At 63.2% G+C, this 57671-nt stretch carries 42 protein-coding genes (1 of these 42 running past the window's edge); 26 read left to right on the top strand and 16 right to left on the bottom strand.

All coding sequences use genetic code 11. The features are described 5' to 3' along the window. The 5 genes from ligA to HMPREF2944_RS03545 all read right to left on the bottom strand — a co-directional run. A protein-coding gene (ligA, locus tag HMPREF2944_RS03565; RefSeq protein ID WP_070680561.1) for an NAD-dependent DNA ligase LigA crosses the window boundary here: on the bottom strand, positions 1-898 show its 5' end (the start). Its footprint begins 1355 nt before the window's first position; only the first 898 of its 2253 coding nucleotides appear in the window; the start codon lies at positions 896-898; its stop codon lies beyond the left edge, outside the window. A gap of 154 nt (positions 899-1052) precedes the next feature. Then, entirely contained in the window at positions 1053-1946 is an 894-nt protein-coding gene (locus HMPREF2944_RS03560) for a PP2C family protein-serine/threonine phosphatase (protein WP_070483069.1), read from the bottom strand. Then, on the bottom strand, positions 1943-3121 hold the full coding sequence (locus HMPREF2944_RS03555; protein WP_070680557.1) for an adenylate/guanylate cyclase domain-containing protein: 1179 nt from the start codon (positions 3119-3121) through the stop codon (positions 1943-1945). The genes HMPREF2944_RS03560 and HMPREF2944_RS03555 overlap by 4 nt, the downstream gene beginning before the upstream one ends. A 306-nt stretch (positions 3122-3427) precedes the next feature. Beyond that, a complete protein-coding gene (locus HMPREF2944_RS03550) occupies positions 3428-3916 on the bottom strand; it encodes a PH domain-containing protein (protein WP_070680554.1) in 489 nt (162 codons plus the stop codon). A 63-nt stretch (positions 3917-3979) separates the two neighbouring features. Next, on the bottom strand, positions 3980-4936 hold the full coding sequence (locus tag HMPREF2944_RS03545; RefSeq protein ID WP_070680550.1) for a biotin--[acetyl-CoA-carboxylase] ligase: 957 nt from the start codon (positions 4934-4936) through the stop codon (positions 3980-3982). 280 nt (positions 4937-5216) lie between these two features. Here HMPREF2944_RS03545 and HMPREF2944_RS03540 point away from each other — a divergent pair, with 280 nt between their 5' ends. From HMPREF2944_RS03540 to HMPREF2944_RS03515, 6 genes are all read left to right on the top strand, one after another. After that, positions 5217-5498 (top strand): YciI family protein, encoded by a 282-nt coding sequence (locus HMPREF2944_RS03540; RefSeq protein ID WP_049332886.1) that lies wholly within the window; start codon positions 5217-5219, stop codon positions 5496-5498. A 251-nt stretch (positions 5499-5749) separates the two neighbouring features. Further along, entirely contained in the window at positions 5750-7351 is a 1602-nt protein-coding gene (locus tag HMPREF2944_RS03535) for an acyl-CoA carboxylase subunit beta (protein ID WP_070680547.1), read from the top strand. 130 nt (positions 7352-7481) lie between these two features. Then, positions 7482-7895, top strand: a complete 414-nt coding sequence (locus tag HMPREF2944_RS03530; RefSeq protein ID WP_070680543.1) for an acyl-CoA carboxylase subunit epsilon — start codon at positions 7482-7484, stop codon at positions 7893-7895. A gap of 228 nt (positions 7896-8123) precedes the next feature. Continuing rightward, the gene (locus tag HMPREF2944_RS03525) at positions 8124-9248 is read left to right on the top strand and encodes a restriction endonuclease (protein WP_083313061.1); all 1125 of its coding nucleotides are present in this window, start codon (positions 8124-8126) and stop codon (positions 9246-9248) included. Positions 9249-9710: 462 nt separating this feature from the next. Continuing rightward, positions 9711-12101: a restriction endonuclease gene (locus HMPREF2944_RS03520; RefSeq protein ID WP_070680536.1), complete on the top strand. Its 2391-nt coding sequence runs from the start codon at positions 9711-9713 to the stop codon at positions 12099-12101. 212 nt (positions 12102-12313) lie between these two features. Then, positions 12314-14065, top strand: a complete 1752-nt coding sequence (locus HMPREF2944_RS03515) for a DUF885 domain-containing protein (protein ID WP_070680534.1) — start codon at positions 12314-12316, stop codon at positions 14063-14065. Between the two features lie 145 nt (positions 14066-14210). Here the strand turns inward: HMPREF2944_RS03515 and HMPREF2944_RS03510 are convergent, their stop codons facing one another. Further along, a complete protein-coding gene (locus HMPREF2944_RS03510; protein WP_070648903.1) occupies positions 14211-15506 on the bottom strand; it encodes a glutathionylspermidine synthase family protein in 1296 nt (431 codons plus the stop codon). A gap of 54 nt (positions 15507-15560) precedes the next feature. Continuing rightward, the gene (locus HMPREF2944_RS03505; RefSeq protein WP_141755730.1) at positions 15561-16529 is read right to left on the bottom strand and encodes a hypothetical protein; all 969 of its coding nucleotides are present in this window, start codon (positions 16527-16529) and stop codon (positions 15561-15563) included. Between the two features lie 273 nt (positions 16530-16802). On the opposite strand from HMPREF2944_RS03505, the gene HMPREF2944_RS09240 reads away from it, so the two are divergent. From HMPREF2944_RS09240 to HMPREF2944_RS03490, 4 genes are all read left to right on the top strand, one after another. Next, positions 16803-16955: a hypothetical protein gene (locus HMPREF2944_RS09240; RefSeq protein WP_161800385.1), complete on the top strand. Its 153-nt coding sequence runs from the start codon at positions 16803-16805 to the stop codon at positions 16953-16955. A gap of 290 nt (positions 16956-17245) precedes the next feature. After that, a complete protein-coding gene (locus tag HMPREF2944_RS03500; protein WP_070680530.1) occupies positions 17246-17968 on the top strand; it encodes a Maf family protein in 723 nt (240 codons plus the stop codon). Positions 17969-18151: 183 nt separating this feature from the next. Next, the gene (locus HMPREF2944_RS03495) at positions 18152-19972 is read left to right on the top strand and encodes an acetyl/propionyl/methylcrotonyl-CoA carboxylase subunit alpha (RefSeq protein WP_070680527.1); all 1821 of its coding nucleotides are present in this window, start codon (positions 18152-18154) and stop codon (positions 19970-19972) included. A 367-nt stretch (positions 19973-20339) separates the two neighbouring features. Then, positions 20340-21740, top strand: coding sequence for an MFS transporter (locus HMPREF2944_RS03490; protein WP_070680522.1), 1401 nt, complete (start codon positions 20340-20342; stop codon positions 21738-21740). Positions 21741-21839: 99 nt separating this feature from the next. Here the strand turns inward: HMPREF2944_RS03490 and HMPREF2944_RS03485 are convergent, their stop codons facing one another. Together HMPREF2944_RS03485 and mfd are read right to left on the bottom strand one after the other, a co-directional pair. Beyond that, positions 21840-23261 (bottom strand): NAD(P)H-quinone dehydrogenase, encoded by a 1422-nt coding sequence (locus tag HMPREF2944_RS03485; protein ID WP_049343058.1) that lies wholly within the window; start codon positions 23259-23261, stop codon positions 21840-21842. 147 nt (positions 23262-23408) lie between these two features. Beyond that, positions 23409-27173 carry a transcription-repair coupling factor gene (gene mfd, locus HMPREF2944_RS03480; protein WP_070680518.1) on the bottom strand — a complete coding sequence of 1255 codons (3765 nt, stop codon included), beginning with the start codon at positions 27171-27173 and terminating at the stop codon, positions 23409-23411. A 497-nt stretch (positions 27174-27670) separates the two neighbouring features. Between mfd and HMPREF2944_RS03475 the strand changes: the two genes are divergently transcribed. The 12 genes from HMPREF2944_RS03475 (at position 27671) to HMPREF2944_RS03415 (ending at position 46806) form a co-directional block, all read left to right on the top strand. After that, complete coding sequence (locus HMPREF2944_RS03475) at positions 27671-30031, top strand: fibrinogen-like YCDxxxxGGGW domain-containing protein (protein ID WP_070680516.1); 2361 nt, start codon at positions 27671-27673, stop codon at positions 30029-30031. A 552-nt stretch (positions 30032-30583) separates the two neighbouring features. Next, positions 30584-32941 carry a fibrinogen-like YCDxxxxGGGW domain-containing protein gene (locus tag HMPREF2944_RS03470; RefSeq protein WP_246826246.1) on the top strand — a complete coding sequence of 786 codons (2358 nt, stop codon included), beginning with the start codon at positions 30584-30586 and terminating at the stop codon, positions 32939-32941. A 347-nt stretch (positions 32942-33288) separates the two neighbouring features. After that, positions 33289-34146 (top strand): IMS domain-containing protein, encoded by an 858-nt coding sequence (locus HMPREF2944_RS03460; protein WP_070680503.1) that lies wholly within the window; start codon positions 33289-33291, stop codon positions 34144-34146. Positions 34147-34348: 202 nt separating this feature from the next. After that, entirely contained in the window at positions 34349-37684 is a 3336-nt protein-coding gene (locus HMPREF2944_RS03455; RefSeq protein ID WP_246826245.1) for a fibrinogen-like YCDxxxxGGGW domain-containing protein, read from the top strand. A 481-nt stretch (positions 37685-38165) separates the two neighbouring features. After that, the gene (locus tag HMPREF2944_RS03450; RefSeq protein ID WP_070680500.1) at positions 38166-38954 is read left to right on the top strand and encodes a CDP-alcohol phosphatidyltransferase family protein; all 789 of its coding nucleotides are present in this window, start codon (positions 38166-38168) and stop codon (positions 38952-38954) included. A 12-nt stretch (positions 38955-38966) separates the two neighbouring features. Further along, the gene (locus tag HMPREF2944_RS03445) at positions 38967-39917 is read left to right on the top strand and encodes a glycosyltransferase family 2 protein (protein WP_070680498.1); all 951 of its coding nucleotides are present in this window, start codon (positions 38967-38969) and stop codon (positions 39915-39917) included. A gap of 18 nt (positions 39918-39935) precedes the next feature. Next, complete coding sequence (locus HMPREF2944_RS03440) at positions 39936-41282, top strand: O-antigen ligase family protein (RefSeq protein WP_070680496.1); 1347 nt, start codon at positions 39936-39938, stop codon at positions 41280-41282. Further along, positions 41279-43153 (top strand): oligosaccharide flippase family protein, encoded by a 1875-nt coding sequence (locus HMPREF2944_RS09235; protein ID WP_070680493.1) that lies wholly within the window; start codon positions 41279-41281, stop codon positions 43151-43153. The genes HMPREF2944_RS03440 and HMPREF2944_RS09235 overlap by 4 nt, the downstream gene beginning before the upstream one ends. Positions 43154-43207: 54 nt before the next feature. Continuing rightward, the gene (locus HMPREF2944_RS09230; protein ID WP_070680490.1) at positions 43208-44440 is read left to right on the top strand and encodes a chain-length determining protein; all 1233 of its coding nucleotides are present in this window, start codon (positions 43208-43210) and stop codon (positions 44438-44440) included. 123 nt (positions 44441-44563) lie between these two features. After that, positions 44564-45043, top strand: coding sequence for a PssD/Cps14F family polysaccharide biosynthesis glycosyltransferase (gene pssD, locus HMPREF2944_RS03425; protein WP_049343048.1), 480 nt, complete (start codon positions 44564-44566; stop codon positions 45041-45043). Between the two features lie 278 nt (positions 45044-45321). Continuing rightward, positions 45322-46032, top strand: coding sequence for a glycosyltransferase (locus HMPREF2944_RS03420; protein WP_049343047.1), 711 nt, complete (start codon positions 45322-45324; stop codon positions 46030-46032). 276 nt (positions 46033-46308) lie between these two features. Further along, entirely contained in the window at positions 46309-46806 is a 498-nt protein-coding gene (locus tag HMPREF2944_RS03415; protein ID WP_049332932.1) for a DUF2505 domain-containing protein, read from the top strand. 132 nt (positions 46807-46938) lie between these two features. Here the strand turns inward: HMPREF2944_RS03415 and HMPREF2944_RS03410 are convergent, their stop codons facing one another. From HMPREF2944_RS03410 to rfbB, 7 genes are all read right to left on the bottom strand, one after another. Next, positions 46939-47436: an FAD synthase family protein gene (locus HMPREF2944_RS03410; RefSeq protein WP_070680487.1), complete on the bottom strand. Its 498-nt coding sequence runs from the start codon at positions 47434-47436 to the stop codon at positions 46939-46941. A 287-nt stretch (positions 47437-47723) separates the two neighbouring features. Continuing rightward, on the bottom strand, positions 47724-48194 hold the full coding sequence (gene sufU, locus HMPREF2944_RS03405) for a Fe-S cluster assembly sulfur transfer protein SufU (protein WP_049343045.1): 471 nt from the start codon (positions 48192-48194) through the stop codon (positions 47724-47726). A gap of 91 nt (positions 48195-48285) precedes the next feature. Further along, complete coding sequence (locus tag HMPREF2944_RS03400; RefSeq protein WP_070680484.1) at positions 48286-49584, bottom strand: aminotransferase class V-fold PLP-dependent enzyme; 1299 nt, start codon at positions 49582-49584, stop codon at positions 48286-48288. Between the two features lie 155 nt (positions 49585-49739). Further along, positions 49740-50327: an aminoacyl-tRNA hydrolase gene (gene pth, locus HMPREF2944_RS03395; protein ID WP_070680481.1), complete on the bottom strand. Its 588-nt coding sequence runs from the start codon at positions 50325-50327 to the stop codon at positions 49740-49742. A gap of 187 nt (positions 50328-50514) precedes the next feature. Then, entirely contained in the window at positions 50515-51135 is a 621-nt protein-coding gene (locus HMPREF2944_RS03390) for a 50S ribosomal protein L25/general stress protein Ctc (RefSeq protein ID WP_005506952.1), read from the bottom strand. 244 nt (positions 51136-51379) lie between these two features. Then, complete coding sequence (gene rfbD, locus HMPREF2944_RS03385; protein WP_049332944.1) at positions 51380-52804, bottom strand: dTDP-4-dehydrorhamnose reductase; 1425 nt, start codon at positions 52802-52804, stop codon at positions 51380-51382. Then, positions 52804-53802, bottom strand: a complete 999-nt coding sequence (gene rfbB, locus HMPREF2944_RS03380; RefSeq protein ID WP_049332946.1) for a dTDP-glucose 4,6-dehydratase — start codon at positions 53800-53802, stop codon at positions 52804-52806. The genes rfbD and rfbB overlap by 1 nt, the downstream gene beginning before the upstream one ends. Positions 53803-53876: 74 nt before the next feature. Here rfbB and rfbA point away from each other — a divergent pair, with 74 nt between their 5' ends. The 4 genes from rfbA (at position 53877) to HMPREF2944_RS03360 (ending at position 57595) form a co-directional block, all read left to right on the top strand. Then, entirely contained in the window at positions 53877-54737 is an 861-nt protein-coding gene (rfbA, locus tag HMPREF2944_RS03375) for a glucose-1-phosphate thymidylyltransferase RfbA (protein WP_070680477.1), read from the top strand. A 108-nt stretch (positions 54738-54845) separates the two neighbouring features. After that, positions 54846-56330 (top strand): tyrosine-protein kinase domain-containing protein, encoded by a 1485-nt coding sequence (locus HMPREF2944_RS03370; protein ID WP_070680473.1) that lies wholly within the window; start codon positions 54846-54848, stop codon positions 56328-56330. A gap of 108 nt (positions 56331-56438) precedes the next feature. After that, positions 56439-57296 carry a nucleotidyltransferase family protein gene (locus tag HMPREF2944_RS03365; RefSeq protein WP_083313066.1) on the top strand — a complete coding sequence of 286 codons (858 nt, stop codon included), beginning with the start codon at positions 56439-56441 and terminating at the stop codon, positions 57294-57296. Continuing rightward, a complete protein-coding gene (locus HMPREF2944_RS03360) occupies positions 57293-57595 on the top strand; it encodes a PqqD family protein (RefSeq protein WP_049343038.1) in 303 nt (100 codons plus the stop codon). Before HMPREF2944_RS03365 ends, HMPREF2944_RS03360 begins: the two co-directional genes overlap by 4 nt. Positions 57596-57671: the final 76 nt, after the last annotated feature.

Below are 57671 nucleotides of genomic sequence, written 5' to 3'. Positions count from 1 at the left end.
AGCGGTTGATGAAGTCGAAGATGCCCTCGACCGAATCGGTCAGCTCACTGTAGGGGCTCACGGGCAGGCCCCAGGAGGCGAGCAGGTCGTAGGTCTCAAACTGGGTGTCAATCTCCAGGCCGGTACGCGAGCCGATGCCGTGCACGTACATGCTCAGCGGTCGGGAGGCGGTCACCGCGGGGTCCTTCTGGCGCAGCGAACCTGCCGCTGCGTTACGCGGGTTCGCGAAGGGGTTCTTGCCGGCGGCAATCATGGACTCGTTGAGCTTCTCGAAGTCGGCGGAGGAGATGAACACCTCGCCGCGAATCTCAATTTCTTCGGGGTGGCCCTCGCCGCTCAGCTGCTGCGGGATGCTGGCGATGGTGCGCACGTTGTGGGTGACGTCCTCGCCGGTGGTGCCGTCACCGCGGGTTGCCGCGCGCACGAGGGTGCCGTTGCGGTAAAGCAGGTTCACGGCCAGGCCGTCGATCTTCAGCTCGGTGAGCCAGCGCGGGGCGGCGCCGGTAAGGTTGCGGACGCTCTCCTCGGTCTTGGTCAGCCAGGCGCGCAGCTCTTCGAAGGAGAAGACGTCCTCGAGGGAGTACATGCGTTCCAGGTGGGTGACGGGTGCGAAGGCCTCGATGGCTTCGCCGCCGACCTCCTGGGTGGGCGAGTCGTTGGCGATGATGAGCGGGTGCTCGGCCTCGATGATTTCGAGGCGGCGGTAGAGAGCATCGTACTCGGCGTCGGAGAGGAACGGTGCGTCCTCGTTGTAGTAGGCGCGGCGGGCGGCGCGAATCTTATCTGTCAGCTCCGCGTATTCGGCGCGCAGGGCATCCGTAATCTTCTCGGAGTTTTCTGCGGGGCTCTCTGCTCGAGTCTCAGCGGGTGCGGTGGTGGGGGCGTTGTTCTCAGTCACCCGTCCAGTTTAACGTGTTGGGGCGCGCTCCTCCCCCGCCGCCGTCACGGCGGGTCCTGCTCGGCCGGTTTCCCGCGGGTAGAGTTCACCCCCGCATCCTGCCGGCACTCGAGCGAGTACCCGCTGAAGGCGGGGGTGCATCAGAACTATGGGTTTAGGCCTCGACGGCATCCGCCACGATGACGGTGATGTTATCGCGGCCGCCCGAGCGCAGCGCCTCGTGCTGCAACACGTCCGCGGCGTCCTGCGGGTGACGAATCGAGGTGAGCACGCGGGCCATGTACTCGTGCGACAGCTCGCCGGAGAGGCCGTCGGAGCAGAGCATCAGGCGGTCGCCGGGGCGTGCGGGCAGAACCCAGAAGTCCGGTTCCCAGTAGTTGCCGGTGCCCAGCGCGCGGGTAATCACGTTGCGGCGCGGGTGGGTTAGCGCCTCCATGGGCGTAATCTGGCCCTCGTCGACCAGGTACTGCACCTCGGAGTGGTCCGTCGTAATCTGCTCCAGCGATGCGGCGCCCTCGGAGCCGGGCAGCTTCTCCATGCTGGAGTGGTGGATACCGTCGTCCTCGCGCATCAGGCGGTAGGTACGGGAATCGCCGATGTTGAAGACGACCCACAGGTTCTGCCGGCCGATGCGGGTCAGCCATGCACCGGTCACGGTGGTGCCGCCGGAACGCGAGAGAGCTTCCTTGATCTCCTCGTTGGTTTCGCCGAGGATGTCGTGCAGACGGTCGAGTGCCTGCACGATTTCCTTGTTCAGCTCGGCGTTGATGCGGCGGCGACGCTTGACCGGGTCGCTCTCGTCAATGGCGGCGATGCGTTCGGTGTAGGCCGCCTGCTCGCTTTCGCTGCGGCCGCCGGGCATCGTGAAGAAAGGCGAGTAGGCGAGCTGACGCACGCACAGGCGTGAGGCGACCTCGCCGGCTTCGTGGCCGCCCATGCCGTCCGCGACCACGCAGAGGGAACCGGCGACGACCATCGAATCTTCGTTGTTTTCTCGATGTGCGCCGCGGTGAGTGGCGCCGCCGGTACGTAGTTTCAGTTCAGTCATGAGAGGTTGATCTCCATAGTGTAGTGTGCGCGACGGGTCACCGCCACGGGGTCTACGTTACCAAAGCTTCGGACGTTTCGCGTTCCCTGGGATGTGAGGGTGTAATGATTTCCCACCTGTCGGAGTGTGTTTGCCGTCTCATTATCGGTGAGCACGGTTCCCGGTTCGGCCAGGGAAACCAGGCGCGAGGCCAGGTTCACGCTGGAGCCGTACACGTCGCCGCGGTTGGCCAGCACCTCGCCCCAGATGAAGGCGACGCGCACATCCGGCAACTGCGGGTCTGCGCCAATCTTTTCGGAGAGCTGCAGGCTAATCTCGGCTATCGCATCCGGGGTTTCGGTGAGGAAGAACACCTCGTCGCCAAGAGTCTTAATGATGCGTCCGCCCAGAGGCGCGATAACGTCCAGGCAGCTCTGCTCGAAGTGGTTAATGAGCTGCGAGAGGGCCGCCGCGTCCAGGTTACGCACCAGGGAGGTGTACGAGACCAGGTCCACGAAGCCCACGCCGCGCACGAGCGGCAGGTGGGCGATGCCCGAGCTAGTGGCGTTGTTCTCGCGCAGGCCCAGGCGCAGGATTCCGGCGTACATCTGGCGGCGGTAGGCGTAGACAGCCAGGTGCTCGAGCGCCTCGAGGTAACGGGGGAAATCCAGAAGCAGCTTGCGGCGGGCCTCACTGTCGTCCACGTTCTCGGTGACCATGATGTTGTGCACCAGGGCCTCAATCTGCCAGGCGACCGTGCGATCAGTCAGCTGGCCCTCGGCGCGCACCAGGGACACCACGTACTCCATACGAATCGTGCCTTCGTCGTCCAGTGCTCGCAGGTCGGCGAGCATGCGCACATCGGTATCGGTGAAGTAGGGAACGTTCGGGGCGATATCGGGGAACCCCATGTTGCGCCAGATGCGGCGGGCCGCCTCCAGCGGAATCCCGGCAAGCTCCGCGGCCTGCGAGGGGGTGTAGCGGCTGCCGTCGCCGAGCAGGGACTTTTCGAGGGCGCGCACGCCCTCCTTGGAGCGTTCGTCCCGGTAGATATTGTTTTGGGCGAGGTTCTGCAGAATCTTGAGGTTGAGCATCTGGGTTTCGGGGCCCATGCTCCCGCCGGAGGAACCCGCCGGAGCGGTGCCGCCCGATTCCCGCGGAGAGGGTTCGGGTCGGTAGTGGTTCGCCGTGCTCATAACCGTTACCGGTCCTTTCTTCTCTGCCGGATGAATAGTTCGTTGTTCTGCCCGGGCTTGCGCAATCCGCCGGAGCAATAATGCCTGCCGTGCGAGCGCTTCCCACCGGTTGGGGCACCTTCCGCCGCGGCGAATCGTGCCCTGCACCCCGCCCGGCGTGTGGTTCCGGGCTCACCTCTACCCCCATGAGAGGGCGCGGTAGTGGAGTATTTCACAGTTAAGGATACTCCAGTCCACGTTTTTCTGGCGGGGTTCAGCCGAGGGTCTGTCCCGCAAGTCTGCTTTGGCGCGGCGAAACGATGAGGTTTAGATGTAGCCGGCGCGCAGGGGGTAGTGCTCGCGGTAGGCCGACTCCAGCTCCGCGTCGAAGCGTTCGGGGGCGGGAACGTAGCGCAGACGGTGGTGCACTCCGCGGCACACCACGTAGACCGAACCGTACCCCAGCCAGGACCCCGGAGCGCTCTCACGCACCCAGCGCTGCCCGAGCGAATCCAGGTAGAGAGACTCGTCGCCCGTGCGGGTCACGAGCCCCCGCCGCACCACCAGGCGGTGCGTGGTGATGAGGTACCCGGTGGTCAGCCAGCGCCACCCGATGCGCAGTGCGCCGATGAAGAAAGCGACCGCCGCAATTGTGCCGACCCACCAGAGGATCGCGGAGGAACGGGCCGTGGATGCGAAGGCTGCCGCCGCGATGCCGAGCAGCAGGCAGGTGAGGCTGGGCAGCAGCGCCCCCGGGTGCTGGCGGGTCGCGACGATGACGTATTCGCCGGGGTTGAGTTGTCCGCGCAGGCGCATGGCACTCCTCGATTGGTGGTGGTCTGGTGTTGGCGAGTCGGTCGCCGGGGTCTTCTCGTACCTCTAGTGTGCCGGTAGGAAGTCCCCGTAGCTACCGTTGGCCGGGCGCAGGTGCTCAATATCGCCCACCGCGTAGGGGGCGAGCGTGCCGTCCTCGCGACGAATCAGGATGCGTCCCTGCGCGTCCATGTCCTCGGCCACGCCGCGCACGACGCTGCCGTCGGGCAGGCTCATGGCCACCTCGGCGCCGAGGGTGGAGCACACGGCGCGGGCCGCATCCAGCAGGCTGGGCGCGCCGGTGAGGGGGTCGGCGGCCTCGGGGTCTCCCCCGGCGCGCAGGAAGGCGCGGTAGCGTCGGGCGAAGGCGACCAGCAGGCGCTCGAGCACCTCGGTCGAGTCGACGGTGCGTCCCGTGCACAAAAGCAGGCTCGTGGCGGTGGGGACCGGGAGCTGCCCTGCGGTCATATTGGTGTTCTGGCCGATGCCCACGATAATGCTGCGCAGCCCCTCGTTGGCTCCGCTTTCGGGTACAAGCTGGGCGAGTACGCCACAGCCCTTCGCCCCGTTGGCGATAACGTCGTTGGGCCATTTGAGGTGGGCCTCGGCGCCGTAGTGCCGCCAGATGTCCACGACGCTCAGCCCGGCCACGAGGGTGAGCCAGTGGTAGCTGTCTTCGGGCAGTTCGCGGGTACCGGGTTCGGTCGAGGCGTGCGGGCGCACCACGATGCTCGTGGCCAGGCACGCGCCGGGCGGCGCGGTCCAGGGGCGTGCCAGCCGGCCTCGGCCGTCGCTTTGGTAGAGGGTTGAGAAGACGGAGAGTTCGCCGAGGCTTTCGCGGTCGGCGTCGGTTCCGTTCATGAGCAGTTCGCGGGCCCGGGTGGTGGTGGAGTCCACGCTGTCGAAGAGGTGCACGCTGGCGTAGCCGGCATCCAGGGCGGCGGTGCGGGCGCGGGGTGCATCCAGCACGGTGGTATCCAGCACGGTGGCCGGAGTCCGTTCGCTCTCGTTGCTTTCGGTCATGTCTCCCCCGGTTTGTTCTGGTTTTTGGTTTGTTCTGGTTTTCGTGCTTCGCGCGGCACCCGTCGGCACGTTGCGGCCCGTTCGGTTCTGCCCAAACGGTGCGGGTTCTCACGATATCATCAAGCGGCCGTCCACCGCGCCCCTTCCCTCGCTTTCTTTGCGTGCCCGCTGTTCCCGGCGGCGACGAGACGGTACATTAGACAGTGCGGGTGTGTAATGCACCGAAGCAGATGCGGGGTCCGCCCCGCTCACCCCGAGTTTTAGCCCGAAGGAAGTCCCCATGGCTCACTACGCAATTACCTACGTTTACGCCGCACCCGAGGAGCAGGCCAAGTACCGTCCGGCTCACCGCGAGTACCTGGCCTCTCAGATTGAGGCCGGCAACCTGATTGTTTCCGGCCCCCTGCTCGACGGCGAGGTCGCGACCGGCGCCCTGCTGATTGCGAAGGTTGACTCCGCTGAGGACGCCGAGAAGATTGTGGCTAACGACCCCATGAACGTCGGCGGCGCCGTGGTTTCGCACACCGTGACCGCCTGGAACCCCGTGCTGGGCACCATCTAGTCGTTTTCCGTCGTCGATACGGACGCTTCCCCTCCCGCGGCTCATAAGGGCCCGCGCGGAGGGGATTTCTGCGTGCACGCGAGTGTATCTAACGATGGGATGTGCGCCCTTCGTCTGGCATGTGTGCCCCAGTTCGCACTATAGTTTAAGGATATGCACTGTTATGCCCGTCCCGTCGTCGGGGAGGGCAAACATCCATCACCGCAACCACTGGCTCCCGTCGCGTCGGGTAGGAGCAGGAACGAGGAATAATGTCCGAGAACCTCCAGCAGGAATACGATCTGAGCACCACCGCCGGTAAGCTCGCCGATTTTTACGCGCGCCGCGAGCGTAGCTACGTGCCCAGCGGTGAGGCAGCCATCGAAAAGCAGCATGCCCGTGGTAAGAACACCGCCCGCGAGCGCATCGAAATGCTCCTGGACGAGGGCTCTTTCGTTGAGTTCGACGCCCTGGCGCGCCACCGCACCACGGCCTTCGGCATGGAGTCGAAGAAGCCTCTCGGCGACGGCCTGGTCTCCGGCTACGGCACGGTGGATGGCCGCCTGGTCGCCGTGTACTCTCAGGATTTCACCGTGTACGGCGGTTCCCTCTCGCAGGTCAACGGCGAGAAGATCGTGAAGGTGCAGAAGTTTGCGCTGAAGAACGGCTGCCCCGTCATCGGCATTAACGACGGTGGCGGCGCCCGCATCCAGGAGGGTGTGGCATCGCTGGCGATGTTCGCCGATATCTTCCGTATGAACGTGCGCGCCTCCGGCGTGATCCCGCAGATTTCGGTCATTATGGGCCCCTGCGCCGGCGGTGCGGCGTACTCCCCCGCCCTGACCGACTACATCGTCATGGTGGATAAGACCTCCCACATGTTCATCACCGGCCCGGACGTCATCAAGACCGTGACCGGCGAGGACGTGGACATGGAGACCCTGGGTGGCGCGCGTCAGCACAATTCCGTGACCGGCACCAGCACCTACCTGGCCGAGGATGAGGACGACGCCTTCGACTTCGTGCGCGAGCTGCTGGAGTTCCTGCCCTCGAATAACCTCACGGAGTCCCTGCCGCTTGAGCACGATCAGGATCCCGAGGTGACCGTGGACGACCTGGATCTGGATACCCTGATTCCGGATTCGGCCAACCAGCCCTACGATATGCGCGAGGTTATCGAGTCGGTCGTGGACGACGGCCACTTCCTCGAGATGCAGGCGCTGTACGCCCCGAACGTGATGATTGGTTACGCCCGCGTTGAGGGCCGCACGGTCGGTATCGTCGCTAACCAGCCGATGCAGTTCGCCGGCTGCCTGGACATTTCGGCTTCCGAGAAGGCCGCCCGCTTCGTGCGCAATTGCGATGCCTTCAACATTCCGATTCTGACCTTCGTGGATGTGCCCGGCTTCCTGCCCGGCACCGATCAGGAGTTCAACGGCATTATTCGCCGCGGCGCGAAGCTGCTCTACGCCTACGCGGAGGCGACCGTTCCGCTGGTCACCGTCATTACCCGCAAGGCCTACGGTGGCGCGTACATCGTGATGGGTTCAAAGAAGCTGGGTGCCGACATCAACCTGGCCTGGCCCACCGCCCAGATTGGTGTGATGGGTGCGCAGGGCGCCGTTAACATCCTGTACCGCCGCGAGCTGGCCGCGCTGGCCGCCGAGGGCGGTGACGTTGAGGCACGCCGCGCCGAGCTGATCGCCAGGTACGAGGAGGAGCTGCTGAACCCTTACCAGGCGGCTGAGCTCGGTTACATCGACGAGGTGATCGCCCCGAGCGAGACTCGCGTGCGCATCATCTCCTCGCTGCGCGCCCTGCACGATAAGCGTGCGGCCACCCCCGCGAAGAAGCACGGCAACATCCCGCTGTAAACCTCGCGACGATAGCGTTTCTACTCCCATGTATTGGGGTGCCGCCCGCGCCCCGTACCGCACGGTTCGCTCCCTCCGAAACCCGGAGGGTCGAACCGTGCGGGTTCTTAGGTTCTAAGGAGGCGTGCCGATGGCAGGCTACAATCCGCTGAGTTATTTCTCGTTCGGTAAAAAGAAGGATGCGACGAGCACCTCGGCGACCCCCGCCCCGTCGGGTCGAGGCCGCGAGGGCGCGCACGCTTCCTCGCGTAGCGCGTCCCGGGCGCACTCCGAGGCGGTCGCCCCTTCGCCCCGCGGTCGGGTTGAGGCGCATCACGAGGAGGCCGAGGAGCACGAGCCGTTCCTGAAGGTTACGAAGGGCAACCCGACCGAGGAGGAGCTCGCAGCTCTGACCGCCGTGGTGGCCGCGATGCAGGCGAACGCCGCGCACCAGGAGCAGAACACGCTGGTGGGTGCGGCTTCTCGCATCTTGAACCGTCGTCAGCGTCTGGGCGCCTCGTTGCGTCCGGGCCCCGGTTCGTGGAGGCGCGCGCGCCCCATGTAGGCTCTCTGCCGATTTAGATTGGTTCCCGCCGATTGTCGAAAGACACGGCGGGAACCATTTATTTTTGGGCTTCTTTTGTCGAAATAGCACCGTATTCACCGCAAAATACATATAACCGAGCGGTTCCGTCATAATTAACCCGGATAGGGCATAATGATGCGCTTTAGTGATACGATATACACACAATCATAATAGTGTTGATATACGACAGGGAACATGTCTAAAAATATGACTAAAAATCACAAGCCCCCTCCGGATGTCTACATCGCACTTCTCCTGCCGACGCTCCGGCGCCTGTCGAAAACCTCGCCTCGCGCGGCCGCCTATATTTGTGAACAGCTACGACAGCAGACAAAGGCCCTCGGCTCGCGGAAGGATCTTCCGGACCTCGAATCCACCGATTTTGCGGCTGCGGTGCGTACCACCCTCAAGATCTTGGTGGCGTTGCGTTACGCCCAGCTCATGCCCCGGCTTACCCCGTGGGAGAAGCGCAAGTACCTCCTCACTCCCCTGGGCGCGGAGCTCACCTGCACCCCGCATCTGCACGGCACCGTACCGCCGCGCGTGGTCAAGCAGGTTCAGTCACTGTGCGCGCAAAACCTGACCGCCAAGAGCGCCAAAAAGCTTAAGAAACAGGCCAACGCCCTCCTTCAGGAGGCGCAGACGCGGCGCTCGCTCTTCTCTCATTCCCCCGAGGATTCGGGGCTGGATGCGTTCCTCCCGGCAGAGGCTGAAAGCGCGCAGGAGCAGCTCGCCACGGATGTCACCCCCGGCGAGGCGGGCTCCGACGACGGGTCCCCGCAGGGCACTCCCCTCGACGTGATACTCAAGGCCAGCGAATCGCCGATTATGCACGCCCAGGCTGAATTTGCCGAGCATTTTACGCGGGATTTAATTCAGCATATATACGCCGTTACCCCGGAATATTTTGAGCATATTGTGGCCGATATTTTCACGGCCCTCGGTTTTATCACCGAGGTGACCGGCGGCGTGGATGATAAGGGCGTCGACGTTATTGCCCGCTATTCCGACGGTCTCGATTTCGCCCCCATTTACATTCAGGTTAAGCACTATTGCGGAACCATGAAGGTCACCCCCAATGAGATTCAGAAGCTGGCCGGGGCGGTTCTTCTGCACGGCGGTCTGCAGGGGGTGCTCGTGACCTGCGGTTCGTTCGCTCAGCCGGTTCCCGAGTACCTGCAGGGCCTTCCGGGTGCGCGCAATATTGCGCTGGTCGATCAGCACAAGCTGGTGGAGCTCATGATTCGCCATCGCGTGGGCGTGCGCGAGGGCGAGGGCGAATGTGGCTACACAATTGACGAAGAGTACTTCGAGAAGGGCATAGAACCCTAACCTGCCCCGTGCTGGTGGCGCAGCTACCGCGGCCGCTCGCACGGGGATTTACGTCTGCGGCACGAGCTTGCGATATACGTATGTATATTCGCCGGATATTTGCCGGCCACGATATGCGCTGCGGCAAATTCTTTCGGCCCCATTTCCCCGCGGTGCCCGTTTATGTCTCGGTAGATTTCCAGGTATTTCTCGTCATTAATTCCGGCACCTATCTTCCGCATATTTTCTTCCGCGTATTTCTCGGCCTACCCCGAAATGGGGAGCGCCGCCTTGTACGGCTAGAATAAAGAATGTTATGCGACGCATATTCCTCGCGTTCTCAGGGCAGAGGACAGCTCCGGGTTAGGGAGATAAGCCCCGCAATATTCGCTCGGGGGCCACTCTTACTCGGCCCGAGCGTCGTTCGCGGCGCGTCGCACCACCATAAATTCATACATTTAAATCACGATAAGGAATCCCCCAGTGGCTTTTGTGAATAAAACGATGCTTCACCTCGATCACTCCGACCTGCGACAGCTGCAGGAACAGACCTCCTGGGAGGCGCTGCCCGAGCAGGCTCACGCCCTCAGCCTCGCGGCCGTCTTCTCGCTTCTGCACCACTTCGAGCGCGCATCCGAGCGGGGCGAGAAGGTTTTCTTCCCCGATACGTACACCCCGGTCGGCGTGGATCTGGGCTTCACCATGACTCAGCGTTTTATCGCCGTCGATGACACCGTGCTCTTCCGCGAGGCCGTCAATAAACTCATTACCGCCCTCGTCAACAGCGACTACCTGGAGGTTTCCCTCAGCCAGCTGCACCCCGGCAATCTGAACTACGCGCTCAGCGAGGCCGGGCGCGAGCTACTCGCCGCCCCCAAGGAGAGCCAGGCCCGCGACCTCGCGAAGATTCTGCCCCTGCAGACCGGCGTCTACCTGTACTACCTGCAGCGCTTCTACCCCGAGCTACTCTCACACCTGACGGTCCGCGAGCTGCTGCCGATCGTGCTGAGCGTCACCCCCTCCTACCCCGCGGCCGCCCCCGTTAAGATTCGCGAACTGGTGCTGCGCGAGTGCGGTTTCGTGCAGGGCTGGTACGGCCTGTCCTACCTGGAGCAGCGCATCGTCGAGCCCGCCATCGCCCGGGCGCTGAGCCTGCTGACCCGCGCCGGATACCTGCGCACGAAGACCATCCACGAGCACACCGATTCGCCGGTGACCCTGTACTCGCTCTCGCCCGAGGCGAAGGAACTCGTGGCACGCTACCCCGAGCAGGCGGTACCCGCCGCCGAGCTGTCCTCGGTGCTGAAGGAGGTCCCCGAGGACGATGCCGCCGCCGTAACCGCAGAGGATATTCTCGCGACCGAGAAGCTGCTGGTGCACATGGGTGCCCTGCTCTTCGGCGTGCTCAACGATGGCGGCGCGGACGTCGAGCTGAGCCTGCCCAGCCTGGAGCAGGTCTTTGAGCGGGACGAACGCCTCAAGGCCGCCGCGGAAAACCCCTACTTCCAGCGGATTGAGGCGCAGGACTACCTCTACGACGTGCTGACCGCGCACCGTTACCTCTCCGAGCGCGACACCGTGTACTCGCTGGGACCGGATTTTGCCCCCGCGCTCGCGCAGGCTCAGGAGCCGAAGGTTGAACGCCTGGTGACCGCAACCCTGCTCGACCCCGCCGCGGTGGACGCGCTGCCCTACCCGCACCAGCTGCTCTACCCGATCCTGAAGATTGTGAGCGAGAGCCCGCGCATCTCGTACTACGACGTGTACGACGAGCTGAAGGCTTCCCTCAACATCCCCTACCTGCAGGGGGAAATCGCGCCGCACCGCTACAAGCTGACCCCGCGCCTGCGCAACCGCTTCTCGGTGGCTATGCACGTGCTCAAGGGTGAGCGGCTCTTGAACGCCCTGCGCGAGGGTACGGGCCGCACCTCCCGCAAGAACCCGGAACGCTACGAGCTGAGCGAGTCGGGTCGCGAGCTGCTGGAGCGCTTCCCCGAGGGCGCCCCGGAGGCGGTGACCGCCCGCATGGCGCCCCTGCCGCCGCAATCGCTCAAGCACAAGCTGCCGCAGGATATTGCCGAGGAGCTTGCCGCCCGCGAGCAGGCGGTGCAGGCAGCCAAGGAGGCGCGCGCCGCCGAGCGTCAGGCCCGCCTGGCCGCTCGTGAGCAGTCGCATCGTGCCGAGCCGGTGCCGGGCGCATCCCCCGCGATGCTGGCCCGCCCGGGTGCCGCCGCGTCCGCTACCCCCTCGGCCTCGGAAGCCCCCGCGGTACCCGTCTCGGTTCCGGCCCCCGCACAAGCAACGGCCCCCGCCGTTTCCGAGGCACCCGCCGCAACCGTGAGCGTCGAGCCCTCCGCAGCCCTTGAGGTCGCCGCATCCCAGGTGCGTGAGGCTCTCAAGCGCTACCGCGCGGTCTTCCGCCGCGAGGCCCTGGTCCCGGCGCTGGCGGGCGTGAGCGACGAGCGGTTCCGCCGCATCGGGTTCGATCTGTTCCTCATGCGCGGCTACAGCGTTGAGCCGCTGGATGCTCAGGGCGTGGACGGCGTGGCGACCCCCGCCAGCGGCGATGCAGAACGCGCGTTCTACATTCGGGCCCTACGTCTGGATTCCGGAACGGTTTCCCCGCGGGAAGTCACCCAATTCTTCCTGGCCGTACACGCCCGAGGCGGTCAGCTCGGCACCTTCATCACGAACACCGCGTTCAGCGATGAGGCCTACGACGAGTTCATCCGCTGCTCGACCAAGTACCCGCAGATTCTGGTGGATCTGGTTTCGGGTAATGAACTGCAGGATCGCCTCATCGCGCACCGCCTGGGCGTGGCCGAAGGAGCCGGCGGTCTGCTCGAGCTGAAGGGCGAGTACTTCACGAGCTAACGGCCCGCAGGGTGGCCAGGCGGAGCCGGGAGGTCCGCATCCGGACGAAAGAGCCACTATCGAGGGGCCCGTGCACACGAGAATCATCCGTGCGCGCGGGCCCCGTGCTCTCCCGGGCCCCCACCCGGTCCGCCCCGTCGCGGTGTGTAATAATACCGCCACAAGAGGGGCATATCGTGGCAGAAGGCACACTGCTGGGTTAGGATATGAACATGAGCACCTACCAGGAACTTCCGAGCATTTACCGCGTGAAGCGCCAGTTGAGCGACGTCGATCAGCTGGCCAACGATTACTTCGAAAAGGTCCTCGACCTTAACCCCGTGCTGGCTACAGAGCTGGGCCGCAAGGGCGTCGAAACCCTCTACCCCGATTACTCCCCCGCCGGTGAGAAGGCGCTACACCGCCTGGCCAAGAAAACCCTCAAGAAGATTGACAGCGTTCTGCCCATCGACGACGTCGACCTGGTCACCCTGGACGCCCTTCAGGAGCGCTTGAGCCTGTACCGCGCCCAGCGCAAGGCGGGATTCGGCTATTGGCAGCTCAACAACATCACCTCTGTGCCGCAGGAGGTGCGCTCCGTCTTCGACCTCATGAAGCGCAACTCCCGCGAGGACTGGGAGCACATTATCGGCCGCATGCACCGCGTGCCCGAGGCGCTGGACGGGCTCGTGCTGAGCCTCGAGGCGGCCCGTGCGGACGGCAAGATTTCCCCGCGCCGCCAGGTGGACATCGTCATCGAGCAGACCGCCGCGTACTACGCGCCCGGCGGTTTCTTTGACGAGCTGGCCGCCGAGGTTGCCGCCGCCGAGCCCGAGCTGGCCGAGGCCGCCGCAGAGGGTGCCGAGCGCGCCAAGGACGGTTACCGCCACCTCAATGACTACCTCGTGACGGTTCTGCAGCCCGCCGCACCCGCCCGCGATGCGGTGGGCCGCGAGGCGTACAGTCTGCACTCGCGCTCCTTCCTGGGCACCACCGTCGACCTGGACGAAACCTACGTCTGGGGCGTGAAGGAGCTGGAGAGCATCATCGCCCGTCAGCGCGAAGTGGCCGAAGAGATTGAACCCGGCGCCAGCATCGAGCGCGCCAAGCAGCTGCTCGACGAAGACCCGAACCGACAGCTGAACGGCACCGATGAGCTGAAGGCGTGGATGCAGAAGCTCGCCGACGCGGCGGTGGAGGACCTCTCCGCCGAGCACTTCGCGATTGGCGGCCCCATGCGCCGCATCGAGTGCTGCATCGCGCCCACCCACGAGGGCGGCATCTACTACACCGGCCCCTCCCCCGACTTCTCGCGTCCCGGCCGCATGTGGTGGTCGGTTCCCGAGGGCGAGGACCGGTTCACGACCTGGCGCGAAACCTCCACCGTATACCACGAGGGCGTTCCGGGACACCATCTGCAGATTTCCATCGCCACGGCACTGGCCGGCACCATGAACTCCTGGCGTACCAATATGCTGTGGGTTTCGGGTCACGGCGAGGGCTGGGCCCTGTACGCCGAGCGCCTCATGGAGGAGCTGGGCTACCTGAAGGATCCGGGCGACCGCATGGGCATGCTGAACGCCCAGCGGATGCGCGCGGCCCGCGTGGTCTTCGATATCGGCGTTCACTGCGAGCTGCCGGTGCCCGATGAGTGGACCGAGCGCCTCGGCGTTGAGCCCGGCACGATCTGGACCTCCGAGCTGGGCTACGAATTCCTGAAGCAGAACCTGGACGATTCCGAGGGTCAGGTGCGTTTCGAGTTCCTGCGCTACCTGGGCTGGCCGGGCCAGGCCCCCAGCTACAAGATTGGTGAGCGCCTGTGGCTGCAGCTACGCGAGCAGGCCCTGGCCCGCGGCGAGGATATGCGCCAGTTCCACACTCGAGCCCTGATGCTCGGCTCGGTGGGTCTGGACACCCTGCGTCGTGCGCTCACCGACGAGATGATGCTTCCGCTCGAGGCCGAAGACGACGATGACGACGACTAGGCCGTAGCTCCGCACCGGTTTTTCGTCACGGCCCCGCCGCAACGGCTGGCTTAACGCCGAAGGCCCCCGCCTCAGCTAGTGAGGTGGGGGCCTTCGGCGTTAGGGGGCTCGGTGGTTCAGCCTCGGCCGAGCCCGGCGTGCGTGCCTAGTAGCCGAAGTTTGCCGTGCCGGGATCCTGCGAGGCGGAACCCAGCGAACCGGGGGTGTTCAGGTCAACCAGGTGCGGCGCGAAGCGGCACCAGTAGTCGGTCAGCGCGCCGTTGGACTCACGGATGCCCACGCCCACGCAGCGTCCGCCGACGACCCATACACCCAGAACGGGGTGGCTCACCGGCTGGATGATGCCCTCGTAGCGGGGTGCCGGGATGTACTCCTGGTAGACGAACTCGCTCTCGGGGGCGGTGGAGAAGAAGTCGTCCTCCTCCGGCTTGACGAAGACGTTGTAGTCGGGGGCGTAAATCTCCACGCCGTCGCCCTCGCGCCCGAAGATGGGCTTGCGAACCCAGTTGCGCAGGTCGCCGCGATGCCCGGCGTAGGTGGGTACCAGGTTCGGGTGGCCCGGGTACTTATCCCAGAGAGCGGCCAGCAGTAGCTTATTGGACAGGAACATCTTCCAGGCGGGCTCAATCCAGCGCTGCACCGCGCCGTGGTAGGCGAAGAGCAGCTGGTCGTAGCCCGAGTCGCTGTCGGTGGCCAGGTCCTCCCAGGGGTAGAGCTTGAAGAGGTTGCTGATGGGTCGGCCCTCGGCGTCCTTCCAGCTCTTGGTCGGCTCGTCAAAGATAATCTCGTCGATGGGCACGAGGATGGTTTCGATGCCGGCCTGCTGGGCGGCGTAGGCGATGAGCCACAGGTTGTTGTAGTCCTCCCGGTTCTCATCGATGTCCTCGGGCACGTGGGCCAGGTGCAGGACGGGGCGCTGGCCGCTCGTGAGCTCGGGCGCAAAAATCTGTCGCCAGCGGTCCACGAAGGCCTCGCCGATTTCGCCCCAGTGCGCGTAGCCCTGCATGTCGAGGCGCTGATCCTTGGCCCAGGTCTTCTGGCAGACGGCCGCCTCCACAATACCGGTGGGGGTGTCGGCGTTGTACTCCAGCAGCTTGAGGGGTTCGCCGGGCACGCCGGAGTAGATGAAGTCGAAGCGTCCGTAGAAGTCGGGGTCGCGGCGGTTCCAGGACTCGACGGCCAGGTTGAACGCGCCGTGCGGCAGGCCCAGGGTACCAAAGGCCCCGGAGGCCAGGTAGTCCACGGCGCTCAGGCACATGCGGTGCATTTCTTCGGCCTGGGCGCGGACGGAATTCATCTCTTCCGGGCTGAAGATGTAGGCTGCGTACTCGTTCCAGTAGTGGTCGGGGTCGTCGGGGCCGTCCACGCTGTAGGTGAGGCCTTCTTCGACGATGACCTTCTCCCACTCGGGGCGGCCCAGGGGGAATTCTTCACGGCGCATAGTGGTTTCCTTGCCGGTAGCGGGGGTGATGTACGGGTGCGGATGCGGGAGGGCTTAGCCGCCGGAGCGGCCGCCGCCGGACTTGGAGCCGCCGCCGAAGCCGCCCTTGCTGCCGCTGGATTTGCTACCCGACTTGTTCGAGCTGGACGAACCCGACTTGCTACCCGACTTGTTGCTGGAGCTGGTGCCCGACTTAGAGGAGTTGGAGGAGCCGGAGGAGCCAGAATTGCTACCGCTACTGCCGTTGCGGCGGGAGTTCGAGACGGTGCCGGTCGTGTTATCGCGCACCGAGGAGGTCTTGCCGGTGTTCTTGGTCGAGGTTTCCTTACCCGACGAAATCGTCGAGGACTTCTTGGCGCTGCGGTAGGAGTCCTCGAATCCACCGCCGCTCGAGGGCACGCCGCTGTACACCGTGCCGTTCGAGGGACGGGTCGTGGAGCCGCCCGAGAGCTTCTCGCCCACGCGCGGAATGTAGTTACTCGACGCTCCGTTCGAGTTGGCGGCGCTCTGACGGCCCAGGTAGTACCACAGGAAGGCGTTGGAGCCGCTGTGGTGGGTCGTGGTGGAGGAGTTCGAGGTGCCCGAAGAACCCGAAGAACCGGAAGAACCCGAGGAACCCGAAGAGCTCGAGGAGTGCGAGGAATCCGAGCTGGCCGACTCCGAGGGGCTGGCGGTCGTTTCTTGCGCACCTGCCTTCTCACATTCGGAGTCGTCCACGCGCTGACCGGTCGTGGCGTCCTGGCAGACGCGGGCGTACTCATCGCCGGTGGCGAGGAAGGCGTTCTCTTCCTGATGCATGCTGTTGTAGGCGAAGATGCCGCCACCGATGAGCAGCACACCGGCGCCGGCCACCGCGATCATCTTGGTCACGCCGGGGCGGGTGGCGCCCAGATTCACGGCGTTCTGCGAGGTGGAGCGGGCGGCGCGGCTCGCGAAATCGGCAATGGAGTTAAGGGGGCCTCGCGAGGTCTTGGGCTGATCAACCCGGTGGGTTCCGCCCGGGCGTTGGGGTGCAGAACTCATGCATCTCTCCTTGAAGGTGTCGTGCGGGGGCGTTCTCGCCGGATGCGCGGCCGGCCGGTGAGTACCTGCCGAGGACGGCCTCGGAGGGGGACCACCGGGCCGTTGCACGGGCCGGAAGAGCGAAAACGGCGCTGGTCCGGGGCCTATCCCGGACGCACATCCAGCATAGCAAGGGAGTCTGGGAGTCACCTTAGTTCGGGGAGCCGTCTCACGAGGTTTCACGCGTTGTGCCGGTCTCGTTATACCCGCGTTCCATTCGAGTTTGCCTGTTGTTTGCTTTTCAGCGTTCCGAAGGCTTCGCAGCCTCGTTTCGCGTGGCCTGCTCTCTCGCCGCCGCGCGCCCCGGGTGGTTTCGTGCCGGAGGCGCTGTACGAGGAGCAGGTGGCCGACGAGCCGAAGCGCCTGCAGGTGGCCGAGACTCGCTAGACCCGTTAGGTCGGCCAAGTCGGGTGTTCCCGTAGCTCCGCGCGGACGGATTTGAGGCCGCCGGCACGCTAAGCGGCCGTCACCATGTTTACGGCGTATCTCACTCCCCGCAGTTGCGGGGAGTGAGATACGCCGTTTGCGTACCCGCCGGGGGCCGCACGAATCGCAGGCCTAGACTGCGGCCTGTACTCGACCTGTTCGTGTGCTGCCTGTACGCCCATCGCGAGCGCGGCAAGCTTCAAGGTGCACGTGAGGGTAAACTTCCCGCCCCCGGCCTTAAAATAGAGAGCATGACTGCAGTAGACCCCTCCCCCGTCCCTTCCGCCGAGGCCGCGCCGGTAGGATTGGTGCTTGCCTCCGCATCCCCCGCGCGCCGCAAGCTCCTGGAGGATTCCCGCATCGCCTTTACGGTGCGCGTCTCCTCGGTTGACGAGGACGCCGCGCTCGCCGCCGCCAATGAGCGGGCACGAGCCGAAGGGCGCGAGGGGCTCAGCCCGGCCGAGACCGCTTCCCTCCTGGCGAGCCTCAAGGCCCGAGCGGTTGCCGAGGAGCTGGCCGCCGAGGGCGTGCGCGATGCCCTGGTGCTGGGCTGCGATTCCGTCTTCGAGTTCGAGGGGCGGGCCTACGGCAAGCCGCACACCGCAGAGAACGCCCGCGAGCGCATCACCGCCATGAGCGGGCACCACGGCACGCTCCACACGGGTCACGCGCTCGTGGATCTGCGGGAGTGTGACCCCGAGAAGCATGCGGAGGCGCCCGCCGTTGCCGAGCTGCGCAGCGCCGTCGTGCACTTCGATGAGCTGAGCCCCGCCGAGGTCGAAGCGTACATCGCCACGGGCGAGCCGCTGTGGGTGGCGGGCTCCTTCACCCTGGACGGCTACGGTTCGGCGTTTATCCGCGGTATCGAGGGCGAGTTCCACACGGTGGTTGGCCTGTCCATCCACGCCCTGCGCGAGCTGCTGCGCCGCCGCGGCGTGGCTGTCACGGACCTGTGGCTACCGCCCGAGGACTGATCCACCGGACCAGTCCCGAGGACGAAAACACCCACGCGGGCGCGCACGCCGGACCGCGCCCCGCACCCCCAACACACGTATTTGAACACTAATCGATATCATGGAACAGTACGATGCGCGATATATTCGCCATTCTTGCCGTTTCTCGATATGCTTTCGGCAGGAGATAAAGGAGAGCTTTAAGTGACTCAGAACCAGGCAGAAGCCGCCAAAAAATTTACCGCGGTCCCCGGCCGACACACCGGCCCGGTCAGCAAGATTCTCATCGCCAACCGCGGCGAAATCGCCGTCCGCGTGATTCGCGCGGCCCGCGATGAGGGCCTGCAGACCGTCGCCGTCTATGCTGATCCCGACCGCGACTCCCTGCACGTGAAGCTGGCCGATGAGGCGTACGCCCTGGGCGGTTCCACCGCGGCGCAGTCCTACCTGGTGATGGATAAGCTCATCGAGGTGGCCATCCGTTCCGGTGCCGACGCCGTGCACCCCGGTTACGGCTTTCTCTCCGAGAACGCGCAGTTCGCGCAGAAGTGCATCGACGCCGGCCTGACCTGGATCGGTCCCTCCCCCCAGTCCATTACCCAGCTGGGCGATAAGGTGGCCGCGCGCCACATCGCTCAGAAGGTGGGCGCTCCCCTGGTTCCGGGCACCAAGGATCCGGTCAAGTCCGCCGACGAGGTTGTTGCCTTCGCCGATGAGCACGGCCTGCCGATTGCCGTGAAGGCCGCCTTCGGTGGCGGTGGTCGCGGCATCAAGGTGGCCCGCGACCGCGAGAGCATCGTCGAGATGTACGAGTCCGCCGTGCGTGAGGCAACCGCGGCGTTCGGTCGCGGCGAGTGCTTCATCGAGCGCTTCCTGGATTCCCCGCGTCACGTTGAGACCCAGTGCCTGGCCGATGCGCACGGTAACGTCGTGGTGGTCTCCACCCGCGACTGCTCCCTGCAGCGCCGCAACCAGAAGCTCGTCGAGGAGGCACCTGCCCCCTACCTGAGCGAGGAGCAGACCAAGCGCCTCTACGAGGCCTCCCGCGCGATTCTGCGCGAGGCCGGCTACCAGGGCGCTGGTACCTGCGAGTTCCTGGTCGGCACCGACGGCACCATCTCCTTCCTCGAGGTCAACACCCGCCTGCAGGTGGAGCACCCCGTCTCCGAGGAGATTTCCGGTCTCGACCTGGTGCGCGAGCAGTTCCGCATCGCCCGCGGCGAGAAGATTGAGGAGAAGGACCCCGTGCTGCGCGGCCACTCCTTCGAGTTCCGCATCAACGGCGAGGACCCGGGCCGTTCCTTCATGCCGGCCCCCGGCACCATCGAGAAGCTGAACGTCCCCACCGGCCCCGGCGTGCGCTGGGATTCCGGTTTCGTGGCCGGCGACGTCATCGGCGGCAACTTCGACTCCATGCTGGCCAAGCTGATTGTGACCGGCGCGGATCGTGAGCAGGCACTGCAGCGTGCCCGCCGTGCCCTGTCCGAGCTGAACATTGAGGGTATGCCCACCGTCATCCCGTTCCACCGCGTGGTTCTGGAGGACCCAGCGTTCGTTCCGGCCGAGGGTGAGGACTTCAAGGTGCACACCCGCTGGATTGAGACCGAGTTCAACAACACGATCCCCATGTACGCTGGCGCCCCCGGTAGCGTGGATTCCGATGACGAGGAACGCACCACCGTGGTGGTTGAGGTCAACGGCAAGCGCATGGAGGTGTCCCTGCCCGAGATGGGCGGCGCCGCCAAGCCCGCCGCCAAGCCGGCTTCGAAGAGCCGCAAGTCCCGCTCCTCCCGCGCCGCGGCGAAGGCCGGCGGCGACGAGCTGACCAGCCCCATGCAGGGCACCATCGTGAAGGTGGCCGTCTCTGACGGCGATACCGTGGCCGAGGGTGACCTCGTCCTGGTCCTGGAGGCCATGAAGATGGAGCAGCCCATTACCGCGCACAAGGCCGGTAAGGTTTCGGGCCTGTCGGCTAAGCCGGGCGACACCGTCACCTCCGGTGCTGTGCTGGCGACCATCAAGTAGCGTTTGCGAAGCATCCCCGCTGCGAGTTTCTCTCGCGGCGGGGATGCTTGCGTATTCGGGCTCATCACTCGCGCGGTGCGGCGGCCCCGCGCGTTCCTCCGCTGAGGAGTAGCCGGGGATGCGCCGCCCCTGAAAATTACCGTTCGGAGGGCCGCCGTCCAGATAGTGACGGGGCCTGCGCCAACTTTTCTGAACGGTTTATAATAATGCACTTTAGGGGAACCTTTCGTTCCGAACCCGCACACCCGGTTCAATTCTCCGGTGTCACGGCGCGGCATCATCCCCGCCGCCCCGCACTCCGAGAGCAGCGTCACCTACGCCTCCGGTTCCCTTTTGTACGCACAGTCCATCTTCGGGAGCATCTCTCATGAGCACCACCGCATCCGGCACCAAGGCCTCCGCCGCGCCGGTCGAGAACACGACGCCTCGCAGCCGCGTGATTCTCGCATCGCTCATTGGTACCACCATTGAGTTCTACGATTTCTATATCTACGCCACCGCCGCCGTGGCCGTCTTCCCCGTGCTGTTCTTCCCCGCGAAGGACGCCACGACCGAGCTGCTGGCCTCCTTCGCAACCTTCGGTGTCGCCTTCGTCGCGCGTCCCCTCGGTTCCATTATTTTTGGCCACTTCGGCGACAAGATTGGTCGTAAGGCAACCCTCGTCGGTGCGCTGCTCACCATGGGTATAGCGACCTTCATCATCGGCCTGCTGCCCACCTACCACCAGATTGCTCTCTGGGCACCGACCATGCTGACCATCATGCGCTTCTGCCAGGGCCTGGGCCTGGGCGGCGAATGGTCCGGCGCGGCTCTGCTCGCCAGCGAGTACGCGAAGGAGGGTAAGCGCGCCCGCGCCGCCATGTGGCCCCAGCTGGGTGCCCCCATCGGCTTCGTCCTCGCCAACGGCTTCATGCTGATCCTGACCAGCTTCATCGCTTTTAACTCCACCACCGACGCGAAGAACCTCGAGCACCCCTTCCTCGTCTGGGGTTGGCGTATCCCGTTCCTGCTCTCCATCGTGATGGTCGCCGTCGGCCTCTACGTGCGTTTCCGCCTGGAGGAGACCCCCGTCTTCGCCAAGGCTGCCGCCAACAACGAGAAGGTTAAGACCCCGCTCGTCGAGGCGTTCAAGGTTGCCTGGTGGCCCATGATTCAGGGTACCTTCATCATGGTTGCCTGCTACGTGCTGTTCTACCTGATGACCGCGTGGGTTCTCTCCTACGGTATCGCCAAGGCGGAGAAGGGTGGCCTGGCCATTCCGTACCACGAGTTCCTCATCATTCAGCTGGTCTCGATTATCGGCTTCGCCATCTTCATCCCGATCTCGGGTTGGCTGGCTGATAAGTACGGCCGCCGCACCCAGCAGCTGTGGACCACCATCGCCATGGCAGTCTTCGGCCTGTGCTTCGGCCCGCTCATCTCCCCCGCCGTCGTCGGCACCGGTGCGAACGTGGACACCGTCGCCGTGACCGTCTTCATCTTCATCGGTATGTGCCTGATGGGTCTGTCCTTCGGTTCTATGTCGGCCTACCTGCCGGAGCTGTACCCCACCAACGTGCGTTACACCGCCAGCGGTATCGCCTACAACGTGGCTTCCATCCTCGGTGCGGCTCTGACCCCGTTCGTGGCGGTTTGGCTGAACTCCACCTACGGTGTGGCCGCCGTGGGTGGCTACCTGGCCTTCGCCTCGATTCTGAGCGTCGTCTTCATCCTGCTCACTCACGAAACCCGTGACGTGGACATGAACGCCGTCGGCTCCAAGAAGTAACTTTCTATCAAGTAGCCGAACGCAATAAGCGGTGGGGGTCGTCTTCCATACCTCATGGAAGGCGACCCCCACCGCTTTTGTGTCTGGTCCCGGATGCGGCTAGAACTTACCGCGGGTGTGCAGCTTACGCGCCGCCTCGGCAATCGAGCCGGACAGCGAGGGGTACACCGTGAAGGTCTCGGCCAGATCGTCCACCGTGAGCTTCTTCTCCACGGCCAGGGCGATCGGGTAAATCAGCTCGGAGGCGCGCTGGCCCACGACCACGCCGCCGATGACGGTACCCGAGTGGCGGCGGGCGAAAACCTTCACGAAGCCGTCGCGCATCGCCATCATCTTGGCGCGGGGGTTGGTGCTCAGCTGCAGGGTCACGGCCTCGCCGCGGTAGGAGCCCTCGTGCAGGTCGTTCTCGCTGATGCCGACGGTCGCGATTTCGGGCGAGGTGAAGATGTTCGCCGCAACCTTGTCGGTTCGCAGGGGGCGCACGGCGTCACCCAGGATATGCGCCATCGCGATGCGGCCCTGCATGGCGGCCACGGAGGCCAGCGGGTACACGCCCGTGCAGTCGCCGGCAGCGTAAATATTGTTCACGCTCGTGCGGGACACGCCGTCCACCGTAATGTGGCCGCTCGGGGCGTGCTCCACGCCCGCCGCGTCCAGGCCCAAATCTTCGGTGTTGGGAATCGAACCGATAGCCACGAGGCAGTGCGTACCCGAGACCTTGCGGCCGTCCGAGAGGGTCACAATCACGCCGGAGCCGTCCTCGGTGCGCTCCACTGCGGAGGCGCGCGAGCGGGGCATGACGCGCACGCCGCGACGCTCGAAGACGTCCTCCAGCACGCGGGCGGCGTCCTCGTCCTCGCCGGGGAGCACGCGGTCGCGGGAGGACACCAGGGTCACCTTCGAGCCCAGGCCGTTATAGGCCGAGGCGAACTCGGCGCCGGTCACACCCGAACCGATCACGATGAGCTCCTCGGGCACCTCGCTGAGGTTGTACAGCTGGGTCCAGGTCAGGATGCGCTCGCCATCGGGCATGCCCGTGGGCATCTCGCGCGGATGCGTGCCCACCGAAAGCAGCACGAAGTCGGCGTGCAACGGGTAGACGAGGCCGGCCTCGTCGGTCACCTGCACCGTGTGGCGGTCCAGGAGCTTGCCGGTACCGTGAATAATCTTCACGCCCGCCGAGGCCAGGGCACGCTTGATGTCGGCAGACTGCTGCTGGGCCAGGTCGCGCACTCGGCGGTTCACGCGGTCCATGTCTACCCGAAGCTGCGGGGCCTTGCCCTTGGTATTCTCAATGCCCAGGCTTCCGGCTTCGGAAAAGCGGGTCATCATATCCGCCGTGGCGATAAGCGTCTTGGAGGGCACGACGTCCGTTAGCACGGCCGAGCCGCCGATGGCCTTGCGCTCGATAAGCGTCACGTCTGCTTGCGAGGATGCGGCCACCATCGCGGCCTCGTAGCCGCCGGGTCCGCCGCCAATAATTACAATGCGCTGGGATGCGTAGTTCACCGTTGAAGTCATGCCTTAATTGTGAGCTATGCCGCCTGTTCGGGGCAAACGCACTCGCCGTGCAGATGTGCCATATTATGACACTCCGCACGGCGAACTTCTCCCGAGGGCGCGGGTCGTGCGGGCCGGGTGTTCCCGGCCCGCTGCTTCCCTGCCCCGTTACTCCTCGAGGGCCTGCGGCTTCTCCGCGTAAATCGAGTTGATGAACTTCTCGGCCCACTCCAGCATGGGGCGGTCCACCAGCTCCTTGCCGCCAACCGGCATGGTCTTCGGGCGGGGAACCAGGGTCAGCCAGGTATCCATGCCCTTCGGCTGGGCGTGCGTGGAGCCGGGGTACACGCGCTTCAGGCGCATCTGGCGTGACTCCGGCAGGGGCTGGGCGCTCACCACGCGCACCTTCGGCCCCAGGACCACCATCTCGTGAATACCGGCGGCGCGGGCGTGCATCCTCAGCGTGGCCACGGCCAGCAGGTTCTCCACGGCCTCGGGCAGCTCACCGTAGCGGTCGGCCAGCTCCTCGCGGGCCTCCTCAATCTTCTCCTCGGTGTCGGCCGCCGCGATCTGGCGGTAGGCCTGCAGACGCAGGCGCTCCGAGTCAATGTAGGTGTGCGGGATATGCGCGTTGACGGGCAGGTCGATCTTCGTCTCGACCTCGCGCTCCTCCTTCTCGCCGCGGTAGTTCGCCACGGCCTCACCCACCAGGCGCAGGTACAGGTCAAAGCCCACGCCCGCGATGTGACCGGACTGCTCGCCGCCGAGCAGGTTGCCCGCGCCGCGAATCTCCAGGTCCTTCATGGCCAGCTGCAGGCCCGCGCCGAGCTCGTTGTGGGTCGCCACGGCCTTCAGACGCTCGTGGGCGATCTCACCGAGGGTCTTGTCCACCGGGTACAGGAAGTACGCGTAGGCGCGCTCGCGGCCACGACCCACGCGGCCGCGCAGCTGGTGCAGCTGGCTCAGGCCGTAGTTTTGGGCGTTGTCCACGATGAGCGTGTTCGCGTTCGAGATGTCCAGGCCGGTCTCCACGATGGTCGTGCACACCAGCACGTCGAAGCGGCGCTCCCAGAAGTCCACGATAATCTGCTCCAGGCGCGACTCGCTCATGCGGCCGTGTGCGGTGGCGATGCGCGCCTCCGGCACGAGCTTGCCGATTTCGGCTGCCACGTTGTCGATATCGGCCACGCGGTTGTGCACGAAGAACACCTGGCCCTCGCGCATGAGCTCGCGGCGAATCTCGGCGGTAATCTGGCTGTCGGTGCGCGGGCCGACGAAGGTGAGCACGGGGTGGCGTTCCTCGGGGGCGGTGGCCAGCGTCGAGGTTTCGCGAATACCGGTCAGCGACATTTCGAGGGTGCGCGGGATCGGGGTTGCGCTCATGGCCAGAACGTCCACGTTGGTACGCATCTGTTTGAGCTTCTCCTTGTGCTCCACGCCGAAGCGCTGCTCCTCGTCGATGATGACCAAGCCCAGGTCCTTGAACACGATGCTCTCCGAGAGGATGCGGTGCGTACCGATCATCACGTCCACCGCGCCGGAGGCGATTTCCTCGGTAATCTGGCGGGTTTCCTTGGCCTTCTGGAAGCGGGAGAGCACGCGAATCTTCACGGGGAAACCGGAGAAACGCTCGGTGAAGGTTTCGTAGTGCTGCTGGGCGAGCAGGGTCGTGGGCACGAGCACGGCGACCTGCTTGCCGTCCTGCACGGCCTTGAACGCGGCGCGCACGGCAACCTCGGTTTTGCCGAACCCCACGTCACCGGAGATGAGGCGGTCCATGGGGATTTCCTTCTCCATGTCCTCCTTCACCTCGTGGATGGCGGTGAGCTGGTCGGGGGTCTCGTTGTAGGGGAAGGACTCTTCCAGCTCTCGCTGCCAGGGGGTGTCGGGCGCGAAGGCGTGGCCTCGCGAAGCCTGGCGCGCCGAGTAGAGTTTCACCAGGTCGGCGGCGATTTCCTTGACGGCCTTGCGAGCGCGGGACTTGGTCTTAGCCCAGTCGCTACCGCCCATCTTCGACAGGGAGGGGTTCTCCCCGCCCACGTAGTTGGAGATGAGGTCCAGCTGGTCCGAGGGCACGAAGAGTCGGTCGGGTGCGCCGCCGCGCTTGGAGGGGGCGTACTCGATGACCAGGTATTCCTTCATGGGCTGCACCCCGTTGACGGGTGCGGCGCCGGCCACGGGGCGGGAGGTCATTTCGACGAAGCGGCCGATGCCGTGGCGCTCGTGCACCACGTAGTCGCCGGGGTTCAGGGCGAGCGGGTCGACGGCGTTGCGGCGGCGGCGCGTCTTAAACTTCTGGCCCGATGCGGAGCGCGGCGCGTAGGTGCCGCGGCGGCCGAGCAGTTCGGCCTCGGTGAAGACGGCGAGCTTGGCGTCCTCGAGCAGGAAGCCCGCGGATGCGGGTGCCTCGCACACCTCGACGATGCCGTGTTCGAGGTCCCCGGCGGGGTCCTCCTCGAGGCTTACTCGGCGTGCGGCGGGCACGGAGGCGGCCCCCTCCTCCCCGGAGTGGAGCAGAGCGATGAGCCGGTCGGTCGAGCCGCGGCCGTTAGTGAGGGCGAGAACGGTCCACTGCTGCTGGATGAGGTCGCCGAGGCTTTCGAGCATCCGGTGCACGGAGCCGTTGAAGGCGGTGGCGGGCCGGGCGGTTAGGGTGTAGGTGTCGATGCCCTCCTCGATGGCGTCGGCCAGGGCCCCGTTCTGCAGGTTTTCGACGGATTCGATGGCCTCGGCGGCGTCTTCGAGCAGGCTGTCGTCGGTGGTGAGCTCGGTGATGTCCCACCAGCTCAGGTGTGCGGCGAGGGCCTCGGCGCGGGTGCTGTCGATAGTGCGGAATCCGCTGTCGCTCAGGCGCAGCTGGCCCAGGTCGATGGGCGAGACCGCGTCGGCCTCGGCGGCGGTGTCCCAGGCGGCGGCGAGAAATTCCTCGTTGGTGGCGACGAGGTCTTCGGCGCGGGCGCGCACTCGCTCGGGTTCGACGCTGACTATCAGGGATCCGGCGGGTAGTAGCGCGGTGAGGGTGGTCATGGAGTCGACGAGCAGGGGCGTGAGCGATTCCATGCCCTCAACGTAGATGCCGCCGGCAATCTTTTCGAGCATGGATGCGGCGGCCGGGTAGTCGGCCTTCAGGCGCGCGGCGCGGCTCATGACCTCGGGGGTGATGAGTAGCTCGCGGCAGGGCAGCAGGGTGAGTTCGGTGAGATCCTCTCCCCCGCTGAGGGTGCGCTGGTCGGCCACGGAGAAGTGGCGCATCTCGTCGAGCTCGTCGCCAAAGAATTCGAGGCGCACGGGGGTGGTGGCGGTGGGCGGGAAGACGTCGATGATGCCGCCGCGCACCGCGTACTCGCCGCGCTTGGCGACCAGATCCACGCGGGAGTAGGCGGCATCGTTCAGGCCGCGCACCACGTCCTTGAAGGGGTATTCCTCGCCGCGGACCAGGTGCACGGGTTCGAGCTTTTCGATGCCGGAGACGATGGGCTGGATGACGGCGCGCACGGGGGCGACCACGATGCGGGGGCGGCTCGCGGCGGGCCCGGTGATGGCTCGTAGCACCTGCAGGCGGCGGCCGATGGTGTCGGATCGGGGCGAGAGGCGCTCGTGCGGCAGGGTTTCCCAGGCCGGCATCATGGCAATGTCTTCTGCGGGCAGGTAGGAGCGCAGGGCGTGGGCCAGGTCTTCGGCCTGACGGTCGGTGGGGGCGATGACGAGGCTGAGCGCCTCCGGGGTGCCTTCGCGCACCGCGGTGGAGAGGTCGGCCAGCAGGGCCGCGTGGGTTCCGGCGACGGCCCCGATGAGGGTGCGGGCGCTACGCTCGGCGGCGGGTACGGCGGCCGCGGCGCGGATGGCAGCCCAGCGTTCCTGCCGGTTGAGCAGCTTCAGGAGGGGGTACAGCGGTGCGGCGGGGCTCTTCTGTGTCGCGCGGGTGGGGCTCAAGGCTTCTCCTGAATCATGGTGTGTACGGTACGAGCTGAGTGAGTGGGACGAGTCGAACGGGAGGTATTCCCGCTCTTCCCGCCGCTCGTGTGAACAGCTTTTTTATTCTAGAGCGGCTCCACCCTGCGCGGGTATTTCGCTTTCTTCGTTTCGCAGGGCGGCGAATATTTCTTAAATATTCTGCGTGTCAATTTCTTATATTTCGAGGGTGCCCGGTCTGCGTGATTTTCGGAGTTTTTCTCTCTCCTCAACATTTAGGGCACAAATCACATTTTTCCGGTATGCGCGCAGAGCCTCCGGGCCCCGAATTCTCAGCTTCATCCTGTACGCTAGTCAATACACCGACGAGAGCACTCTCACGCATTCTTCCGAAACGAAGTGTTTTAAAGAATTACCACCTTTTATATGCATTTCGTGATGCGCTGTGCTTCTTTGAGGTCTCAATATCACCGTTTCTTTCGATGTTTCTTCCGGAACGTCGCATCAGAAAGACACATATGACAACCACATACACACAGCGTCCCGACGCCGCGCCCCGCAAGCGGGCGGCGAAAAAGTGGGCCGCATTCGCACTCGCTATGGGTACCGCGTTTGCCGCGGCGCCTTTGATTCCCTCTACGCCCGCCTCCGCTGCGATCGGAACCCACGATGGCTCCAGCAGCGATAAGGCGGCTGCTTCATGTTACGAGGTCAAGCAGGTCAACCCCTCGGCCTCTTCTGGCACCTACTGGCTGTACACCCCTGCCATGAGCGGTCCCGCGCAGTTCTACTGCGATCAGGAGACCGACGGCGGCGGTTGGGTCATGGTTGGCCGCGGCCGAGAGGGCTGGACCGAGTCCTATAACGGCACGGGCGACCCGAACCAGCTGCACCAGAACCCGACCGGACCGGCCGCATTCACCCCGGTCCAGCTCTCGGGCACTACCGTGGATGCCCTGCTGAACGGTATTAAGCCGCAGGACCTCCCCGACGGCATGCGCCTGCACCGCGCACACAACGCGCGGGGCACCCAGTGGCAGGACGTGTACGTTCAGCGTCCCCAGACGGATCAGTGGACCTGGGCCATGAGCTACGCCCAGCGCTGGGGTACCGTGCGTTTCAAGGGCGCGGGCATTAACCGCACCGCCCGCATGGGTCTCTCCGCCTCGGAGATGGCTCCGGGCATCACGACCAGCTCGGTTCGTTTCTTCGCCAACCCGAACCAGGGTTACCAGATTGGTTTCGCCTACGGTTCCCTGGTGAACTTCGGTAGCGAAAACCCGGATTCGTACATCTATCAGAAGCGTGGCTCGGCCGGTTACTCCATCCCCTTCACTCAGGTGTTCCTGCGCCCGAAGCTGACGCAGAACGACCTGCACTTCTCCTCAATCGGTTCGGGTTCCGCGGCAAGCAACCGTCGCGCCCTGCCCAATAGCTACACGATGCCCGTGCGTTGGCGTACGAGCGAGCAGACCGGTACCGGCAAGAAGAACGAGATGAACACCTACGTTCAGGCCATCACCCAGGTGGGCGATACGGTCTTCACCGGCGGCGACTTCAAGTACGTCGAGTCGGCCGGTGGCGAGCGCGTGAACCAGTCCTTCCTGGCCGGTTACAACGTGGATTCGGGCGAACTGGTTCGTTCCTTCCGCCCGACTTTCAACGGTCAGATTAAGGCGCTTGAGGCCCTGCCGAATAACCGTCTGGCGGTCGGTGGCGAGTTCACCGAGGTCAACGGCGAGAAGGTCAACCACTTCGTGATTCTGGATGCGACCACCGGCCAGATTGACCGTACCTGGGATGTTCAGGTGCAGCGCCGTAATGGCGATGCGGCTCAGGTGAAGACCCTGCTGGTACAGGACGGTTACCTCTACATCGGCGGTAACTTCACCCACGTGAAGGGCAACACCTCTTCCTCGTACGCGTACTCGCGTGGTGCGGCCCGCATCAAGCTCTCCAACGGTGCGGTGGACTGGAATTGGCGCCCGAACTTCAACGGCACGGTCAACGGTATTACCGCCGCTTCCGATAATTCGACGGTTCACGCCGCCGGTTACTTTACCGAGCTGAACAATCAGCGCGCTTTCCGTCTGGCCGCGTTGAAGGGCTCCGACGCTTCGAACATTAAGTGGGAGTGGGAGCCCTCGCTGAAGCTGAACATTACTGACCGCATTGTGTACGCGTTCCAGTTCGATGTTCAGGATGCCGGCTCGACCGTGTGGACCGGCGGTGCCGACCACCTGATCGCTAACTACTCGAAGAACGGTTACGGTCGTATTTCTTCGTCCATCTCTAAGTACGGTGGCGACTGGCAGGACCTGCACCTGAGCGGTAACACGATTTACGGTGCCTGCCACTGCGGTGACGTCCTCTTCGAGGGCTCGACCGGCTACCACACGTACTGGAAGGAGTCGAAGGCCGTTCACCGCATGCGTCTGGTGGCCGCTTTCGATAAGGACAGCGGCGAGGTCATCGGCGAGTTCAGCCCGGTGCTCAAGGGCGCCAGCGGCTACGGCGTGTGGGAGTCCTTCGTGGATTCGCGCGGCAACCTGTGGGTGGGCGGCGACATTAACCGCTCGCTGGGTGCTAACGGTGAGCAGCGTACCGTGGGCTTTGCCCGCTTCGCGGCTCGCGACGTGACTCCCCCGGCTACTCCCTCGAACCTCTCGGCCCGTCGAGATGGTTCGACCGATAAGCTCTCGTGGTCCGGCGTTCGTGAGGGTGGCGTGCGCTACCAGGTGTTGCGCGATGACCGCGTGATTGCCACGGTGAGCGGCACCAGCTACGAGGTGGAGCACACCGACGGCGCCCGCTACTACGTGCGCGCCATCGATGGTTCCGAGAATTACTCGGCCTCCACGGGTGCGGTTCAGGCCTAGCACCCCCGTCGCGGGTTAAATGAGCCCGCATCTTTCCCGGCTGTCGCCTGCGAGAGGTTCCCCGCGGAACTCTCGCAGGCGGCGGCGCACCCGGGGTATCGCTACCCCCCCTAGTTTTGGTTCTTTCCGAGCTCGACGCGGCCCGCAGGGTTCGCATCGGCGGTCAGACCCGTTCCGCATCTTCTTGACGGCCGTTCCGGCGACGTCAGGTGATGCGGTTGAACGCGTTCAGGGGCAGCCGGCGGGTCACCCGCTGACAGGTTCTGAACGTATTCATTCAATTTCCGATAACTACACTCACTGATTCCGATGGTGGACACGCTGTTAGCTCGGGTTGAGCGGCTTTCTTTAAGGCGCTCGCAGCACCGATGCGCAAGAGAGCCGAGCACGAGAAACGCGCCCGCTACCGGTTGAGGTCTCTGAGGAGAGACAATGAATTTTCTTCCGTTGATGCGTCGGGGGCGTTCTCGATCCCTGACCTCTGGCGGCGACGCCGTTCCCCCCAGTTCTGGCGTAGCGTCCCGTTCGAGGTCCCGGGCTTGGGGCGCCGCGGTGGCTTCCGCCGCGATGGTGGTTGCTTCGCTGGGTCCGATTGCTTCGGGTGCGCAGGCTGCCGACGCCGGCTACTATGATGGTTCCTCGAGCGAGCGAGCCGCGGCCAGCTGCTGGGAGGTTAAGCAGAACAAGTCGAACGCCAAGAGCGGCGCATACTGGCTGTACACCCAGCAGATGAGTGCCCCGGAGCAGTTCTACTGCGATCAGGAGACCGACGGCGGCGGCTGGGTCATGATTGGTCGAGGCCGCGAGAGCTGGACCGAGAACTATAACGGTCGTGGCGATGCCAAGCAGCTGTACCAGAACCCCACCGGTTTTGACGCGGTGCAGTTGCCGGGTCAGACGGTGAACGCGCTGCTGAACGGTACCCGTCCGCAGGATCTGCCCGATGGCGTGCGCTTCCACCGAGCTATGAACGTGAACGGTACCGCTTGGCAGGATTTCAAGGCGACGCGTGCCGCAAGCACCGAGTGGTCCTGGACCTTCCGCGCAACGATGTACTGGTCGAACATTTCGATTACTCATCCGCGACAGTACCGTGGCTACAACTACTACAGTCAGGATAAGACTGAGGGCAATATCTTCCGTTACGGCTATTCGGACGATTACCGTTCCCTGTACTTCGCGGAGAAGCCCTCGCAGGGTTACAAGCTGGGCTTTACCTACGGCCCGAACGCCAGGATTACGGGTTGGTTCCAGAATTACCTGCTGAACAGGACTTCTTCGTATATCTACCGTCCGGCGAACGACCATTCCACTCCCCTGGTCTTTACCCAGATTTTCCTGCGCCCGAAGCTGACGCAGAACGATCTGGCGGCTAAGGGTCTGCACGACTACGGCCAGCAGGGTGCCGAGGCAAGCAACCGCCGCGCACTACCCAATAGCTACTCCGAGAAGTGGAAGTGGCGTACGAGTAAGACGACCGGTACCGGCAAGAAGGGTGAGATGAACACCCAGGTGGAGGCCATTACCGAGGTGGGCGGCGCGGTCTTCACCGGCGGCGACTTTGCCTACGTCGAATCGGCCAGCGGCGAGAAGGTCGACCAGGCTTTCCTCGCGGCTTACGAGGTGGGTACCGGCGAGTTGCGCCGTTCCTTCCGCCCGAGCATCAACGGTCAGGTGAAGTCGGTTGAGGCGCTTCCGAACGGTCTGTTGGCCGTGGGCGGCACCTTCGACACGGTGAACGGTGAGAACCACAACGGCTTCGTGCTGCTGGATCCGAAGACCGGTCAGGTGGCGAAGCAGTGGGATATTCACGTTCAGAGCCGCATCTCTTCCCTGCCGGTGCAGGTGAAGACCCTGCACGTCCGCGACGGGTACCTGTACCTCGGTGGCTCCTTCACGCACCTGAAGGGTAACACCTCCCCCACGTACGCCTACTCCAGGAACCTGGCCCGCATCAAGCTGAGCAACGGCGAGGTGGACTGGAACTGGCGTCCGGTCTTCAACGGCACGGTGAACGGTGTGAGCGCTTCCGAGGGCAACAGCCACGTGTACGTGGCTGGCTATTTCACGCAGCTTAACGGCGGTGAGGCTTTCCGCCTCGCCAACATCACCAATCCCCGCCAGAGCGGCGGCGACTGGACCCACGAGCCCTCGTACGTTCCTTCCCGCGCCCAGACCTGGGACCTGAAGAACGAGCGTAGGATGTGGGGCTTCCAGTTCGACGTTCAGGACGCCGGCTCCTCCGTCTGGCTGGGCGGTACCGAGCACATGATTAGCCGCTACGATAAGTCGAGCATGCAGCGTACCTACAGCGCGATTACTCGCGAGGGTGGCGACTTCCAGGATCTGCATCTGAGCGGTAAGACTATCTACGGTGCCTGCCACTGCGGTGACTTCATCTACCAGGGCGCAACCAAGATTGATGCGGAGTGGAAGAACGCTACGGATGCCCAGACGATTCGTTTGGTCGCGGCCTTCGATAAGGACACCGGCCAGGTGCTGCCGGAGTGGGCCCCGATTATGAACGGCGCGCACGGCTACGGCGTGTGGGAGTCCTTCGTGGATTCGACCGGTACCCTGTGGGTCGGCGGCGACATCAGCAAGTCTCTGGGTGCTAACGGCGTGCAGGACACCGTGGGCTTCGCTCGCTACGCAGCTCGCGACGTGACTCCCCCGGAGACCCCGCAGAACCTGCAGGTGAAGCATAACGGTGCGAAGGATCAGCTGAGCTGGTCCGCTGTGCCGGAGAAGCGAGTGACCTACCAGGTGTTGCGCGATGACCGTCCGATTGCGACGGTGACGGACACGCACTACTCGGTTGATCATCGCGATGGCGCCAAGTATTACGTGCGTGCGGTGGATACCTCGGGCAATTATTCCGCGAGTACCCAGGCCGTGCGGGCAGCATAACCCCTTTTCAGAGCGGATATCGAGTAATATAACGTTTAATTCAACGTGATATTCGCCCTAATGCCCCGGGTTAGTTTTACAACTCACCCGGGGCATTTTGCACATAGTGTATGTATTTCCCTCGGATGCATCATAGTTTTCTCACCTAAAGATATACATTTCCCTCATATGCAGGTTTATACCCAGCAATACCTGTTCTTTATTCTCAAATGTTATGAAAATGCAATCTTTAAAGTCCGGGTATTTTCCCAGCTTGGCGTGATAGCCTTTAGGGGCCGAGCCTCCGGGCGCGGTATTATCCTTCCGGAATATTGACTGTCTCACTCCAACCACCAAAGAGGCTTCCCATGTCTAACCTTTTCTCTGCGGGTTCTTCAAAAGCCCGCCGCCTCGGCGCTCTGAGCACCCTCGCGGTGTCTGCGCTTCTGTTCAGCGCCTGCGCTTCCGAGAACTCCACCGCGCAGAGCTCTTCGTCGGCTACCCCCTCGGCGAGCGCTTCCACCAGCGCCTCCGTAGCTCCGTCTTCCTCGGCTACCGACGCGCAGGCTTCGGCCTCGTCCAGCCGCATCCCCGATCAGGGTTCCTCGGAGGCTAACCCCTCCGCAAGCACTGAGGCTACCTCCTCTGACGGCCAGAAGCTGGAGGAGATTTACACCGGCTCTGAAGACATGAAGAAGGCCTCTCCGGTGCCCACCGATAATGCCGAGGTCAAGAAGACCACCGAGCTCGTAAACTCCTACGAGGACATCCTCTCCAAGGTTAAGCCGGCTCCCTCCGCCGCGGCTTCGCAGGAGGCAACCAGCGAGCCCACCAGCGATGAGGACGCTCAGGCGCAGAACACGGAGAAGGCTCGCGCGGTCCTCGATGAGGACACGATTCGTGCCATCGAAAACATTGCCGTGGATTCCGCTGCCTCCGAGTTTGCGGTGCAGGCCTCCGAATACGCTTTGGCCGGTTGGCACTATGAGGGTTCCTCCACCGTGGTGGGCACGCCCCGCATGGCCGATACCGAGTACAAGGGTCAGCCCGCACGCCTGCTGGAAGTGTGCATGGACTCTTCCTCGGTCAAGATTTACGATGAGAACAATCAGCCCGTCAAGGATGATAGTTCTCCCAAGCGTTCACTCAATATCTATACCCTCGTTCAGGTTAACGGTCAGTGGAAGATTGCAACCCACGATTTCCCGAATAACCCTGATTGCTAGGGACTAATTAAGGTGCCGGTCTGCGCGGTTTAGTTCGGGCCGGTATCGTACACAACGCATTAATGATGCTGCGTTTTCATACAATTTTTGGCATTCACCTGGAGATATTATGAAAGCCCTTTTTGAGATAACGGGGTCCGGCTTTTCTCGTTCCGCAATAACTCGTTCGACTCTGTGCCTCAGCATTGCAACCGCGCTGGCAATGCCCGCCGCTCTTCCCACACTGACACCGGGTGCCGCGGTCGAGAAGACCGCCGAGCAGACGAACGTTCAGAAAAATTCGTCCTTCTACAACGGCACCACCTCCGAGCGTGCCGCTGCCAGCTGTTGGGAGGCTAAGCAGGCCAATCCCGAGGCAAAGAGCGGCGCCTACTGGCTGTACACCCCGGCCATGAGCGCACCGACCCAGTTCTACTGCGATCAGGAAACCGACGGCGGCGGCTGGGTCAAGATTGCTGAGGGTCGCGACGGTTGGACCGAAGGCTACGAGGGTCAGGGCGACCCGGCTCAGCTGTATAGCTCCGCGGCGCCCGCATCCTCCGGCCTGACGCTCAACCAGGACCAGGTTCGTCCCTACTCTTCGCTGCCCGCGGCCACGACCCCGGTGCAGCTTTCGGGCACCACCATTAGCGAGCTGCTCAACGGCACCTCTCCGCAGGATCTCACCGATGGTTACCGCTTCCGCCGCGTGCTGAACACCTCCGGCACCAAGTGGCAGGAGGTAACCGTGCAGCGCCGCCAGACCTCCGAGTGGACCTGGGCCCTGCGTGCCGACGCTATCTGGTCCAACGCCGTGGTCCAGAACCCCGATGAGTTCTCCGCGTACAACGAGAACGGTCGCCGGGATTGGGCCGACGGCACCTGGCAGGATCACCTGTTGCGCGGACAGGATAACGGTTTCAAGGCTCTGCTCTTTGAGGAAATGCCCAAGCAGGATTACCGCATTGGCTTCCGCTACGGTAAGACTTCCCCCATCTCTCAGGACGGTTCCGAACCCTCCATGAGCGATTCGCGCAACTCCTACATCTACACCAACGAGGGTACGACCCAGAGCGCTTTGGGCTACACCCAGATGTTCCTGCGCCCCAAGCTGACCCAGAGCGACCTGAAGCTGACCCAAATTGGCGTGAAGGGTACCGAGGCCAGCCAGCGTCGTAAGCTGCCCAATAGCCGTTCGGCTACCTGGCGCTGGCGCACGAGTTCCGCGACTTCCAGCGGCAAGACCGACGAGATGCACACCTACGTTGAGGCCATCACCGAGGTCAAGCACGACGAGAACTCTTCCACCGTGTTCATCGGCGGTGATTTCAAGTACCTGGAGTCTTCCAGGGGCGAGGTCGTGAACCAGTCCAACATCGCGGGCTTCGATCCGAAGACCGGCGAGCTGCGCCGTGACTTCCACCTGACGCTCAACGGCCAGGTCAAGGCGGTTGAGGCCCTGCCAAATAACCGTCTGGCAATCGGCGGCTACTTCACCATGGTAAACGGCCGTCCCTTCTCGGGTTTCGTGGTCGTGGACGCCTCCACCGGTGAGGTTGCCCCCGAGTGGGAAAACGTGAGCATCTCCAACCGCATTAAGGGCAATGAGCTCGTGGTGAAGACCATTCACCGCCAAGGCGACTACGTGTACATCGGTGGCTCCTTCACCCACGTCAAGGAGAGCGAGAACTCGGGCGTCGCATACTCCCGCAATATCGCGCGCTTTAAGTTGGGCGCCCCCTCCAATGGTGTGCCCGGTATCGTGAGCATCGACCGCGACTGGCGCCAGGTGTTTAACGGCACCGTGAACGGCATCAGCGCCTCCAAAGATAACTCGCACGTGTACGTAGTCGGTTACTTTACCTGGCTGAACGGCGCCCTGGCGTACCGCGTGGCGGATATTACCGAGAACCTTCAGAAGGGCGGTAACTGGTCTTACCAGAACTCCGAGATTCCCGCCGGTGCGAACGTGAACGACCTGATGCACGAAACGAAGGTCTGGGGCTTCCAGTTCGACGTTCAAGACGCCGGATCCGGAGTCTGGGTTGGCGGTACGGAGCACCTCATCTCTCGCTACGACAAGAGCGATATGCGTCCTACCTACACCGCGATTACCCGTGATGGTGGCGACTTCCAGGATCTGCACCTGGATAAGGAACGTAATACTCTCTACGGTGCTTGCCACTGCGGCGATTTCCTGTACCAGAATTCGCACACCAAGCGTGCGCCGCTCACCGAATCCACCGTGATTCATTCGGTGAAGCTTGTGGCTGCCTTCGACCCGGAGACCGGTAAGATGCTGCCCGAATTCGCCCCCGCCATTAAGGGTGACCATGGCTTCGGCATCTGGGAGTCCTTCGTGGACTCCACCGGCACCCTGTGGGTCGGTGGCGATATTCACCGCACCCTGGGCGTCAACGGTGTCCAGAACACCGTTGGTTTTGCGCGTTTCGAGCAGCGTGACGTGACTCCGCCGGCTACGCCTCAGAACCTGAAGGTGGAGCTCAAGAACGATAAGGACGCTCTGACCTGGGATTCCGTGGCCGATAGCGGCACCGTGCGCTACCAGGTTCTACGCGACGACCGTCCGATTGCTACCGTCTCGGGCACCTCCTACGAGGTGGAGCACCGCGATGGTGCGCACTACTTTGTGCGTGCCGTGGATGCCTCGAACAACTTCTCGGCTTCGACCGGAGTCCAGATTTCGCCCGTCCGCCCGACCCCCGAGGCCACCCCCTCGGAGAGCCCCATCGAGACTCCCACCGCTAAGGCCACCGCCTCGGAGAGCCCCGCGGAGACTCCCACGGCAAGCCCCACGGTTGAGAACCCGAAGACCGAGGAACCGCAGCCTGACCCGGCACCCAAGGAGCAGGTTGTCCTGCCCTACGGCTCCACCTGGAATTACGTTGTATCCGATAGGACACCGAACCGCGCGAAGGCGTGGAAGTACGACTTCCACTTCTCTCTCGAGGATCTGGCCACCACCAGCTGGAACAAGGGCCGCGCCCCCATCGGCCTGGGCGCGGGTAACTTCAACACCCGCGTTCCGATTCGTTACAGCCGCGTGTACAACAACATCTACGCCTACACCACGATTAACCTCACCCGCGATCAGGCAAGCCGCGACCTGAAGCTGACCACCTACGCGGACGATGCCGTTGCGGTGGCGGTCAACGGTCAGGAAGTGGGTCGCGCAGGTTTCGGTACCAAGCTGCCCCTCTGGAACACCGCCGTTGCGACGCGCAGCGTGTCTGCCGAGCAGGCCCAGAAGACCCCGGTGACCTTCACGGTTCCGGCTTCTCAGCTGAAGGCGGGTACGAACCTCATCGCCGTTGAGGTGCACGGCGCTCGAGGCGGTTGGTTTACCCGCACGGGTGTCAGCTTCGATCTGCAGGCCATCGTCACCGCGGCCGCGCAGAACCAGGAAAAGCCTGCCGCCCAGAACGATGAGAACGGTGAGCGAGCCGCCACCGCTGAGAATGCTCAGCAGGGCCGCAGCGTCCGCACCGTGCGTGAGGGCGTGGGCACCCACGTTCCTCTTTCCGCACGCCGAGGCTAAGCACTCCGTCTAGCGCGGGGCACATTCTGCGGATTCCGCCATGGGGTTTGATTTTCCGAATGATTTCGGAAAATCAAACCCCATTTGTGCGAATAAAATACTTTTTCGTGTTCGTGAGAGTGAATTATTCTCAAATGATTAGAGGCATCTAATTATTCGAGCCCCAGCGATATACCGGGGGTGTTAGTCGCACTCCAGAACGGGATTCGTACCGCTCAAATAGACCGGCGCATATCCCTCTTCACACAAGGGAAAATACACCAAAGGGCTTAGTCAGTGAGTTTTAAGACATATTGCTAGACACCTATCCCGCGAGAAGGTTTCCGCTTTATCTCGTTGTAAAATATCGATATAGTGGTGTACTGAGAAAAGGAGCTAACCACTCATTTCTTAGGCGAGACTTCCGGACTTTCTCGCGCCCATCCCGAAAGGGAGTAATTCGCTCTCCTTCACTCCTCTCACCGATTCAAAGGAATTGTGCATGTCCACCTCCGAGGCACCTCACACCCCGAATTCAACCCCCTCATCGGGATTCGCCGCCACCTTCTCCAGCACCCTGCGTTCCCTGGAGGCCGCCCAAAAGCCCGGTATTGGCGTGCCCGCCTACACCCGCTGGGTCAACCGTCGCGTCGCCCGCTACTTTGCTGCCGCCGCCGTGGCCCTGGGCATCACTCCCAACGGAGTCACCGCCATCTCCGCCGCCTGCTCCGCAGCCGGTCTTATCGTGCTCATCGCCTGCCCGCCCTCCGTGGGTGTGGGCATCTGCGTAGCCCTGCTCTTCGCGCTCGGTTACGGCCTGGACTCCGCCGATGGCCAGGTAGCCCGCGTGACCGGCGCATCCTCCCCCGCCGGCGAATGGCTCGACCACGTGGTTGACTCGATTCGAGTGCCCTCCGTGCACATGGCCACCCTGCTCTCCTTCTTCCTGTACCCCGCGCACTACTCCTTCAGCGGGTCCCACGCCTTCAACGGCTGGCTTATCGCCATGCCCATGATTTTCACCGCTCTCACCGCGGGCCACTTCATGAGCCAGATTCTTGCCGAGCAGCTGCGCAATAACCGCAAGACCGCCGCTCCCCCGACCGGTGGCCCCCTGCGTTCCTTCGTCAACCTGCACATGGACGCCGGAACCCTCTGCTGGATTTACATCTTCCTCGGCTTTGGTCCGCTCTTCGTGGTCGTGTACGCCCTGCTGCTGCTCGCCAACGCCGCCACGATTCTGGTGTCTATGCGCCGCAAGTACGTCAGCCTGTCCACCCCCGCCGAGTAAGGAGAAAGACCAATGATGCACTTCACCTCTCGCAACCCCGCCGTCTCCGCAGTCATCGCGACCAACGGCAAGCGCCCCGAGCTGCTGCGTGTGGCCGTGCGCTCCATCCTGGACCAGAGCTACCGCGGCTTCGTCGAGGTCATCGTCGTGTTCGACCGCGTTGAGCCCGACCGCCTCGAAGACATCGAGGTCGGCGAAAACCGTGCCCTGAAGATCGTCTCCAACACCCGCACCGGCGGCCTGGCCGGCGGCCGCAACAGCGGCATCCTCGCCTCGACCGGCGCCATGATTGGCTTCTGCGACGATGACGACTACTGGATGCCTTCCAAGCTCACCCAGCAGGTCGCCCTCTGGCGCGAAAACCCCGAGGCCGCGGGTATCTCCTCGGGCATCACCGTGCGCTCCGGCGGCCAGGACATCGTGCGCCTGGCACCCGAGCGCGCAACCTTCGCGGATTTCCTGCGCTCGCGCATCACCGAGATTCACCCCTCCGCCATGCTGTACTCCCGCGAGGATCTGCTCGGTGTCGACGGTGCGCCCGCCCGCATCGGCCTGGTCGATGAGGAACTGCCCGCCGCCTACGGCGAGGACTACGACCTACTGCTGCGCGCGACCCGCACCGGCGATATCCTGAGCGTGCCCGAGCCGCTGATTCTGGTGCTCTGGGATCGTCCCTCCTTCTTCTCGGGCAAGTGGCAGTCCATGGTGGACGGGCTGACCTACATCCTGCGCAAGTTCCCCGAATTTGAGCAGGACCCCAAGGGCCTGGCACGTATTGCCGGTCAGATTGCGTACGCTCAGGCATCCCTGGGCAACAATAAGGAGGCGCGCGCCTACGCACGCGCCGCGTTGCGCCGCGACCCCAAGCAGCTGCGTGCCTGGGCCGCCTACGTGGTCTCCACCGGCATCATTAAGCCCGCTACTCTTCTTGACCTCGTCCAGAAGACTGGCCGAGGCCTCTAACCCGGATACCGCACAGACATGGTTACTTCATCCGTTCCCTCCTATCCGGGTGCCTCGACACTCGCGCTGAAGGACTCCTCGACGGGGCTTCCCAGCGCGATTGCGCGCGCCCGGGTGCGGCTGCGTCCCGAGCCGGTCGCGCAGAAGAAGCTACCGGCTTGGCCACTCATGACGCTGCTCTACGGCTTCCCCGTGCTGTGGGCGCTGGGCGTCCTGCAGATCGCTCCGATTGTGCTGGCCGCCGTCATGCTCTTTTACCTCATCATCCGAGGTAATGTGCGGGTGCCCGGCCCGATGTGGGTGTGGGCCGCATTTAGCCTGTGGGTCGTGGTTGCGGTGCTCGCGCTGACCCGTTCCACCGACATTATCGGCTGGGGTCTGCGCTTCGTGAACATCCTCAGCGCCGGAGTCTACGCCCTCTACTACTACAACGCTCGGTCTTCCATCAGCCTCAACAAGCTACTGGGCGGCCTGGCGACCCTGTGGGGCACGCTCATTGTGCTCGGTTACGGCGGCGTGTTCTTCCCCGAGTTCCGTCTGCGCACCCCCATGAGCTTCATCATGCCCTCGGGCTTCATGCAGAACCCGCTCGTGCGCGACTACATGCTGCCTCCCCTGGCGGAGGTGCAGCGCCCCTGGGGTGCCCCCGAAGCGTATGTGCGCCCCTCCGCGCCTTTCCCCTACGCCAATAGTTGGGGTCTGGCCTACACGCTACTCACCCCGGTGATGCTCGCTTGCCTGTTGCGTCTGCGCTCCATCTGGACGCGTATCGCGCTGCTCATCGCGATGGCCCTCTCCACGGTCCCCGCGATTGCTACCAGTAACCGAGGCATGTTCATTGGCCTGGGCATCAGCGCCGCCTACGTTCTGTTGCGTCAGTTCCTGGCCGCCAATTGGCGCGCCGTGGGTATCGGTGTTGCGGCGATTATGGCTGTGGTGGTGGCTCTCTTCGCCTCCGGTACTGTGGACCACATTCTGGGTCGACAGGATTACTCCGATTCGACGGGTGGACGTGCTGCCCTATACCGGGCTACGTGGAAGGCTACGCTCGAGTCCCCCATCATTGGGTATGGGACTCCGCGTATGGAGCCGAGCATCGGTGTGTCGATGGGTACTCAGGGCTACCTGTGGACCCTCATGTTCTGCTTTGGTTTTGTGGGTCTGGCACTGTTCCTGCTCTTCATCCTGGGCACGGTGGTGGCGGGGGCCCGAGTGAGGACCGCGGCGGGGTACTGGTTGCACAGTCTGCCGGTGGCTAGTTGCGTCGTCTTCATCTTCTACAGCTTCGATATCGCGCAGCTGAGTATTCTGCTGCTCGCCTCGATGGCTTGTCTCCGCTCGGTTCAGGAGGGTGAGGGCCTATGACGAATCCTGCTGATATGGCCTCGGGAGGCGAGCACCCCCGCCGCCGGGCCCGCCTGCGTGAGGAGGCGGAAACCCTGGCCGAGGAGGTCGCGCTAGCCGAAGAGTACGGGTACGATTTCGCCCCCACCGTGGACGATATCCGTTCGGGTCGTTTCCCGGCCACTACGGCCCTGTCGATTGTGCCTCCCGCTCAGGGCTTCGCGCCTGCCGGGGACGATTCGGTTCTCCTCGGGTCCTCCCCCGCCGTTGCTTCGGCCGCATCCGCAGATGCGCGCCCGGGTGGTGCACATCGCGGCGGGCCTCGCCGCATGGTGCAGGAGGGAACCACAAGCGAGGCTACCCCCGCGAGCGCGGTTCAGACGGCAAAGCCGGCGCAGGGCAAGAAGCAGCCCAGCCTCGCCAAGAGCGGTTCGTTAGCTTCGCTGTGCGTAATCTACGGTGCCGGCATCGCGTTCGTGACCACAATGGTGGTTTCCAACGGTATTGGCGCGGCAGGTTCGGGCGAGTTTTTCCGCCTTATGGCTCTCTTCGCCATCGCGATTTCGCTCGTGACCTTCGGTGCGGATACCGGTCTGGTGCGCACCATCTCGGCGCAGCGTGCCCTGGGGCGCTACGGGCTGCTCCCGCAGCTCATCCGCTACGGCCTCGTGCCCTCGCTGGTGACGTCGGTTTTCCTCGTTGTGGGCGTGTACGTGTACTCGTCCCTGGTGCCGATGGCTCCCGAGTATCAGGCGGCCATGCGCGTCAGTTCGGCCTTTGTGCTGGTTGCGGCGCTCATGACGGTTTTCTTCGGGGCGTTGCGCGGTCTGCACCGCGTGGTGACCTTTACGATGCTCCAGAACGTGTTGTTGCCGACGCTGCGCTTTGGCGCGGTGGGACTGGTGGTGCTGTTCTCGGGTCAGCTGATGGACCTGGTGTATGCCTGGACCGTTCCGGTGGCGATTACCGCTATTGTGGCGTTGTGGCTGTTGGAGCGTGCCTTCCCGAATGAGGAACACGTGGAGGTCTTGCCTTCCGAGGATTCCCCGGAGGAGACTTTCCGTTCTTTCTGGAGCTTCAGCTCAGCCCGAGGCGTGGCCACCGTGGTCGAAACAATCCTGGAGTGGATTGACGTGCTGGTGGTGACGGCCTTCCTGGGTGCGGCCGCCGGCGGCGTCTACGGCGCGGTCAACCGTTGCGTCCGCGTAGGCACAATGATTGAGCACACCGGTCGCGTGGTGACCGGTCCGTCGATTAGCGCGGCGCTGGCGACCCGCCAGCTGGATCGAGCTCGGGATATCTTCCTGTCCACCACTCGTGTGCTGACGGCTCTGTCGTGGCCCTTCTACCTGTCCCTGGCGTTCTTCGGACCCGTGCTCTTGCATTTCTTCGGTAAGGGCTTCGAGTCCGGCGCGGGCATCCTCTGGGTAATTTGCCCGGCGGCGATGCTCTCGATGAGTGCCGGTGGCGTGCAGTCGGTGCTGCTAATGAGCGGTAAGAGCCGCTGGCAGCTGCTGAATAAGCTGTCCTCGCTGGTTGTGGCCGTGGTCCTGAATTTCACCCTGGTTCCCGTGTGGGGGCTGTACGGTGCGGTAACGGCCTGGTCTTCGGCTCTGCTCATCGATACGTTCCTGGCCAGCTATCAGGTGTTCCGCCTGGTGGGTATCCGCGCCTCGTGGCGTGAGATGGCTCCCTCGCTGTTCCTGGGGGCCGCGGTGCCCACGGCGTGTGCGCTGGTGGCGCTGCTTCTGCTGGGGCAGAGCGTGCTGGGCGTGATTGTGTACGTGGTGCTTCTGGTGCCGGTGTACGGCGGTGTGCTCTTCCGCTTCCGCAAGGCGCTGGGCATCGAGCGATTCCTGTCGGCCCGCCGCGCGAAGTCCGCCGCCTCCTAATCTTCCAAACTTTCTCCGATATTAGTGTCCGTTTTCTCTTCCAAGGATGTCCTCATGGATAACACCTCTCACAGTTCCTCGGTGACGCTGGGTAGCCAGGTTCGCCGTATTCTTCGTCATCCCGTGCTGATTCTGGTATCGGTCGTGGTGTTCGCCCTGGCCGGTGCGGCCTACGGCTACATGACCAACGGCAAGTACACCGCTAAGGCTTCCCTGGTGGTCTACCCGATGGTGGTGGACCCGGCCGGTACCGGTAGCGCCAACTCCTCCAAGGTCGACATTGCGACCGAGTCTCGCGTGGCTTCCTCTCGTGAGGTGGCTACCCAGGCTGCTAAGACCCTGATTAGCGAGGGCGATACTCTCTCCGAGGCGCAGCTGACCAGCCGCCTCATGAACTCCGTGAAGGTGACCGGCACCTCCCAGACCTCGGTGCTGGATATCGAGGTCACCCGCTCCAACCCGGACGACGCCGCACGTTACGCGAACGCGATGGCAAACTCCTACCTGCAGGTCCGTTCCGATGCGCTCAAGAGCAGCGTGGACTCGGCAACCAAGCAGCTGGACGAGCAGATTGCCGCCGCGGAGGGGGACGCGAACCGTAACGCTCTGGTATCCCAGCTGCAGGAGCGTCGCGCTCAGATTCAGCTGACCTCTCTCGTCGGTGGCCGCGTGATGAGCCAGGCTCAGGTTCCTTCTTCTTCCTCGGCTCTTGGCCCGGTGAAGCTGGGTATTGTCGGCGCCGTGGCGGGTCTGCTGATTGGCCTGGTTCTGGCGTACGGCCGCGACCGCATGATGCGCAACGTCGGCTACGCTGACCGCCTGCAGGATGCCGGTATCCCCGTGCACGAGCTGGGTTCGACCTCGGAGGCGAACGATGCCTTCATGCTGCTGCGCACTGTGGGTGCTCCCGATGGTGATATCAAGAGCGCCGGCGCCTCCGGCGTGGTGATTCTGCCGGGCACCGACCGCGGCGTGGAGCACCTGTACCAGATGCTGAAGCGCGTCCTGCCCAGCGAGTACGCACGCTTCACCGATTACGCTTCGGTACGCGAGGACCTGACCCGTTACACTCCCGAATCGATGGTGACCAAGAGCGAGGCTCCGCTGGTCATCAGCCTGAGCACCGCCACTCCCCTGTCCACCCAGCTGCGTTTCGTGCAGGCTGCCGGCCTGGCCCTGGTTCCGGTCACCGCAGCTACTTCGCTGAAGTCGGTGCGTGAGCTGTTCCAGCAGCTGGAGCAGTTGGAGGGCGTCACCTCCCTGGCGGTCTTCCTGGACCGCGAGTAGCGTCGGGGCGCACCCGCGCGGGTATTCACTCTATGGTGCGGGGCTCGGCGATTCCGGTTTGTCGAGCCCCGACCGCTCATCACATTTTTGTTTCTCCCTTTGTGGGGTATTAGGAGAATACTTATGACTGAGGCAACCTCCGCCCAGGCCCGGCCCAAACTCCTGTTGGTTTCCAGCAGCGGTGGCCATTTGAAGCACCTGACGGCTACCGCCGCCGCCTGGCAGGATTACAATCGCGTGTGGGTTAGCTTTAAGCAGCCCGACGTGGAATCCTCGCTGGCCGATGAGAAGACTTATTGGGCGTACTATCCGACGACGCGCAATATTAAGAATGCTATTCGCAACCTTTTCTTGGCGTTTCGAATTTTTCCGAAGGAACGTCCGGATGCGGTGGTTTCCGCCGGTGCGGGTGTCGCGGTCCCGTTCTTTATTGCGGCGAAGCTTTTCCGGGTAAAGACCCTGTACATCGAGTGTTTTGACCGCCCGACTCTGCCGACGATGACGGGTAAAATGCTGTACACCATTGCTGATCGCATCATTGTTCAGAGCGATGAACAGCAGAAGAATTTCCCCGATTCTCGCGTAATTCACCCCATTTTTTAAGAGTGATTAACCTATCCCGAAAATAATACCTTCCAGTGCATAGAGGGTATTATTTTCGGGGTATAGTATTTATTAAACATACAGATACATAAAGGTCGTGCGCTCCGCTGAGGACTCACCATCCACACGAACTAACCACTCGTCAGAGAAGCGTATGCGGGGATTACTCACCATTCTCTCCGGCACGACGCCACCACGTATATCCATACGATGCCCTCCGGATTTTTGCATCGGATATGCGGGGTTACTACCGATAAATACATAGAGAGGAATAGGCGATGTCTATTCAGAACTTCCCCCAGGTCAGTGTCGATACCGCCAAGTTCGACCTGCCTGTATTTACCCCCGCTGCCGCACCGGTTCGCATCCCGACGAAGACATACGATCTGGTGGTTTCTCTTGGCACCGACGTTCACACTTTTGACCGTCTTCTGCGCTGGGTCGAGGCCTACCTTGAGGCTCACCCGCAGGTCACCTGCCTCGTGCAGCATGGCCACACCGCGCCCATTAAGCACGCGGATAATCTGAAGCTTCTTCCCGCGGCCGAGCTGCTGGACTACTACGCCAACGCAAGCGTTGTGCTGGTTCAGGGCGGCCCCGGTTCCATCCAGGATGCGCGCCGCACCGGTGCTCTGCCCCTGGCCGTTCCGCGCCGCGCGGAGTTTGACGAGGTTGTCGATAACCATCAGGTCCCCTTCACCGCTCTGATGGAGAAGCGCGGCCACGCCGTTGTGGTGGAGAGCCGCGAGGATCTCTTCCACAAGCTGGATCTGGCGCTGTCGAACCCCTCTCTCTTCCGCACCGCCGAGCCCTACGTCTCCACTCCGGAAATCTCCGCGGCCCAGCTGGGTGAGGAGCTGCACGACCTGCTGGCCGGTAAGATTCACCGCCGCGATTCCTTCTGGGGCCGTTGCAAGCAGGCCGTCCGCGCGCACCGTGCGGGTAAGGCCGAGATGGCACGCATCGACGCCATGGCTCCCAGCGCCTAGTAAGCGCCCAGTACCGGCGCCTAGCAGCACGGGCTGAATATTTCGGTCCGCTCCCCTACTCGTGCAAGACGCCCCTGAGTCTTGCATCTTAGACCGGCACGCGAACCTCCGACCGAGAACGCGGTGACCTGCGGGTATAGACCCGTTGCCGCTATCTGCCCACGGCGTATTCTCGGCCGAATTCGCATCGTATTATTAGGTTGCGAAACCCCGCGCACCGTATCCTAGAGAGGAATGATGCGCGGGGTTTATCGCGCACTACGAAAGGAAAATTTCATGGCAGTTCAGGAATCTACCGTCATCAACGCAAGCGTCGACCAGGTCGTCGAGGCTTTCTCCAGCGAGGATTTCGCTCGCTTCGTCTGCTCCGAGGTGGGCGTCGAGTTCGGTAGCTTCTCGGTCTCCGGTGACACCTCCGCCGAGTTCACCGCAACCACCGAGCGCACCATCCCGGCCGACCGCGTTCCGGATATCGCCCGCAAGTTCGTGGGCAACGGCGTCTCCATGACCCAGGTGGACAACGTGAGCGCCCCCGCGGCTGACGGTGCGCGCACCGTCGCAACCGAGGTGAAGGTCAACGGTATCCCCGTTTCGGCCAGCGCCACCCAGCACCTGATTCCCGAGGGCGACAAGACCCGTCTGGACGTCAACGGCGAGGTTTCCTGCTCCATCCCGCTGGTGGGCAAGAAGATTGCCGCCGCTGCCGAGCCGCAGGTTGGCCGCGTGCTGAAGGTTCTGGGCACCTCCGCCGAGAAGTGGATTGCTCAGCGCTAATCGTTTCAGCGCTAATCGTCCCCGCCCAGTAGGCCGGCGTACCGCTGGTCCTCACGAGGGTTAAAGAATCCCCGCCACCCGATTGGGTGGCGGGGATTTATGCGTCTTGGGGGTCACGAGAGCGGCAAGGTTTTAGGAGGCGACAATCGCCTCGGAGTACTCGCGGTCCCCCAGCAGCTCAGCGAAGCGGTGCATCTCCGCGCGCAGGTCGTGCTCGGCCTCGAGCAGGTCGACGACCTTGCGCAGCTTGGTGCTGGAGGTGTGCTCGGTGTAGGGGAAGTAGTGCACCTCCACGCCCACCTCGGCGAAGCGTTCCTCGAGGGCGAGGCCCTTCTCGGTGCCCTTCCAGTCGTCGCCCTTGAAGAAGACGTTAAAGGGCTTCTGCTTCCAGGTTTCGAGCTTGTCGGGGGTGGTTTCGATGTGCACTTCGTCCACGTAATCGATGTGGCTGACGATGGCGGCGCGCTCCTCGATGGGGATGACGGGGCGGCGGCCCTTGGTGACTTCGAGGACGTCGTCGTGCACGACGCCTGCGATCAGGTAGTCGCAGTTCTCCTTGGCCTTGCGGAGAATCTCGAGGTGGCCGTAGTGGAAGAGGTCGTAGGCACCTGCGGCGTAGCCAATAATCATGAGGGGTTCCTTGTGGTTGGTAGCGGCGATGGTCACTCCGGCGCCCCGAAGGAGTCGGAGGGTGAGGAACGCATCCGCCCCGTTCATGCGGGCGGGGCCGGTCCGAAAAAGGTTCCTCGCGGGGCGCTGGTTAGGCGAACCGCACCTATTATTTTACCAGTCATCTTTTCCCGCGGGGCTCGGATAAAACGCAGAATGAGGCGGACGCGCTGTAGCGTCCGCCTCATTCCGTTGCGATCATCTTTGGGCCGCCCAGCAAGGAGCTGGTGGGAGCCGCGCGGGCTGTGCTAGTCCTCCAGAGCGGCTTCCTTGGCGGCCTCCTCGACGGCTACCCAGGAGAGCATCGCGCACTTCACGCGAGCCACAAACTTCGAAACGCCCGCGAAGGCAGCCATATCGCCGTACTCCTCCTCGTCCAGGGTCACCTGGCCGCGGGAACGCAGCATCTCGCGGAACGCATCCACGTGGCGCTGCAGCTCAGAGAGGGTCATGCCCGGAGCCATATCCGAGAGCACGGAAGCAGCCGCCATCGAGATGGAGCAGCCGTCGCCCTCCCAGGAGACCGACTCAATGGTCTTCTCCCCGTCCTTCAGCTCGTCAGAGAGCACCACGCGCAGGTTGATCTCGTCGCCGCAGGTGGGGTTGTACTGGTGGTTATCAGCGCTCGCATGGCCGGCGGGGACCTCCACGAGGTGCTCGCCGATGCGCTCCTTAGAATGTTCCAGGATGATGTCCTGGTAGAGAGCTTCGAGAGACATTTTGGTCTTCTTCCGTGTGTTGAATCGTCTAGTGAGGATAACGCGGCCGCGCACGGCGGCCCGGGTATGCCCGCCGTGCGCGCCGTAGAGATTAGAGGCCGAAGTAGGGGCGCACCTCGGCGAGAGCCTTCAGGAACGCGTCCACGTCCTCGGTCGTGTTGTAGATGTAGGTGGAGGCGCGGGTCGAGGCGGTCACGCCGGCGCAGCGGTGCAGCGGCTGCGCGCAGTGGTGACCCACGCGCACGGCGATACCCTGCGTATCGAGTAGCTGGCCCACGTCGTGCGGGTGCACGCCGTCAATGGCGAGGGCCACCAGGCCCGCGCGCTGGGCGGGATCGGTCGGGCCCAGCAGGCGCACGCCCTCGATCTTCTGAACGCCCTCAACCAGGCGGGCGCCCAGTTCGTGTTCCCAGGCCGCGACGTTCTCCATGCCCAGGTGCTGCAGGTAGCGCACGGCGGCGGCGAAGGCGACCGCCTGCGAGACGCGCTGGGTACCGGCCTCGAACTTGATGGGGGCGGGCATGTACTCGGCGTCCTGCAGACCCACGCGGGTGATCATGGAGCCGCCGGTCAGGAAGGGCGGCAGGGCGTTCAGCAGTTCCGCGCGGCCGTAGAGGGCACCGATGCCGGTGGGAGCCAGCATCTTGTGACCGGAGAAGGCGGCAAAGTCGACGTCCAGGGCGTGGAAGTCCACGGGCATGTGCGGTACGGACTGGCAGGCGTCCAGCACGACGAGTGCGCCGTGCTTGCGGGCCAGAGACACCAGGCGCGGCACGTCGGTAATCGCGCCGGTCACGTTGGAGACGTGGGTGAAGGCCAGGATGCGGGTCTTCTCGTTGACGATGCCCTCGGCGGCCTCGTAGTCGATGCGGCCGTCCTCGGTGGCGGGGATGTGGCGCAGGGTTGCGCCGGTACGCTGGGCAAGAATCTGCCAGGGAATCAGGTTCGCGTGGTGCTCAATCTCGGTGGTGACGATTTCGTCGCCGGGGCCCAGCGCAAAACGCTCGGCAGGCTTGCCGCCGATGCCCTGGGAGGCGTTACCGATGCTGTAGGCGATGAGGTTCAGCGCCTCGGTGGCGTTGGAGGTCCACACCAGCTCCTCCTCCGTGGCACCCACGAAGCCGGCCACGGTGCGGCGAGCGTCCTCGAAGAGGTCGGTCGCCTCGACGGCAAGGGTGTGCGCGCCGCGGTGTACGGCGGAGTTGGCGCGCAGGTAGAAGTCGCGTTCTGCGTCGAGAACCTGCAGGGGTTTCTGGCTCGTAGCCCCGGAATCCAGGTAAACCAGGGGGTGCCCGTTGACCTCGGTGTTGAGGATCGGGAAGTCCTGGCGGAGCTGACGCACGACGTCGTCGCTCAGGGGAATATTGGCGGGGGTGGAGTATTCAGCCACGGGTACCTTCTTCTCTCGCTCATACGCTCCACGGGGCGGGTATTTTCCCGTCGTGGAGCGTATAACGTCATTCTTTTCTAGCTTATTCCCTTGAGTGGCTCTTGCATAGTTAGGTAGAGCCTAGTTCGCGGGGCGCACAGCGGCGAGGCAATCGGCTAGGATGCGGCCCCGTGGTAGCGCTGCTGGGTAGCCTGTAGGCCCTCCTTGATGAGCATGACGGTTGCATCCGCGGCGTTCGAGATGAGGAACGGCAGAGCCTTCGCCTCGGTACTGCTGAAGGGTTTGAGCACGAAGTCCGCGGTGTCCATGCGTCCGGGCGGACGACCGATGCCGGTACGCACGCGGTAGTAGTCCTTGGTGCCCAGAGCCTTGGTGATGTCGCGCAGACCGTTATGGCCGCCCTCTCCCCCGCCAATCTTAAGCTTGATGGTGTCGAAGGGGATGTCGAGCTCGTCGTGGACGACGATGATGTGGTCGGGGTCAATACCGTAGAACTTGGCGATGGCGCTAACGGGGCCGCCCGAGGCGTTCATGTAGCCGAGGGACTTCATGAGAATAACCTTGGGGCCGCCTATACCCAAACGTCCTTCCAGCACCTGGGCGCGCGCGCGTCCGTGCTTCTTGAAGCCACCGCCTACTTCACGCGCCAGTTCATCAACCACCATCTGGCCGATGTTATGGCGGGTTTTCTCGTACTCCGGGCCCGGGTTCCCCAGACCAACAATGAGCCACGCATCAGACATATCTTCGCCCTTTCCACGGCGCTGTAAAAGGTTTTTTAGAAAATTCATGGACTACACCATTCTATGAGTATGGCCCGCTACCACCTCAGAAGAGAGGTAGCGGCGGGCCATCCACAGATCACTGTTGCGCTAGGCGCAGGGCGCGGTCTTAGTGCTTTGAGTTATCTGAGTCGTGAGCTTCGCCAGCCTAATCTGATTCCTCGGAAGCTTCAACGATGTCACCCTCGGGTGCGTTTTCGCCTTCTTCACCGGGCTCGGGAACGTCGAGTTCCTCGGGCTCAGAAACGTTAACGATCAGCAGTTCAGCGTCTGCAACCAGGGTTACGCCTGAGGGCAGTTCAACATCTGATGCCAGAACGTGAGCGCCAGCTTCGCGGCCTTCGATGCTCACGGTCAAAGCTTCGGGTGCCTTCAGTGCGTCAGCTTCAACCAGAAGAACGGTTTCTTCCTGGTTAGCAACGGCGCCAACAGCGGGCTCGCCTTCAACGTGTACAGGAACCTCGATCTCAACGCGCTCGCCGCGCTTAACGGTCAGCAGGTCGATGTGCTGCAGTTCGGGGCGGATTGCGTGACGCTGGATGTCCTTGATCATTGCGAGGTGTGATTCACCTTCGATGTCGAGGTCGAGGATAGCGTTGGGGACGCGGGCAGCCAGGGTGGTTGCGTGGCCGGGGAGTACTACGTGCTTGGGCTCTTCGCCGTGGCCGTAGATGACGGCGGGGATGTCGCCTGCCATGCGGATGCGGCGCGCGTAGCCCTTGCCGAAGTCGCTACGTACGGTAGCTGAAATTTTGATGGTATCTGACATGAGTCGTCCACCCTTTCTTGGTTAGAAGTGATGCGCCAAGTGGAATAGGGACTGGCGCCAGAAATCTCTTTCCAACCAGCCACCGTCAGTTACGGACCTACACGTTTCGTGTATTCCACCGCCTTGGCCAAGACAATATTGTACAGGTTCCCGGCTCTTCTTCAAGGGCCGGGAACCTGTGATATGGCGCTTTTCACGCCTTTTATGCTGTTATCAGCAGATATAGGGTCGAATCCTCAGAGGGTTAGGAGCCCATTTCTGCAAGGTAGGCGGCGAGCGCCTCGCGGTGATCGCGCGGGGTGAAGCCTGCAGCAATCAGCTTGGACAGGTCCATTGCCGAGTTCGTCGGACGGTGAGCGAAGAGCTCAGCGTTGGCGAAGTATTCCTCGGTGGTGGTGTCGCTGACTCGTGCCGGGTCATGGCCGGTACCCTCGTACACCGCGCGGGCGAACTGTGCCCAGTTGATGACCTCGCCGGTGTTCGACACGTTGTAGGTGCCGTATTCCGCGCCCGAGAAGAGCAGGTGCAGAGCAGCAGCTGCCAGGTCCTGGGTGAAGGTCGGGCGACCCCACTGGTCGGCAACCACGGACGGGTCGATGCCGCGCTCTGCCAGGGATGCCATGGTACCCACGAAGTTCTTACCGGCGCCAACAACCCAGCTGGTGCGCAAGGTGTAGTGCTTACGCCATGCGGCAGCGGCAACCTCACCGGCAGCCTTGGATGCGCCGTAGACGCTCAGCGGTGCCAGGGGGTAATCCTCCGGGTATTCCTCGCCCAGGGGCAGGGAACCGTCAAAGACGTAGTCGGTGGATACGTGAACCAGCGGCAGGTTAGCTTCCTCACAGATGGAGGCAAGAGCGCTCACGCCCAGAGCGTTAGCTGCCCAGGCGTCACGGCGACCCTCGGAGGTTTCTGCCTGATCCACTGCGGTGTACGCTGCAGCGTTGATGACCGCGCGGAAGGAGCGCCAGCGGAATGCGTCGCGCCACTGCTCGGGCTTGCCCAGGTCGAGGCGGTCGCGATCCACAGCCAGGAAGGGTACGTTCTGCTCGGTGAGCTGGCGAACCAGCTCGGTGCCGAGCTGACCGCCCGCGCCAATAATCAGAATCGGGTCGGCTTCGAGGGGCTTGATCTCGTTCAGGCGCGGGTGGTTGCGGTCCTTCTCGGAGAGCTCAGCCTTTGCCAGGTCGATGGGCCAGTCGATGGCGACGGTCTCATCGGCCAGGTTCAGGAAGCTGTAGCCGGATACCGCATCCGCGGACCAGTGGTCGTTGACCAGGTAGGTGTAGGCGGTGTTCTCTTCCAGGGTCTGGAAGGAGTTGCCCACGCCGCGGGGCACGAAGATTGCGGTGTCCGGGCCCAGCTCAACGGTGACGACCTTGCCGAAGGACTCGCCGGCACGCAGGTCAACCCATGCGCCGAAGATGCGGCCGGTCGCAACCGACACGTACTTGTCCCAGGGCTCGGCGTGGATACCGCGGGTGGTACCCACCGAAGCGTTGAACGAAATGTTGTTCTGCACCGGGTTGAAGTCGGGCAGGCCGGCGGCGACCATCTTTTCGCGCTGCCAGTTCTCCTTAAACCAGCCGCGGTTATCGCCGTGCACCGGCAGGTCGATGATGAGCAGGCCGGGAATCTCGGTCTCGGTAACCTTCAGCTCCTTGGTCATTACTGACCAGCCTTCGCGTACTTAGCCTCGACCTCAGCCTTCAGGGGCTCCCACCAGCCGCGGTTGTCGGTGTACCACTTGATGGTGTCTGCCAGGCCGGACTCGAAGTCGGTGAACTTCGGCTCCCAGCCGAGCTCTGCACGCAGGCGGCTACCGTCGATGGCGTAGCGCAGGTCGTGACCGGGGCGGTCGACAACGTGCTCGAAGTCGTTCTCGTCCTTGCCCATCAGGCGCAGGATGGTGCGCAGAACGGTGATGTTGTTCTCTTCGCCGTCCGCACCGATGAGGTAGGTTTCGCCAATCTTACCCTGCTCCAGGATGCGCAGCACGGCCGAGGAGTGGTCGGATGCGTGAATCCAGTCACGAACGTTCAGGCCCTCGCCGTACAGCTTCGGGGTCAGGCCCGAGAGGATGTTGGTGATCTGGCGAGGAATGAACTTCTCGATGTGCTGGTAGGGTCCGTAGTTGTTCGAGCAGTTCGAGATGGTGGCCTCGATGCCGAAGGAACGAACCCAGGCGCGTACGAGCAGGTCGGAGCCTGCCTTGGTGGAGGAGTACGGGGAGGAGGGGTTATAGGGGGTGGTTTCAGTGAACTTAGCGGGATCGTCCAGCTCGAGGTCGCCGAAGACCTCGTCGGTGGAGATGTGGTGGTAGCGGGTACCGTGCTTACGGACCGCCTCCAGCAGGCTGAAGGTACCCACCAGGTTGGTGTGGATAAAGGGTTCGGGGTTGGCCAGCGAGTTGTCGTTGTGAGACTCCGCTGCGTAGTGAACAACGGCGTCAGCCTTGCCGACCAGTTCGTCTGCCAGCTCGCGATCCGCGATGTCGCCGACGACGAGCTTGAAACGAGATTCGGGAAGACCTTCCAAAGACGCAGCATTTGCGGCGTAGGTCATCTTATCCAGCACGGTAATCGTGTGATCAGTGTTATCGATGAGGTGGTGAACAAAGTTCGAACCAATAAAACCGGCACCGCCGGTAACAAGAATGTGAGCCATACGGTAGATTTTACCCGGCTAAAGAGCGATTTTTACGCCTCAACAAAGAGATAAACATGACACAATAAGAAGTTATGAAGGGAATTATTCTTGCCGGCGGTACCGGTAGTCGTTTGCACCCCATCACTCAGGGTATTAGCAAGCAGCTCACTCCGGTCTATGACAAGCCGATGATTTACTACCCGCTGTCCACTCTGATGCTTGCGGGTATTCGCGATATTTTGATTATTACCACTCCGGCCGATCAGGAGCAGTTTAAGCGTTTGCTCGGCGACGGTTCTCGTTTTGGTATTAATCTCGAATATAAAGTTCAGCCTTCCCCGGACGGCCTGGCTCAGGCATTTATTCTGGGCGCCGATTTTATTGGCAATGATCCCGTAGCGCTCGTGCTCGGTGACAATATTTTCTACGGCCCCGGTCTCGGCACCCAGCTGGCCACTTACGAGCAGAAGGACGGCGCGACCGTCTTTGCATATCGCGTGGCTGATCCCCGCGCTTACGGTGTGGTGGAATTTGATGAGGACTTCAACGCCCTCTCTATTGAGGAGAAGCCCGAGAACCCCAAGAGCGATTACGCGATTCCGGGTCTGTACTTCTACGATTCGAAGGTCGTGGAGTACGCCCGACAGATTAAGCCTTCGCCCCGCGGTGAGTTGGAAATCACTGACCTTAACCGCGTCTACCTGGAACAGGGTAAACTGAAGGTTGAGGTTTTGCCGCGCGGCACCGCATGGCTCGATACCGGAACCTTTGATTCACTCGCTGATGCCACTAACTTCATCCGCACCGTCCAGAGCCGTCAGGGTCTGTCCGTCGGTTGCCCGGAGGAAATTGCGTGGCGTCACGGTTGGCTTTCCGACGAGCAGCTCCGCGAGATTGCTACCCCCCTCGTCAAGAGCGGTTACGGTAGCTACCTGCTCGGATTGCTCCGCTAAGCTTCACACCGCAACCCAGGGGATATACCGTATCCCTTCACCGCCCGCGGCAGTACTCCACGTCACGGGCACACACTAACTCAAACTTTCTGGAGTATTCTCACTACTATGACCATTTTGGAATTCTTCCGCACCACGAGGGCTAACCTCTGGTTGCTGATTATTGGCATCATCATTGGTGCCGCGGTGGGCTTCGGCTATGCATCCCTGCAGCCGAAGGTGTACGCCGCCTCGTCCTCGGGCTACGTGACCGTGGGCGAGTCCGGTACGGTGGATGTTCTCTCGGGCTCTACAGCCGCTAAGGAGCGTGCTCGCTCCTACGCAGCTATCGTCTCCTCTGAGGCCGTGGCACAGAAGATTAAGCAGAACACCCCTGAGCTCTCCCTAACCACCGGTCAGATTCGTTCTAGCCTCACCGCAACCGCAGGTGACAATGCTGCGCTGATTACCGTGAGCGCCCAGGCTTCTTCCCCGAAGAACGCACAGCTGCTCGCCAACAGCGCTCTGCAGGCTACCGCTGACTACATCAAGGAAATTGAGCAGAACCCCGGTAACGCTCAGGCCCTGGTTAACGGCGATAGCAACGCTGCGGCAACCCCCTCTGCAAGCAGCAATACCGTCCGCGTGATTCCGCTGAACAACGCAAGCGTCAACCCGCCGCTGGTTTCCCCGAACTACCAGCAGAACACTCTGATTGGCGCCGTTATCGGCCTGGTCGTGGTGTACACCGCCATCTTCCTGCGCCGCGCACTGGATCAGCGCATCCGCACCCGTGACGACGCCACCAAGGCAACCGGCGCAAGCATCCTGGGTGTGCTGCCCGTCAGTGAGGACCTGAACGAAGAGAACATCGTGAACGGTGACACCGACGACCACATTGCTCAGGAATCGATTCGTCAGCTGCGTACCAACCTGCGCTTCGTGAATGTTGATACTCCCCCGCGCTCCTTCATCGTCACCTCCGCTGTACCCGGTGAAGGTAAGTCGACCGTGTCGCTCTCGCTGGCTCGCTCCCTGGCCGACGCTGGTTCGCCCGTCATCCTCATTGACGCCGACCTCCGCCGCCCGACCGTGGCTAAGAAGCTGAAGCTCGACGCCAAGGTCGGTCTGACCCAGGTTCTGGCCGGTCAGGTGGAGATTGCAAACGCCGTGCACCAGCTGGGCGATTCGAACCTTTTCGTGCTTCCCGCGGGTCGCATCCCCCCGAACCCCTCTGAGCTTCTGGGCTCGGACAAGATGCGCCAGCTCATCAAGGAACTCTCCGAAGAGTTCATCGTGGTGGTCGACGTTCCGCCGCTGCTGCCCGTGACCGATGCATCGCTGCTTTCCCACTCCGTGGATGGCGTGATTCTGGTCGGTTCGGTTGGCCGCAGCCACCGTGAGCAGATGACCGAGGCTTCCAGCATCCTGAAGAAGGTCAACGCAAACCTCTTCGGTCTTGTTCTGAACCGTGCACCCCGTAAGGGCCTGGGTAACTCCTACTACGGCTTCGGTTACGCAAGCACCTACGTGGGCTACGCAACCTACTACGGCTACGGTAAGGACGGCGATAAGAAGTCCTCGAAGTCGAAGTCCTCAGCCCCCAAGGCATAACCTTTCGACCCTCTCCCCACGGGGAGCAACATACGGCGGGAAGGGCAGTGTTTCTGTCCCTCCCGCCGTATACTTATTTGGTATAGACCGGTGCACCGAAAGGTTATTGTGACCACTCACTCCACCAATACCCCGGAGCCGCTCACCACTCCGCTCGCGGCACGGATTCGGCTTGCGCACGCCTACTTCCAGCACATAGCCGATAAGCATTCCATCGACGTTCTGCATATCAAGGGCTACGCGTTCTCGCAGGAAATTTACCGCAAGGGTAGGTACAGCTCCGACGCTGACCTGTTGGTCCGTCCATCGCAGGTGGACCGCTTTGTGCAGATTCTCCTAGCGGATGGCTGGCGTATCCAGGCCCACTTTGAGACGGGCTCAGTGTTCGAGCACGCCATGACCCTCTACCATGCCTCCTGGGGCCTGACCGATATTCATCGATTCTTCCCCGGCCTCGGCCGCCACGGTGACTACGAGAAGACCTTTGACCGTGTGTGGGCAGCCCGCCGTACCCGATTCATCGCTCACCGGCCCTGTACGGTCCCCTCAGACCTGGATGCTCGCCTTATTGTGGTGCTACACCGTGCCCGCGCTGCGTCCCGTTACAGCGCGGATATCAACTATCTGGTGAACCGCATGTCCTACGCAGACTGGCAGCGGCTTAAGGAACGTGCCAACGAGCTCGATTCAAACCTGGCCTACAGCGCGGCCATGGGCGGGCTTGAACAGTACCGAGGCGATCGCGACTATCTGCTGTGGCTTTCCGTTTCGCAGGATGTCCCCCACTACGTTCAGTGGATTGGTCGGCTTCGGTCGGCAACCACCCTGCGCGATAAGCTACGCACCCTGAAGAATATCTTCTTCGTCAATAAGGACCACCTGGCCATGCAGCTTGGCCGTACCCCCACGCGTGCCGAGGTGCGTGCCAAGTTCTTTGAACGCTTCGGAATCGAGGTGAAAAAATGACCGCGGAATCCCCTCAGCCCGTGTATGGTATCCCCGAAAATATCGCCTACGTACATTCCGAGGAGTTCGCCAAATACTCCCCCACCGCCACGTATATCGCGAATCTAGACACCGGGGAGCACTCTATCCTGCAGGGCTCGGCCTCCATCATCTGGGGTCTTTTCGAGGAACCCACGAGCGAGGAGGAAGCGATTGAGACCATCTGTGAGCTCTACGAACAGCCCGCAGAGGTTATCGCGCCGCAGATTGAGGATTTCATTCCCGAGCTGCTCTCCAAGAACCTCTTGGAGACTCTCTAGGGCCTCTCTGTAGCTCGAAAAGCGGGTATAACGTAAAGAAGGCGGGGCGGTCAGACTTTTAGTCTGACCGCCCCGC

The sequence above is a fragment of the Rothia sp. HMSC072E10 genome (genome assembly GCF_001813965.1).
GTDB lineage: Bacteria > Actinomycetota > Actinomycetes > Actinomycetales > Micrococcaceae > Rothia > Rothia mucilaginosa_A.
This window is presented reverse-complemented; position numbering and strand designations above follow the sequence as displayed.

Bases quoted from the DNA above. Each gene is read 5' to 3' on its own strand.
- HMPREF2944_RS03560 (WP_070483069.1), bottom strand. From the start codon at position 1,946: ATGACTGAACTGAAACTACGTACCGGCGGCGCCACTCACCGCGGCGCA.
- HMPREF2944_RS03555 (WP_070680557.1), bottom strand. From the start codon at position 3,121: ATGAGCACGGCGAACCACTACCGACCCGAACCCTCTCCGCGGGAATCG.
- HMPREF2944_RS03550 (WP_070680554.1), bottom strand. From the start codon at position 3,916: ATGCGCCTGCGCGGACAACTCAACCCCGGCGAATACGTCATCGTCGCG.
- HMPREF2944_RS03545 (WP_070680550.1), bottom strand. From the start codon at position 4,936: ATGACCGAAAGCAACGAGAGCGAACGGACTCCGGCCACCGTGCTGGAT.
- HMPREF2944_RS03540 (WP_049332886.1), top strand. From the start codon at position 5,217: ATGGCTCACTACGCAATTACCTACGTTTACGCCGCACCCGAGGAGCAG.
- HMPREF2944_RS03535 (WP_070680547.1), top strand. From the start codon at position 5,750: ATGTCCGAGAACCTCCAGCAGGAATACGATCTGAGCACCACCGCCGGT.
- HMPREF2944_RS03530 (WP_070680543.1), top strand. From the start codon at position 7,482: ATGGCAGGCTACAATCCGCTGAGTTATTTCTCGTTCGGTAAAAAGAAG.
- HMPREF2944_RS03525 (WP_083313061.1), top strand. From the start codon at position 8,124: ATGACTAAAAATCACAAGCCCCCTCCGGATGTCTACATCGCACTTCTC.
- HMPREF2944_RS03515 (WP_070680534.1), top strand. From the start codon at position 12,314: ATGAGCACCTACCAGGAACTTCCGAGCATTTACCGCGTGAAGCGCCAG.
- HMPREF2944_RS03510 (WP_070648903.1), bottom strand. From the start codon at position 15,506: ATGCGCCGTGAAGAATTCCCCCTGGGCCGCCCCGAGTGGGAGAAGGTC.
- HMPREF2944_RS03505 (WP_141755730.1), bottom strand. From the start codon at position 16,529: ATGAGTTCTGCACCCCAACGCCCGGGCGGAACCCACCGGGTTGATCAG.
- HMPREF2944_RS03500 (WP_070680530.1), top strand. From the start codon at position 17,246: ATGACTGCAGTAGACCCCTCCCCCGTCCCTTCCGCCGAGGCCGCGCCG.
- HMPREF2944_RS03490 (WP_070680522.1), top strand. From the start codon at position 20,340: ATGAGCACCACCGCATCCGGCACCAAGGCCTCCGCCGCGCCGGTCGAG.
- HMPREF2944_RS03485 (WP_049343058.1), bottom strand. From the start codon at position 23,261: ATGACTTCAACGGTGAACTACGCATCCCAGCGCATTGTAATTATTGGC.
- HMPREF2944_RS03475 (WP_070680516.1), top strand. From the start codon at position 27,671: ATGACAACCACATACACACAGCGTCCCGACGCCGCGCCCCGCAAGCGG.
- HMPREF2944_RS03460 (WP_070680503.1), top strand. From the start codon at position 33,289: ATGTCTAACCTTTTCTCTGCGGGTTCTTCAAAAGCCCGCCGCCTCGGC.
- HMPREF2944_RS03455 (WP_246826245.1), top strand. From the start codon at position 34,349: ATGCCCGCCGCTCTTCCCACACTGACACCGGGTGCCGCGGTCGAGAAG.
- HMPREF2944_RS03450 (WP_070680500.1), top strand. From the start codon at position 38,166: ATGTCCACCTCCGAGGCACCTCACACCCCGAATTCAACCCCCTCATCG.
- HMPREF2944_RS03445 (WP_070680498.1), top strand. From the start codon at position 38,967: ATGATGCACTTCACCTCTCGCAACCCCGCCGTCTCCGCAGTCATCGCG.
- HMPREF2944_RS03440 (WP_070680496.1), top strand. From the start codon at position 39,936: ATGGTTACTTCATCCGTTCCCTCCTATCCGGGTGCCTCGACACTCGCG.
- HMPREF2944_RS09235 (WP_070680493.1), top strand. From the start codon at position 41,279: ATGACGAATCCTGCTGATATGGCCTCGGGAGGCGAGCACCCCCGCCGC.
- HMPREF2944_RS09230 (WP_070680490.1), top strand. From the start codon at position 43,208: ATGGATAACACCTCTCACAGTTCCTCGGTGACGCTGGGTAGCCAGGTT.
- pssD (WP_049343048.1), top strand. From the start codon at position 44,564: ATGACTGAGGCAACCTCCGCCCAGGCCCGGCCCAAACTCCTGTTGGTT.
- HMPREF2944_RS03420 (WP_049343047.1), top strand. From the start codon at position 45,322: ATGTCTATTCAGAACTTCCCCCAGGTCAGTGTCGATACCGCCAAGTTC.
- HMPREF2944_RS03415 (WP_049332932.1), top strand. From the start codon at position 46,309: ATGGCAGTTCAGGAATCTACCGTCATCAACGCAAGCGTCGACCAGGTC.
- HMPREF2944_RS03410 (WP_070680487.1), bottom strand. From the start codon at position 47,436: ATGATTATTGGCTACGCCGCAGGTGCCTACGACCTCTTCCACTACGGC.
- sufU (WP_049343045.1), bottom strand. From the start codon at position 48,194: ATGTCTCTCGAAGCTCTCTACCAGGACATCATCCTGGAACATTCTAAG.
- pth (WP_070680481.1), bottom strand. From the start codon at position 50,327: ATGTCTGATGCGTGGCTCATTGTTGGTCTGGGGAACCCGGGCCCGGAG.
- HMPREF2944_RS03390 (WP_005506952.1), bottom strand. From the start codon at position 51,135: ATGTCAGATACCATCAAAATTTCAGCTACCGTACGTAGCGACTTCGGC.
- rfbD (WP_049332944.1), bottom strand. From the start codon at position 52,804: ATGACCAAGGAGCTGAAGGTTACCGAGACCGAGATTCCCGGCCTGCTC.
- rfbB (WP_049332946.1), bottom strand. From the start codon at position 53,802: ATGGCTCACATTCTTGTTACCGGCGGTGCCGGTTTTATTGGTTCGAAC.
- rfbA (WP_070680477.1), top strand. From the start codon at position 53,877: ATGAAGGGAATTATTCTTGCCGGCGGTACCGGTAGTCGTTTGCACCCC.
- HMPREF2944_RS03370 (WP_070680473.1), top strand. From the start codon at position 54,846: ATGACCATTTTGGAATTCTTCCGCACCACGAGGGCTAACCTCTGGTTG.
- HMPREF2944_RS03360 (WP_049343038.1), top strand. From the start codon at position 57,293: ATGACCGCGGAATCCCCTCAGCCCGTGTATGGTATCCCCGAAAATATC.